We start from the raw sequence: 45,106 nt of genomic DNA on the forward strand, positions 1-45,106 counted from the left end.
AGCCGATACACGCTCTCCAGTATTACGTGCTTGTCCATTGACCACTTTCGCAAAATAATCATCATCTCTTAACAAGAAATAAAATGCTTTATTGTCCTTATTCACAGCATAATCATGACTTAACGAACCTTTCGTTGTTAAATGATCATTTTCATCTAATAATAATAACCTTGTGTACATATTCATATTAATTGAATATACTGACGGCGCAATTGAACGTATTGGATCCAATGTAGGAATTTCACCATCTTGTTGTGTCATCACAAGTGGCCGCGTATCTCGTTCTCTACTATTGTTGTAATCAAATTGTTGCCATATTAATGCACGTGAATTTGGCAATCCAACACTATTTTTATCTAACACTTTATTGTCATATACTAAATTCTTTTTTGATCCATATAAAGGCGCCATATACCCTTTATCAAATACAACTTCATCTTCAATTTGCTTATATGTTTGTTTAACATCTGCTTCATTTTGAGTAGAAGCTTTATTTAACAACTGGTCTACATGTTTATCTTTCAATAAACTATTTGATCCTGTAGAACTAAATAATGCCGTCATAGCATAGTTCGGGTCACCAAATACTGTCATCCAGTCATCAATTTGGATATCATAATTGCCGGCTTGACGTTGTGTACGATAGCTACCATAATCTGGTTGGATATTCATCTTCACGTTAAATCCTGCATTTTCCAATTGATCTTTAACGATATTCATATCATTTTCATAACTTGCTTGTCCTAGGAAATGTATCGTTGGTCGCTCGCCTTTCACTTCAACTTTCGATGACTTTTGAGCCACTTCTGATTTCGTAGGGACACCACAACCACTTAATACCAACGCTAAAACTATAATTGCGATACTAATGATTTTCTTCACATCTATCCCTACCTTTTTAATGAATTCTTGGATCTAGTGCATCACGCACTGCATCACCTATAAAATTAAATGCTAAAACGACGAACATAATACAAACACCAGGTACAATAGCTAAATTACTGTGCGTTTCCAAGTAGTTACTACCGGTACGTAAAATGTTGCCCCATTCAGCTACATCAGGTGCAACACCAAGTCCTAGGAAACTTAAACTACTTGTTGTTAATACAACCACACCTATATTTAATGAAAAACGTACAATCATAGGCGCAATCGCATTCGGTAAAATATAACGCCATATGATATTCCAAGTGTTTTCACCAGTGATACGTGCTGCATCTACATATTCCATGCGTTTAATTTCTAAAACACTGGCACGCATTGTCCGTGCAAATGATGGTATATTACCGATACTTAAAGCAATAATTAAATTTGGAATACTTGCTCCAAATGATGCAATAATTGCCACCGCTAACAATAATGATGGAATTGCAAACACTACATCTAAAATTCGCATTATTAAATTATCAATATGATTAAAATAACCTGCGATAGTGCCTAGTAACACACCAAAAATAACTGCAATAACTACTGAAATAATTGAAATTGAAAATGTCAGCTTCGTTCCTACAACTACGCGTGTAAATAAGTCTCTACCGAAATCATCAGTACCAAACGGATAGGCTAGACTCGGTCCATGTAACAGTGCATTGAACTGATTTTTAGTAGCCAATGTCGTATCAAATGTAAATTGTGACACAATTGATAATGTCAGCATGTAGACTAAAATAAGTAACCCGATAATCGCAATACGATGTCTAGTAGTTTTTCGTATAAACGATTCCCACCCGTTATAACTATGTATTTGCGATGTACGTTGGTAACGTCTAATACTTACAAACATTAATAATGTAAATACGTTGCCTGTTAATGCCATCAACAATAACAACACTTCGACGATACGTCGCCATAGGTCATGATGCTTCCATGTTTGTTCCGTTGTTAAAATGATAATTAAAATGATGGTTAAAACGATTAGCAATGTTTCAGCAATATAGAACGTATCGGCCACATAACCTTTAAAAAGATTTAATGCACTCGTTAATATAACTAAAATATAAGTTGCTATAGCATAACTTGCGAATAGTTTTAAGGAAGCTATCTTTGTTGTAAGTTTTACCATATGCCTCACTTCCTTTCGTTAATTTCACTACGTAATTTTGGATCGATTAAAGCATAAAATATATCAATAATTAAGTTTGCTAAAGATATTACAATTGATATATATACGACCCCACCCATGACTGCTGGAATATCAGGTATTAGTTGTTTTTGGACGATATAACGCCCGATACCATTAATGTTAAATACTTGTTCCGTCACTGCTGAACCGCCTAGTAACTCTGCCACTAGAAGACCAACTAGCGTTACAATTGGAATAATGGCATTTTTCAAAATATGTTTAATAACAACTTGTGTCGTCGATAATCCTTTTGCATAAGCAGTTAAAACATAATCGCTGCGCATTACTTCAAGTACAGAAGACCTTGTCATACGCGTGATAGAAGCAGCAATACTTGTTCCAATGACAAGTACAGGTAAAATCAACGATATTGGATGTTCTGGCATATAAGATGGTGGCAAAATATCCAATTTCAATGAGAACGCTAAAATGAATAATAGCCCTTGCCAGAAACTTGGAATAGATAAACCAATTAATGCAATTATCATTAACGTGATATCAAGCCAACTATTTCGCTTCATCGCACTGATAATACCAATTGGTATTGCAATAATTAATGCCACCATTAGCGCTAATACTGCGACAATTATTGTAATTGGAATTCTTTCGCCAACTGCTTTAGTCACAACCTCATTCCCTTTGTAAGTCGTACCTAAGTCAAAGGTAAAAACACCCTTGATGGTATCCCACAATTGAATAAAATAAGGTTCGTTAAGATGATGTAATACATTGAATTGATGTATCTGTGCCTTTGTTGCATTTTGTCCCAGTATGCTATAAGCCGCATCAAGCGGTGAAAAATACAGAATGGTAAACACACTGACAATAACACCAATGATGACAATCACAGCCATGACAATTCGTTCAAAAATATATCTAACTAATGGCTGTAAATAAAAAGTCAATAAGATGAACATCGGCAAGGCCAATATCACTTTGATCATGATGAACTTATGAAATAATACATTTTCAAAGTATGTTGAAAAATGTGCTTGTTCAATATTCTTTGAACTCGTATTAGAACTTTGTGCCTTGAATATTTTTAATGCTTCTTTATGTATTTGTGTGGATGACTTTTGCTGCGATAAATATTTATATTTTTGATGTAACGCCTGTTCAAATTCTGAAATTTCAGAATTATTAGCGTAAAAATTTTTTCTCTTAGCAGAAAAGAAAAACTTTATCACTGCATATAAAAATATTGGCAAGCTTAATACCGATAATACAAACTTGTAAAATGCCTTGTGATGCAACGACTTAAAAGATTCTAAATAAGTAATTATGATAATCACTCCTTGTAAAATAATCTTGAGTAGATTACTATGATATACAAAAGTATAGAATAAATTTACACATTTGTGAATAGGGAGGCACAACATCATGTCAAATTTATTAGAAGTCAACAGTCTGAATGTACAATTCAATTATGATGAAACTACAGTTCAAGCGGTAAAAAACGTCTCTTTCGAATTACGAAAAAAACATATCCTAGGTATTGTTGGTGAATCAGGATCAGGAAAAAGTATTACTGCTAAATCTATTTTAGGGCTACTACCAGATTATCCAGATCACACATTAACAGGAGAAATTATTTTTAATGGGCAATCGTTAACTAATTTATCAACTTCAGCGTTACAACAAATTCGAGGTAAGGATATTTCAATGATTTTTCAAGATCCACTCTCTTCGTTAAATCCAAGATTAACGATCGGCAAACAAATTACAGAAGTACTATTTCAACATAAACGTGTATCTAAATCTGAAGCAAAGTCGATGACAATAGACATTTTAGAAAAAGTAGGTATAAAACATGCAACTCGACAATTTGATGCTTATCCACATGAACTTTCTGGTGGTATGCGTCAACGTGTCATGATAGCAATGGCATTGATTTTAAAGCCACAAATTTTAATCGCAGATGAACCAACAACGGCATTAGATGCCAGTACACAAAATCAATTACTGCAGTTAATGAAGTCCCTTTATGAGTACACCGAAACGTCTATTATTTTTATCACTCACGATTTAGGCGCTGTGTATCAATTTTGCGACGATGTGATTGTAATGAAAGATGGAAGTGTCGTTGAAAGTGGCACGGTTGAAAGTATTTTTAAATCGCCACAACATACCTATACGAAACGCTTAATAGATGCAATTCCTGATATTCATCAAACGCGTCCGCCAAGATTGTTAAACAATGATATTTTATTAAAATTCAATCGCGTGAGCGTGGATTACACATCACCGAGTGGTAGCCTATACCGAGCAGTTAATGCTATTAACTTGGCTATTAGAAAAGGCGAAACATTAGGCATTGTTGGTGAGTCAGGGTCAGGGAAATCGACATTAGCTAAGACGGTCGTCGGTCTAAAGGAAGTGTCAGAAGGCTTTATTTGGTATAACGAATTACCATTAAGTTTATTTAAAGATGATGAATTGAAATCTTTACGACAAGAGATACAAATGATTTTTCAAGATCCATTCGCATCTATTAATCCAAGATTTAAAGTCATTGATGTGATTAAACGACCACTAATCATTCATGGGAAAGTCAAAGATAATGATGACATTATTAAAACTGTCGTATCGTTGTTAGAAAAGGTTGGCCTAGATCAAAGTTTCTTATATCGCTATCCACACGAATTATCTGGTGGGCAACGTCAGCGTGTAAGTATCGCGAGAGCACTTGCTGTAGAACCTAAAGTGATTGTTTGCGACGAGGCAGTGTCCGCTTTAGACGTTTCAATTCAAAAAGATATCATCGAGTTATTAAAACAATTACAGTTAGACTTCGGCATCACTTATTTATTCATCACACATGACATGGGTGTTATCAATGAAATATGTGATCGCGTTGCAGTTATGAAAAATGGCGAAATCGTTGAACTGAATAACACAGAAGATATTATCAAACATCCGCAGTCAGACTATGCAAAGCAACTTATTTCAGAAGTAGCAGTTATTGCTAAATAAAAGTCATGCGTTGTGCAACTTTATCACTGTATGGTCTGAAATAAATTGCGCGACTTCTGATGTGTTATGTTAGATGACTTTGTCATACTAACTATATTGTGCTAAGTTAGGGCTCGGCACCATATCAAGTTTTAGGTGCTTTGCCATGATTTAAGAGTCACCCCCATACTTTGGGCATTTTAACGCCAGAATAAATCCCCCGCCACTATGTGAAGTGCGGGGGATTATTTATATTTTATTAGAATATTCAGATTTTTGAGTGTGTCAACTTAGCTTAGTCAATGTATATTTAACGTCACTTACTCTTTTTCTTTCATAATTAACACATTCAAATAAACTTTGATCAAAAAACACAAAGTTAAAAGTACCATCTTGTAATATGCTCTCATACATTATCCCGTCATATTTAAGGCTTCGAATATAATCAGCTAAATATTGAAATGGCAAATAATCTATTCCTTGTTCATCGCTTGGATTTGTTATTCCTTTATGAATCTTTTTTAATGTTTGGTAATTTACAAAATACTTTCTAAATCCATCATCGCCAGCTTTGATTGCATTACTAGTTAAATTAGTTAAATTCGCAATTTTCAATTTCTCTTTTGTCACGTTTTTTTGTAACTTAACCTTACCTATATAAATAATGTCATTATGCTTAGGTTTAACTTCTTCTATACTGACCTGTTCTTTTGTACTAAGGTATAATACGCTTATCCATTTAGAATTCAATCTTCCTGCCGTTGCAAATCCCTTTGGTGGTGACATTAGTTCACTTTTCTCTGTAATGAACTTAACTATTCTAGATCTATATAATGGTTCAAATCTTTCTCTAAATTCCTCAATACTATAGTAATTAGTAGTGATATCGAGAAAGAACGCTAAATTCTCTAAATTGATCATATTATTATGAAATCTATTTTTATACTTCAAGCTCTCACAAAATCCATCCCAGTCATTATTTGCTACAATTAGATTTTTATTTGTATATTTTTTATCGTTTATGATTTTAGCGCCTACTAAATCTTCCAACACTCGTCTATCTAAATTTTCATCATCTTTAAAAAGTTCATTTAAAATACAACTTATTTGAGCTTCCTCAACATTAAATATACTCCAGTCGTCTTTTAATGCTATTTCAATCTTTTTACCTTCTTTTGGGCTAAAAGTATCTGGTAAATTTATACTAATATCATATAATTCTAATGCTGGTCTTAAATAATCTCTAATAAGTTCTAATTTATCTATGTCCTTAGTCGTATCAAATATTTTAACACCAAGATGATTGTTATCAATATCACAATTGTCAAATTTGCTATTATCATTTGCAATGATTTCTACGATTTCAGTATTATTAAAACATTTTTCACATATTTTCATTTTGAGACTCCAAGTATCTATTCATAATTTCTAGGTGATGCATGATAGATAACCTTTTAATTAAACCTAATCCTGGATACTTATTATTTTCATTTAATTCTTCAAATTGTCCAAGCGCATAAGATCTATTTTTAATATCTAAGTTTTTTGACCATGTTACTAATTTATCTACAGCCTCAAAAAACTTTTTACCTGGATTTGATCTATCATTATTAGAATCAGAGACAAAATGCTTAACTCTTAGCTCATTAGCCTCATCAAAATAGACAATATGTATCGCAATAGCTAATGGCGAAAAGCCACCGTCTACATATTCTCCACCTATAACAGAATAGTCTGAAAATGCTACGTATCCATCTTCCTTATAATAAAGGTGATCGTCGCTATAAAACTCGTCATCATTATCTAAATAATCAACATTACGACTTAGTTTATTAAAAGGATCCATAATGATGCCTTTGTTTGGAATATTACGCAATTTACGTTTAATGTGTCTATCATCTGGTACAAAAACCATTTCAAGTTTATTTTTATCTCCAAACATTTCCCAATCATCTACACTTGTTAAAATAGCTAAACTATTACTTGAAAATTGCTGTTTCAACCTATCATTGCCTTCATCAGAAGGACCCAAGTAAGCTTTTTGAATAACACTTTTGTTTTTTGTTATTATTTCAGTTAAATGTGCAACAGTTTCGTTACTAATCTCTTCTTCAGTTAACTTTGAATTTACTACTAAATTTATAGAGAATGCTTTTTCACCACAGTATTGCAAAGTATTTTTAAATGTGGTTGTATATTTAATTGGTTCAATTATAGGTTGAATACAATCACCAATCAAACCTTTCTCTAACAATTCTCTAATTGCAAATAGTTCATTTTGTTTCCCACGCAAATAAGGATAATACATATTAATCCTCCTTAAGAAAATGATATAGTTTATTTTTATCTTTCTTTGTCATTTTTGCGAAATATAACAAGAACTTAATTTCAGCCGGCGCTGCTAAAAATTCATCTTTGTATTCTTTCATGTTTCCTCTTTTTTTCAACTCAGAAATCATATTGTTATGCAGTTTCGTCATTGGTATTTCTTTAAACACGTCAAATAACACATCATACTCTGTGAAATCATTATAAGTTGGCACATCCATATGATTTTGTGCAATAACTCTTTTTCTTTCTTCTTTTCGTAAAAAGTTGTACATCGCTTTTGTGTTTAAGAGACTATTGTTTTCTTTAGGTTTTTGAACTTCACTCAGTGTATTTCTAGTTGTTAACACTAAAATTCCAACTGTTGTATCTTTGTATCTAGCCATAACTTTATTCAGATGTTTGTCATTTGTAATAACTACGACATAATTAAACACTTCATAATAATCATTAATTTGATTATCTAATCTATCCAGCTTATCTAATTCTGTTTTAATCTCATAGACAACGCCTTTGCCGTTTAACAATATAAAATCAGCAATACTTTTCCCTATGGGCATCTCAGAAAGTGCAGTAGTTGTATTAATAGAATGTCGTCCTAGAAGGAGTTTATTAAGTATTGTGTTTTTGTAAAAATATTCGTTACGATAAGACTTTTTAAGATAGTTATATAAAGATTTCATCTTCTGTATTACATTGATATTTTTAGGTCCCTGTATATAAAAATCATATGCCTCATCAACAACATCACTTTTATTTTTGATTGCAATTTGATGTAATATCTTTTGACTAAAAACACGATTAATCATATTTCTATTATCCATAGCTACGCACCTCCTTCAACATACATTTAATACTTATCCTGTTAATATTATAAACTATTTTAAATGCCTATAGACATTATTTCTATACACATACGATTATAAAATTGTATTGAAACCAAATGATGGTTGCCAAACACATGGTAACTAACAAAAGATAGAAAATAATAATGCCCCCTACACTAATCTAGCGAGGGGGCTGAATCATTACACACCGTATTTTTCAGTTGTTTCTGCCACGAAAGATTCAATGGCTTTTCTTGCTTTACGTTTTTCTTTCAATGGCAAATCACCAATCATTTTTTTAAGGTGATGTGGGTTTACAACACCACTATACTGGTAGTCATTTGAAATTGTTTTTAGGGCTTGTTCATCGATAGATCTCTCTCCAGCAAATCCTTTGAACTCCGCTTCTTTTTTAATGCTTTCGAAATTAACATATTCTTGATCGATATCATCATCCTTATTTAAAGAAGGTACAACATTGTCGATGAATTCTCTAATTAGATCTCGTTTTAACCTCAATGTCGGATCATCTGCATGATCTAAAATGCGTCTAATTTGTTCTTGGTTACGACGTTGTTCCGCTTTGTCTTCAAGATCAATTTGTCTCAATATATTCATAATATAATTCACATTAATCGTATCATTACGCATCATTTCTATTTCGAAATCAATATCATTTAAAATGGATACTTTATTTTTCTCAGCCGTCGCTCTTTTTACTTGATCGTACACAGCTAAATATTTACTTTTATAGTCTTCATTCTCTTGTTCATCCATTCCAATTTCATCAATTGTAAACTCAAACTCGTCAAATGCTTTTAAACGTAATATTATTTTAGCTAATAAACGATAAGCTTCAACAAAGCGCTTTAGCTCTTCTTCATCTTGAATGTCATCAACCATGTGTGGTGTCGGCACAATCATTTTAAGCTCACGATAAGCGTCCATAAATTCTTTTTTATACTCTTCATAACTGCGCATTAAAATTGTATCCGTATCATTTGTTTGTGAGAATACTCTCAGTGCATCGTCTGTCTCTTTTTTCAAGTCACGATAGTTTACAATTTTACCAAATGGCTTTGATTCTTTTTCAACCCTATTTGTACGTGAATACGCTTGAATTAAATCATGATACATTAAATTCTTATCAACATATAAAGTGTTCAGTACTTTACTATCAAAACCAGTTAAGAACATATTAACAACGATTAAGATATCAATTTTACTATCTTTAACGCCCTTTTTAACGTTTTTTGAAATATGATTAAAATACTCATTAGTTGTGTCTGTTGAAAAATTCGTCTCGAACTTTTTATTATAATCACTAATCATTATCTCTAATTTTTCACGTGAATGATATGGCACTTCACCATCACGATCATCTTCATTAGGTTTAAACGTAAATATACCAGCTATCGTTAACGGTTGTTCCAACTTTTTGTTAAGTCGCTTAAATGTCTCATAATATTTAATAAGCGCGTGAATACTTTGGACTGTAAATATACTTGAATATTGACGATTACGTGTATATTTATCATGATTATTGATGATATGTCGTGTTACTAATTCCACACGTTTATCCGCTAACCATACTTCTTCCGTATCAATTGCTTCAACCATGCTGTTATCTTCTGCTTTTAAAGCTTTATTTTTAAAAGTATTAATATAGTCAACTGAGAAACCAAGTACATTACCATCATGAATGGCATCTCTAATTAAATACGTATGTAAGCATCTACCGAAAATATCTGCAGTTGTTCTACCATCTTGACTACTATTTTCTGGAAAACGTGGCGTACCAGTGAATCCAAAGTATTGGGCATTTTTGAAATGTTGTTTAACTAGACGATGCATGTCACCAAATTGACTGCGATGACACTCATCAATAATAAATACAACTTTATTCGTTTTATACTGTTCTAATAAATGGGCATTCCCTTGAATCGCTTTAGCCATTTTTTGAATCGTCGTTACAATAAGTGGCAAACTTTTATCATTTAGTTGGCGTACCAGTTGCGAGGTATTAAAAGTTTTGTCTACAGCACCCTTAGCAAATTTATTAAATTCCTCTTCTGTTTGACTATCCAAGTCTTTACGGTCAACCAAAAAGATAACTTTCTTAATGTCATCTTGCTGTGATAAAATCTGACTCGCTTTAAAAGAAGTCAATGTCTTACCACTTCCAGTTGTATGCCATACATATCCATTATTCCCTGTCTCAGTCGCTTGTTGAATAAGTGCTTCTACCGCATACACTTGATACGGACGCATTGCCATCAGTATTCTATCTGTTTCATTAATAATCATATAGCGCGATATCATCTTAGCTAATTGACAGGGTCTCATAAACGACTCAGCAAATGATTGTAATGTATTGATTCGGTTATTCTGTTTATCACTCCAATAAAACATGTGACTCTTCAATAGTTCGCTATCATTATTAGAAAAGTATCGCGTTTCAACACCATTACTAATGATAAACATTTGTATGTAGCGGAATAAGCCTGTGTAATTTTGTTTGCGGTAACGTTTTACTTGGTTAAACGCCTCATTAATATCAATACCTCGACGTTTCAATTCAACTTGGACAAGGGGTAGTCCGTTGATTAATATCGTTACATCATAACGTGCTTTATATGTATCCTCGACAGATACTTGATTCGTCACTTGAAACTTATTTTTACACCAACTTTTCTTATCTAAAAACGACAAATAAATCTCAGACTCATCATCACGTCTAAGTGGTAATTTATCACGTAAAATACGGGCACTCTCGAAAATACTTTTCCCATCAATCATCGTTAACAGACGTTGAAATTCTTTATCTGTTAAGGGATTGCCTTCTAATTTGTCCGCATGACGCTCATTTAAAATCGTTCTAAAATTATCAAGCAATTGCTTATTATCACGTATCGTTACTCTTTCGTAACCCAATTGTTCAAGTTGATTCATCATTTCATTTTCTAATGCGTATTCACTTTGGTATGCCATTCATATCCCCTTCCATACACTTTCTATTGCTCTAAATATATCATAAACTTTAATGAAAAATGTTTGTTTTTTATCTTCAAACGTAAATTTATTCTAATTTTATTGTCTTATCTTTTAATATTTGTCTTTGAGGTAAGTCGTATACTAAAATTTGAATACAAATAATCAAATCATTGATAAATTTTTTGTCTACGATTAATGGAGGGACTTGAATGGTGTTAATTACCTATCAAATCATTTTATTTTTTATTATTAGTCTAAGTTACTATTTAACTTTAAATCATTACATGGCAGTCACTGTAGGTAACTTCACTTCAATATTCGGCATGTTCGCAGCCATACTCTTTATGTACTACTACCTACTCTATAAAAGTCCCGAATACAATCAACGCAAACGATTTAAACATTTCATTCATATCACTAATTTGATAATAATTGCTTTTAGCACCTTCGTATTAGTTCATTTAGCATTAAAATTATTCTTCAGCATTTAATTTCCATCTATGAAAAAAGCAAAGCTCAAATCTGAACTTTGCTTTAATTTGTCACGCCTTTATCATTTTCAAAATAGCCTCTATGCCAGTTTTACAAACTTGTAGCAACAATTTTTCATCAAGCAACTGAATCACATCAAAAACTTCAATTGTTTACGTTGCAACTAACTTTATATTAATCTAATGTTTAAAATCTATCGTCGCAAGATGCTTCCTGTAATTATCAAGTGCCATTTTCGATTGGGTTATACAATCTAGAATCGCATGATAATTTAATGCTACAAATCGATAGTACAATATATCTACCGTGAATAACTGTGCAAATAGTGACGTTGTAGCCGCCATACGCATTTCATTTTCATCAGTTCTGCCATAAATCAATGCATAGTCTGCAATTTGAGCCACTGGATTATTAGCTGTACTAGATATAGTTATGATGGGAATACTGTAATGTGTGGCCACCTGTGCAATTGACTGCAATTCACTATGACTACCTTGATTCGTCACAAAAATCATGCAATCTCTATCATCATGCGTCGCAAATGTTGACACAAGTAAATGCGTTTCATGTAATAACCTGACATTTAAGCCAATACGAGATAACTTTTGAAAAAGATCACCAATAGTCAAACTCGATGCGCCAAATCCAAATAAAAATATTGTCCTGGCATTTTTCAACACATCACAAATTGCATCAATTTGCGCATCCATAATATTAGTAGCTACAAATCGCATCGTATTCGTTGCTCTAGCAATCATTTTATTTTTCAAAGTTTCTACAGATTCATTTTCAATCAATTCTAAATGTGGATTGGTTGCAATATCTTCGGGTAAGTATCGAGATATCGCAATCTTTAGCTCTTGAAAACCTTGATGTGTCATTTTCCGACTAAATCTAACAATTGATGCTGTACTAACATTCGTAACATCTGCCAAATCATTCACAGTCATATCAATGATTTTATGTGGATTCTTTAAAATGTAATCAGCGATTATCTTTTCTGTCTTCGTAAAATCACTCAACTGCTTATCAATGCGATATAAAATATTTGTCATCATTAATCACCCAACAAATCTGTCTGTCGCATCGCCTTTGTCGTTCCAAATAAATATGTACAAACGAATCCACCAGCATACGCAGCAAGTAATCCTGCAATATAACCTAAATACATATTATCTGAGATTAATGGTAATAGTGACACACCACTTGGGCCTATTGCTTTGGCACCAATATGTCCAATTCCACCTATTACAGCGCCACCAATACCACCACCAATACAAGCAGTTAAGAAAGGTCGACCTAACGGCAAAGTCACACCATAGATTAATGGTTCTCCGATACCTAGGAAACCAACTGGCAATGCACCTTTTAAAGTATTACGTAATGTTGTGTTGCGTTTACATCTTACCCAAAGTGCTAATGCGGCACCTACTTGTCCAGCACCAGCCATCGCTGCAATTGGCAATAAGTAAGTAGCACCAGATTGGTTAATCATTTCTATATGAATTGGCGTAAAAATATGATGAAGCCCTAACATAACTAATGGTAGGAAGCTTGCTCCAATGATAAATCCACTAAATACGCCACCAATACTAATAATTCCGTTAACTACTGAAACTAAACTGTCTGAAACAAAACCTGCTAATGGCATAAAGATAAAGATAGTTAATAGTCCTACAATCAACAATGCAATAGTCGGCGTTACAATAATATCAATCGCATTTGGCACAATTTTATGCAATCTCTTTTCGACAATACTTAAAATCCAAACGGCAAAAATAACGCCAATAATCCCACCTTGTCCAGGTTGCAATGGTTCTCCAGTGAAGACATTCATTAAAATATTTTTACCAGCAATACCCGTTAATAACGTTGTACCACCAATCACGCCACCAAGTCCTGGTGTCGCACCAAATTCTTTAGCCGCATTAATACCAGTGAAAATAGCTAAGTATGCTAACATACCGTCTTTAATGACATTAAATACTGTTATAAGTTGCGTAATCCAAGCACCTGAAATATAGCCTGCCACCATTAAGTTACTCAGTACTGCTGCAATACCACCAATTAATCCAGCTCCAATAAATGCAGGAATCAACGGTATAAAGATATTGGCAATTGATTTCAATACTTTATTCAACTTACCATTCTTTTGTTTTGCTTTATGTGCTTCTTTATTCGCCTTTGCTTTATCAGCTGCATATGATTTATAGTCCATTTTTTCACTATCATTGTGATTGTGTGGTATTTGGTCACCTAGTTTAACACCACTTAATTCCGCCATATGATTAGCCACTTTATTGACTGTACCAGGTCCAACCACAACTTGAATGCGTTCATCGTGTATAACACCCATGACACCATCAATATGCCTTAGTTCTTGGTCATCTACTTTATTTTCATCTAATACTTTAATACGCACACGTGTCATACAGTTCATGACACTATCTATATTATCCATACCACCTACTGCAGCAATAATTCGTTCTGCAAGTTGTTGTTCTTTGGTCATTTAAATCCCTCCTAAGGTTGTCTATCTCTGATTGCTCGTTTAACAATGTCACCATTGTTTAATAACCGTCTTGTTGCTTCTTCCTTAGAAATGCCACACATACCCATAACTGTCGCAACTTTCACATCATGCTCAGACACCTGATATAACACCATTGCTTCATCATATGTGATAGCACATATTTCTTGAATAATACGCACTGAACGGTCGATCAGTTTTTGATTGGTTGCTTTAACATCAATCATGAGGTTATCGTAAACTTTTCCGACACCAACCATTGTGATGGTTGAAATCATATTTAAAATTAACTTTTGTGCTGTACCAGACTTTAAACGTGTTGAACCAGTTAATACTTCTGGACCAACTTTAACTTCTACTGGATACTGCGCAATTTCACTTATAACTGCATGTTCATTGCATGAAATAGATACTGTTGTAGCACCGATTGTGTTAGCAAATGTTAAACCGCCTATAACATATGGCGTTTTGCCACTCGCGGCAATTCCTATAACGACATCTTTTGATGTTAAATCTATATTTTTCAAATCTTCTTCCGCTAATTTTTTGTGATCTTCCGCACCTTCTACAGCCATCGTCATAGCATGTTGTCCACCAGCAATAATGCCTATAATTTCATGAGGGTCAGTATTGAATGTAGGTACACACTCCGCTGCATCTAAGACACCCAATCTTCCACTTGTACCTGCACCGATATAAATCAATCGTCCACCCTTTTTATACTGTGCAATTGTTTTTTTAATTACTTTTGTCAATTGTGGTATTGCCTTTCGAACTGCTAACGGGACTTGCTGATCTTCTTTATTCATCGTAATTAAAGCCTCTTCCACAGTCATTTCATCAAGATGCATCGTCGCTTCATTACGCGCTTCGGTCGTACTATTTTCCATCACTTCTTACACTCCCTAGTTTTTTGAAAATCAAATGTATCATTCGGCTCGATACAACTTAACAGTGGTAAGTCTTCTTTAATAATTTGTGCAACAACATTCACATTGTCATGTGCACTAAGCGTTTGTCTCACAATTTGCATTTCACCTTGATAACGTCCGTTATTCAAATTATCAACGGTTACTGAACCAATGCGTCGTTGCGTCGTAAACTGTGGTTGAATCGAATGTGGACATATTTGTCTTGACGTTTCCGAACGAATGACATTTTCCGGATTATCCGGGCGTACTTTATGACACATATCGAAAAGGTAAGTCACTGTCGTATCAAACACTTCTTCAATACATAACGTGAAATGCCTATGCTTGCAAAAATCTATAAGTTGTTTTGCCTGCCTCATTTCAATCAATGAGTCTCCAACTAACACTTCAGATACACCAGTTTCTTGTAATAATTTAGCTGCAACGACAGGATGACTATGTCTCGTTGCTTCAATTGTTGGCAAGCCTTTATGCAAAGGACCTCGCAAATCACTCCCTACAATAAAACCATATATTTGTGCCTTTGGATTAAATTGATAAATGAGTTCATTTTTCTTATTGACCAAGTCAACAGATAATCCCGTATCTGGTCTTGGATAATAGTTATGACAAAATGAAAGTAATGTAAAATCATTCAATTGTTGATGTAAGCTTGTTAACAATTCCCGGGAAATAATACTTGCATTCAAACAGCACTTTAAACCCTGTGCCATTATCGCTTCGATTGCCTCAATTGATGTACTATGATCGATACGAATCATAAATTGCGCATCATATTGTCGAAGATGCTCATAAAAAGATGGTGTTAATATAGATGGATTAGCATCTATGAGGTAAGTCACTTGTTCATGTTTTAATAAATTGAGTAGTTTTGTGAAATAATGATATTTTGTCTCGTCATCTTCTTCTGGTATTTGTACAGATGTAAAAATCATTTGGTAACCTTGTTTAATCATTCGCTTAATATACGCTTCATCTAAAGGTTGTCCTAAATACACTGAAAAGCCTGTCAAAGTAGCCCTCCTTAACAATATAATTATTAGGAAAATATAGTTGAGTTGTGTAATCGCTTACATTTTACTATAAGAGAAAACACATTACAATATTAATCAGTTAAAGCCTGTTCATTGTAATAATCTTACATATTTCTGTCACAAGTTAATTATTACACCATCAAAGATTATCCTTTCTTTTAAGTGCTGATAATAGCTGCTACTGCTGGATTATTACAACAACTTTTATACATTTTATTCAGGATTATCTTATATTATGTTTTAATAATAATCTGTGAACAATTAAGAGATTTGAAATTGAATTTAATAATTGTATTGAAAACGCATACTTCACCATGCTAAAATAGGAGTCGCAAACAAATAAGATTCAATAAGATGTGATGGTAAGCTAGATAAACTAACGTATCAGTTTTATATACTACTTAGTCAATTGCTTCTTTTACATTAATTACATACACCAACGTGTTACTAAGTAAGATTAGGCATGAGTTAAATTAAGCTGTGATGGTTACCAACACAGTCTATTTGCTCGTGTCTTTTTTTATTGAATCTTAAATAATAAATACAACTTTGGAGGTTGGACAAGTGAGGAAGAAACTTTTCGGTCAATTGCAACGTATTGGTAAAGCGCTAATGTTACCTGTTGCGATTTTACCAGCAGCTGGTCTGTTATTAGCTATCGGTACAGCTATGCAAGGTGAATCATTACAACACTACTTGCCGTTTATACAAAATGGTGGCGTACAAACTGTCGCTAAATTAATGACAGGTGCTGGTGGTATCATTTTTGATAACTTGCCTATGATTTTCGCATTAGGTGTCGCAATCGGATTAGCTGGCGGTGATGGCGTAGCAGCTATCGCAGCATTCGTCGGTTACATAATCATGAACAAAACAATGGGCGACTTTTTACAAGTTACACCTAAGAATATTGGTGATCCAGCGAGTGGTTACGCTAGCATTTTAGGTATCCCAACATTACAAACAGGTGTGTTCGGCGGTATTATAATCGGGGCCCTGGCAGCTTGGTGTTATAACAAGTTCTATAACATTAACTTACCATCTTATTTAGGTTTCTTCGCTGGTAAGCGTTTCGTACCTATTATGATGGCTACAACATCATTTATTTTAGCATTCCCAATGGCATTAATTTGGCCAACGATTCAATCAGGATTAAATGCATTCAGTACAGGATTATTAGATTCAAATACTGGTGTTGCCGTATTCTTATTTGGTTTCATCAAGCGTTTATTAATTCCATTCGGTCTACATCACATTTTCCACGCACCGTTCTGGTTCGAGTTTGGTTCATGGAAAAATGCAGCTGGTGAAATTATTCACGGTGACCAACGTATCTTTATCGAACAAATTCGTGAAGGCGCACATTTGACAGCTGGTAAATTCATGCAAGGTGAATTCCCTGTTATGATGTTCGGTTTACCTGCAGCAGCTTTAGCAATTTATCACACAGCTAAACCTGAAAATAAGAAAGTAGTAGCAGGTTTAATGGGTTCTGCTGCTTTAACATCATTCTTAACTGGTATTACAGAACCATTAGAATTCTCATTCTTATTTGTAGCACCATTATTATTCTTTATTCACGCAGTACTTGATGGTTTATCATTCTTAACATTGTACTTATTAGATCTTCATCTAGGTTATACATTCTCAGGTGGTTTCATCGACTACTTCTTACTCGGTATACTACCTAATAAGACACAATGGTGGTTAGTTATTCCTGTAGGTCTTGTATACGCAGTTATTTACTACTTCGTATTCCGATTCTTAATTGTAAAATTAAAATACAAAACACCAGGTCGTGAAGATAAGCAATCACAAGCTGTTACTGCTTCAGCAACTGAATTACCATATGCAGTATTAGAAGCTATGGGTGGCAAAGCAAACATTAAACATTTAGACGCTTGTATCACACGTCTACGTGTTGAAGTTAACGACAAATCTAAAGTTGATGTTCCTGGTTTGAAAGATTTAGGCGCATCTGGTGTATTAGAAGTCGGCAATAATATGCAAGCAATTTTTGGTCCTAAATCTGACCAAATCAAACATGAAATGCAACAGATTATGAATGGTCAAGTAGTAGAAAACCCTACTACTATGGAAGACGATAAAGACGAAACTGTTGTTGTTGCAGAAGATAAATCTGCAACAAGCGAATTGAGCCATATCGTTCATGCACCATTAACTGGTGAAGTAACACCATTATCAGAAGTGCCTGATCAAGTGTTCAGCGAAAAAATGATGGGTGACGGTATCGCTATCAAACCTTCACAAGGTGAAGTTCGTGCACCATTCAACGGTAAAGTACAAATGATTTTCCCAACAAAACATGCAATTGGTCTTGTATCAGATAGTGGTTTAGAACTATTAATCCACATCGGTTTAGACACTGTTAAATTAAACGGAGAAGGCTTTACTTTACATGTTGAGGAAGGTCAAGAAGTTAAACAAGGTGATTTATTAATCAACTTTGATTTAGACTACATCCGCAATCATGCAAAGAGTGATATTACGCCTATTATCGTGACACAAGGAAACATTACAAACCTTGATTTTAAACAAGGTGAACATGGCAACATTTCATTTGGCGATCAATTATTTGAAGCTAAATAATGCTTACTATAAACAGGTGCGTATACCTTCATAAGGTGACGCGCCTGTTTTTTCTTTGCTATTGTATTTTGCAGCATCATTGATAGTTCGCTCTCCCCTTAAATTTTGAATTTTAAAATCATCAATTAAAGCCCCCCTTCATACTCATTTCCTAAAAAATATTAATTGTTCACTATTGTTAGCGTTTTCACAACAAAGTCAACTTCCTTGACCTTACACTATATTCGAGGCTATCATTTTAAGTGTAAATATAGAGAAAAGGTGGTTTTTTTATGAAACAACGCATTGGAGCTTACTTAATTGACGCTATTCATCGAGCAGGCGTCGATAAAATTTTTGGTGTTCCTGGTGATTTTAATCTCGCTTTTCTAGACGATATTATCAGCAATCCCAATGTAGATTGGGTAGGAAATACAAATGAATTAAACGCAAGTTACGCAGCGGACGGTTATGCCCGTCTTAATGGACTCGCTGCATTAGTTACTACATTTGGTGTTGGCGAATTAAGTGCCGTCAACGGTATCGCAGGTTCATATGCTGAACGCATACCTGTCATTGCGATTACAGGTGCGCCGACACGTGCTGTTGAACAAGGCGGTAAATATGTACATCACTCACTTGGTGAAGGTACATTTGACGACTACCGAAAAATGTTTGCACATATAACCGTTGCACAAGGTTATATCACACCTGAAAATGCAACAACCGAAATACCACGTTTAATTAATACAGCAATCGCCGAAAGACGCCCAGTTCATTTACATTTACCAATCGATGTCGCAATCTCTGAAATTGAGATACCGACACCATTTGAAGTGACGGCAACTAAAGATACGGATGCATCAACATATATAGAGTTATTAGCATCTAAATTGCATCAAGCGAAGCAGCCTATCATCATTACTGGACATGAAATTAACAGTTTTCACCTCCATCAAGAATTAGAAGATTTTGTAAATCAAACACAGATACCAGTAGCACAACTTTCATTAGGAAAAGGTGCTTTTAATGAGGAAAATCCATATTATATGGGTATTTACGATGGGAAAATTGCCGAAGATAAAATACGAGATTATGTGGACAACAGCGATTTAATTTTAAATATTGGAGCCAAATTAACAGATTCAGCAACAGCAGGATTTTCATACCAATTCAATATCGATGATGTCGTTATGTTAAATCATCATAATATCAAAATTGACGATGTTACAAATGACGAAATATCTCTACCATCGTTGTTAAAACAGTTATCCAATATTTCATATACGAATAACGCATCGTTCCCTGCTTATCATCGTCCAACATCACCCGATTATACTGTTGGCACAGCACCATTAACACAACAAACTTATTTTAAAATGATGCAAAATTTCTTAAAACCAAACGATGTCATCATTGCTGATCAAGGTACATCATTCTTTGGTGCTTATGATTTAGCATTATACAAAAACAATACTTTTATAGGGCAACCGTTATGGGGTTCTATCGGCTATACATTACCTGCAACATTAGGTTCACAATTAGCAGACAAAGATCGTCGTAACTTATTATTAATTGGTGATGGCTCATTGCAACTAACTGTTCAAGCTATTTCAACTATGATTAGACAGCATATTAAACCGGTATTATTTGTGATTAATAATGACGGCTATACGGTAGAACGACTTATTCACGGCATGTATGAACCTTATAATGAAATTCACATGTGGGATTATAAAGCTTTACCAGCTGTATTTGGTGGTAAAAATGTTGAAATTCATGACGTTGAATCATCAAAAGATTTACAAGACACGTTTAATGCAATTAATGGTCATCCCGATGTGATGCATTTTGTCGAAGTCAAAATGTCTGTCGAAGACGCACCGAAGAAACTCATCGATATCGCTAAAGCTTTTTCACAACAAAATAAATAATTTCATCGTAAACAGGGTATAAGTTTAAGCGAATACTTTATTAAACGAAAAGGACTCTGATATAAGATGATTAATTTTAATAAAACCGCTTTAGTGTTAATCGACCTGCAAGAAGGTATACTTAAGATGGATTATGCGCCACATACAGCTGAAAATGTCGTTCAAAACGCTAATAAATTAATAGATGTTTTTAGAAAAAACAATGGCTTTATCGCTTTTGTTCGCGTGAATTTCTATGATGGTAAAGATGTATTGCAACCAAATGCAATGATCTCATTACCACCAAAAGAAGGCGACGACTACAGTCGTTTCCATCATTTATTAGACAAGAGAGGTGACGATTTTGTCATAGACAAACGACATTTTAGTGCATTTGTAGGAACAGATTTGGACTTACAATTGCGACGTCGAGGAATTGATACGATTGTTCTTGGTGGTGTCGCAACGCATATTGGCGTAGATACGACAGCGCGAGATGCCTATCAATTAAACTACAATCAGTTTTTTGTTACAGATATGATGAGTGCACAAAACGAAACGCTACATCAATTTCCAATAGATAATGTATTCCCATTGATGGGACAAACAATAACTACAAACGACTTTCTAAATGTATTGAACTAAACATATACTTCCCCCCTTCGATCATGTTGAGGGGGATCTTTATTTCACAAAGTATTAATACGTCGGGTTGTCTAACCTTCTATATTTAACATATTCTATATCTGTTAAATCGTTCTTAACTTACGCCCCTACTACATAAAAAACAGTATTTATTCCGGAATTTTCAAAAAATTTAGTATTTATTGCAAAATTATGTATCACTTTATGTTTAATTTTTGATATTATCTTAATTAAGTAGATTTTTATAAGTTCTAAAAAGGAGAACAAATACATATATGAAGAAGAAACTAACATTTAAAGAAAACATGTTTATAGGTTCTATGTTATTTGGTTTATTCTTTGGTGCCGGCAATCTTATCTTCCCAATACACTTGGGTCAAGCTGCTGGTTCTAACGTTTTTATCGCTAACTTAGGATTTTTAATTACAGCAATTGGCTTACCATTTCTAGGTATCATTGCTATTGGCATTTCAAAGACATCTGGTTTATTTGAAATTGCATCGCGTGTTAATAAAACATATGCTTACATTTTCACGATTGCCTTATATCTAGTTATCGGACCATTTTTCGCCTTACCTAGACTGGCAACGACATCATTTGAAATTGCATTTTCGCCATTTTTATCACCAAAGCAAATCACTTTATATTTATTTATTTTTAGCTTCGTCTTCTTTGTGATTGCATGGTTTTTTGCGAGAAAGCCATCAAGAATTTTAGAATATATCGGTAAATTTTTAAATCCGGTATTCTTAGTATTATTAGCAATTATTTTATTATTTGCTTTTATCCATCCATTAGGTGGCATATCTGATGCACCTATTAGTAAACAATATCAATCACATGCCTTATTTAACGGCTTTTTAGATGGATACAATACCTTAGATGCGCTAGCGTCATTGGCATTTGGTATCATCATTGTTGCAACGATTAAAAAGTTAGGTATCGAAAATCCAACTGATATCGCTAAAGAAACAATTAAGTCTGGTACTATCAGTATCATTATGATGGGGATTATTTATACCCTACTAGCAATCATGGGTACATTAAGTATTGGTCATTTCAAACTTAGTGAAAATGGTGGTATTGCCTTAGCGCAAATTACGCAATACTACTTAGGTAACTACGGTATCGTCCTGTTGTCACTTATCGTTATGGTTGCTTGTTTAAAAACAGCCATCGGTTTAATTACGGCATTTTCAGAAACATTTGAGCATTTATTCCCGAAACTGAATTACCTAGCGATTGCAACAGTTGTGAGCTTTATTTCGTTCTTATTCGCGAATGTTGGCTTAACTAAAATTATTATGTACTCAGTCCCAGTGTTAATGTTCTTATATCCATTAGCAATTGCCTTGATTGTACTAACATTATTTAGTAGCAAATTCCATCATTCCAAGATTGTGTATCAATGTACCATTTTCTTTACAATGATTGCCGCATTAATAGACGGATTAAAAGCTAGCCCAGAGTTCATTTCAAGCACATCATTCTCACAAACTTTGATTAATTTCAGCCAAAAATATTTACCATTATCAGACATTGGTATGGGCTGGGTTGTTCTCAGTTTGATTGGTTTCATTATCGGCTTCATTATTTATAAAATTAAGCATCGTAAAATTCCACAAGCATAATACTATGCCACAGTCATATGTTAAACATATGCTTGTGGCATTTTTTATTCATACTACATTAAACTGCAATCGTATACATACATATCAATGATTATCCACAAAAAATATTAGTACTTTCATTTTACAAATCACATTAATACAAACACAACCTTATCTTTATATTATTAAATTTACATTTGACACTTATATTGAACAACTGTAATATATTAATATTAATTCTTTAAAATGTATAAATATAAAGGAGGGAGACCGATGAATTCAATCATTGAATTAACTGATTATTATAGCTCTAATAATTATGCACCACTTAAGCTTGTCATTTCTAAAGGTAAAGGTGTCAAAGTTTGGGATACTGATGGCAAACAATATATAGATTGCATTTCGGGTTTTTCAGTTGCAAACCAAGGCCATTGTCATCCAACAATTGTTAAAGCGATGACAGAACAAGCTTCAAAGTTGTCTATCATTTCACGTGTCCTTTATAGTGACAATCTCGGGAAATGGGAAGAAAAAATTTGTCATCTTGCTAAGAAAGACAAAGTACTCCCCCTTAACTCTGGTACTGAAGCTGTTGAAGCAGCCATTAAAATTGCTAGAAAATGGGGCTCTGAAGTTAAAGGCATTACTGACGGACAAGTTGAAATCATCGCTATGAATAACAATTTTCACGGTCGTACACTTGGCTCATTATCACTATCTAACCACGACGCATATAAAGCAGGATTTCACCCCCTACTTCAAGGCACTACAACAGTAGATTTTGGAGACATTGAACAATTAACACAAGCTATTTCACCGAATACAGCAGCAATTATTTTGGAACCAATTCAAGGTGAAGGTGGCGTTAATATACCACCGAAAGGATATATTCAAGCTGTGCGTCAACTATGTGATAAACATCAAATATTATTGATTGCAGATGAAATTCAAGTTGGTCTTGGTAGAACTGGGAAATGGTTTGCTATGGAATGGGAGCAAGTCGTTCCAGACATTTATATTTTAGGTAAGGCATTGGGTGGCGGCTTATACCCTGTATCTGCTGTACTTGCAAATAATGATGTCATGCGTGTTCTAACACCAGGTACACATGGTTCAACATTTGGTGGTAACCCTTTAGCCATTGCAATATCGACGGCAGCGCTTGATGTACTTAAAGATGAACAACTGGTTGAACGATCAGAACGCTTAGGTTCATTTTTATTAAAAGCGTTGCTACAACTTAAACATCCTAGTATTAAAGAAATTAGAGGTCGTGGTTTATTTATAGGCATAGAGCTTAACACAGATGCTGCACCTTTTGTGGATCAACTGATTCAACGTGGAATCTTATGCAAAGACACGCATCGTACTATCATTCGATTGTCTCCACCTCTAGTCATTGATAAAGAGGAAATCCATCAAATTGTTGCAGCTTTTCAAGACGTTTTTAAAAATTAACAATTAATCATTTATATATGACATAGGAGGGATTCATGATGATTAAAGTAGGTATCGTTGGCGGTAGCGGTTATGGCGCAATTGAATTAATTCGATTGTTACAAACACATCCTCATGTAACGATTGCACACATCTACTCACATTCAAAAGTAGATGAACCGTTGAAATTAACATTTCCACATTTACAACATATTATGCAACATTTCGAAGCACTTACAGTGGACAATAATGACTGTGATGTAATTTTCTTTGCGACACCAGCACCCGTAAGTAAAACATGTATCCCTCCCTTAGTAGAAAAAGGTATTCATGTTATCGATTTATCTGGCGCATTTAGAATTAAGAATCGTGAAATATATGAAACATATTACAAAGAAACTGCTGCAGCACAAGATGATTTGAATCATGCTATTTACAGCATTTCAGAATGGCAATCGTTTGATAACAATGGAACGAAGCTCATTTCTAATCCTGGCTGTTTCCCTACAGCAACATTATTAGCATTACATCCACTTATTAGCGAAAAAATAGTAGATTTGTCATCTATTATTATTGATGCTAAGACCGGCGTGTCAGGTGCTGGTCGTTCATTATCACAACGTGTTCATTTTTCAGAAATGAATGAAAATCTAAGCGCTTATGCAATCGGAAACCATAAACACAAACCGGAAATCGAGCAATATTTATCTATCATTGCGGGTCAAGATGTATCAGTCATATTTACACCACATCTCGTACCAATGACACGAGGTATTTTATCAACAATATATGTCAAATTATCATCTGAATTTACGACTGAATCATTACATAAATTAATGACCTCTTATTATGCTAATCAGCCATTTGTCAGAATTAGAGATATTGGGACTTTTCCAACCACAAAAGAAGTACTCAGTAGTAACTACTGCGATATCGGTATCTATGTAGATGAAACATCACAAACAGCAATTTTAGTATCAGTGATTGATAACCTTGTCAAAGGCGCAAGTGGGCAAGCCATTCAAAATTTAAATATATTATATGATTTTGAAGTGACGACTGGCCTAAATCAATCACCAGTTTATCCATAAGGGGTGTTAGAATGAAACATCAAGAAACGACATCACAACAATATAACTTTTCAATTATTAAACATGGCGATATTAGTACACCTCAAGGCTTCACGGCTGGTGGTATGCACATCGGTTTACGCGCTAACAAAAAAGACTTTGGGTGGATTTACTCATCGTCTTTGGCAAGTGCAGCTGCCGTATATACTTTAAATCAGTTTAAAGCTGCACCACTTATTGTCACTGAAGACACTTTACAAAAGTCTAAAGGAAAATTACAAGCACTTGTTGTTAATTCAGCTAATGCAAATTCTTGTACCGGTCAACAAGGCATAGATGATGCACGACAAACACAAACATGGGTTGCTCAACAACTTCAAATACCATCTGAGCATGTTGCTGTTGCTTCAACTGGGGTCATTGGTGAATATTTGCCTATGGATAAAATTAAGACTGGGACCGAACATATTAAGGATACTAATTTTGCAACGCCAGGTGCGTTTAACGAGGCAATTTTAACAACTGATACCTGTACAAAACATATCGCTGTATCACTAAAAATCGATGGTAAAACCGTTACAATTGGTGGTAGCGCCAAAGGTTCAGGTATGATTCATCCAAATATGGCTACCATGCTTGCTTTTATAACAACCGATGCATCGATTGAATCGAATACACTTCATCAATTATTAAAATCTTCGACTGACCATACATTTAATATGATTACTGTTGATGGCGATACAAGTACAAATGACATGGTATTAGTCATGGCAAATCACCAAGTTGAACACCAAATACTTAGTCAAGACCATCCACAATGGGAAACATTTGTTGATGCATTCAATTTTGTCTGTACATTTTTAGCTAAAGCTATAGCCAGAGATGGCGAAGGCGCAACAAAGTTAATCAGCGTCAATGTGTCAGGCGCTAAATCAATATCAGATGCAAGAAAAATCGGTAAAACTATCGTAAGTTCAAATCTAGTAAAATCAGCTATTTTTGGCGAAGATGCCAATTTTGGTCGAATCATTACAGCTATTGGCTATAGCGGATGTGAAATTGATCCTAAATGCACATATGTTCAACTGAACCAAATACCTGTCGTGGATAAAGGTATGGCTGTACTATTTGATGAGCAAGCTATGTCGAATACATTAACTCATGAAAATGTCACAATTGACGTTCAGCTTGGTTTAGGTAACGCTGCAGCGACTGCATACGGTTGTGATTTATCCTATGATTATGTGCGTATTAACGCATCATATCGAACATAAGGTGGTGTTGGTTAGATGAAATTTATTGTCATTAAAATTGGTGGCAGTACACTTAGTGACATGCATCCATCAATTATTAACAACATTAAGCATTTACGATCAAACAACATCTACCCCATTATCGTTCATGGCGGTGGCCCATTTATTAATGAAGCATTATCAAACCAGCAAATCGAGCCACACTTTGTTAATGGCCTAAGAGTGACTGATAAAGCAACCATGACCATTACTAAACACACGCTCATTGCAGACGTTAACACTGCATTAGTAGCTCAATTTAACCAGCACCAATGTTCTGCAATAGGCTTATGTGGTTTGGATGCACAGCTGTTTGAAATTACATCTTTTGATCAACAATATGGATATGTCGGTGTTCCGACCGCTTTAAATAAGGATGCTTTACAGTATTTATGTACTAAATTTGTACCTATCATCAATTCGATTGGTTTCAATAACCATGATGGAGAATTTTACAATATTAATGCTGACACGCTTGCCTATTTTATTGCATCATCATTAAAAGCGCCTATTTATGTATTAAGTAATATTGCAGGTGTACTCATCAATGATGTTGTTATACCTCAATTGCCATTAGTCGATATTCATCAATATATTGAACATGGTGATATTTATGGAGGTATGATTCCCAAAGTGCTAGATGCCAAAAATGCGATTGAAAATGGCTGTCCTAAAGTTATCATTGCATCAGGAAACAAGCCAAATATCATTGAATCTATTTACAATAATGATTTTGTTGGCACAACAATCCTTAATTCATAACTATGAAATTAAGGCCTAACAAGTTTTGACACGCGAGATGATTCCAGTTCGATTATCCATTGCGCTAAAACATTTATTTACCGTTCATCTCGTTAACAATTTTGAATACAGTACGATACAATATGAGATGTAAAAAACTAATAACTTTTTACAAATTTGTTTATCAAAATATTTTAAGTTTTGCAAAGCTTTTTATTGTGATTATTTTCACAAAACACTATAATGAGGATAGTAAATAGAGAGGAGTCCTTAAGTTGACGAAACGACAAATGGGTATATTCATTTATGCTGGAATTATCGGTGGCTTGTTATCTGGAATTGTAAAATTAGGTTGGGAGGTCATGTTTCCACCTCGCACACCAGAACGTAATGCAACGAACCCACCTCAAGAGTTATTGCAACAATTAGGATTTAGTAGTGAGTTTACGCATCAAACATATACATTTTCAAATATGGAATTGCCTTGGGTAAGCTTTATTGTCCACTTTAGTTTTTCTATCGTCATTGCAATTATTTACTGCATATTAGTTAAAAAATACGCTTACTTAGCAATGGGACAAGGTGCTGTTTTTGGTATTGCTATTTGGGTATTATTCCACCTTATCATTATGCCAATCATGCATACTGTACCTGCTGTGTGGGATCAACCATTCCAAGAGCATCTGTCAGAATTCTTTGGCCATATCGTCTGGATGATGACAATTGAATTAGTGCGACAACATTTTGTCTATCGCTATAAATTAAATTAATACACTGACTAACATTAACGTGAGTTTTAAATCATCGTTTGAGTATGATGATTGATGCTCACGTTATTTTATTAACTGACATGATATGATTCCAGCCAACTTACGTGAGCATTAAAGTCTCAAATGCGTCGTAACAAACTATTATTTTCGGTAATTTCAATATTGCTCAGTATATTTTTACCTTATCACTTACTTTAATCTCGTCATGATTTTGAATGATGCCATCGTGTATTCACCTTTCATTTTTCCAATAAAAAAACATCTAACAGTAAACATTTAGGCAGTATAGTTTAAAATCACTGCGCAATGATACTGTCAGACGTCATATTAACTACTCAATAACTGAAATACAGACACTTTTTTATAACCCCAGGGTGCCTGTCCTAAGAAACATACCTGTACCATAAACTGATCAAAAATAAATTGTTTGAACTTCACTTCACGTGATTGATAAAAGTGTGATTGTGTCATATCATAAATGTCCAATCCTTTGATTAAACCTTCACCAATCAATTTTGTAAAACTTTCTTTTTGTGTCCATATTTGATAAAAATCATTTAAACTACATATTTGATGTGCTTCGTTTGTAGAGAAACACGTCACTAACGTACGCCAGTCTAAACGTTGTGATATCTTTTCGATATCAATACCAACTGGTTCTTTATCGACAACACACACGATATAAGGATAACTATATGATAAGCTCACATAGATGGGCTGTCCATCACGATTGTGTTGAACAATATCTGCCTTACCTCGTGGCGAAATGTGATAATGCCATTCATGTGGTAATAAACCTGTGTCATGTTGAATTCCATATTGCACTAAAATATCTCCCAATCTGTGCATGAGTTTATCTTGATTGTATCTATAGTTGACTGTACGCGGTTTTTTATATGACCAACGACTTTGTGATATTAATTCTTCAATACTTTTCAAGTTACTCTGTAATTGCATTACAAATACTGTCATAACTTTCCCTACTTACTTATTGAATATTGTTTTGATATATTGTGCCCAATGATACAGCCAATTGTTAGTTATCGTTGGCCATTTTTCACTGATGTGATTCATTATTTTTAATGTTAATGTTGTATCTATCATTGCTAGTTGTTGTTCACGGTCAACACTAGTTAATCCAATCGTTTCGTACATGTCTTGTTTCTGTAAAATTTCATTAAATGATTCATCGCTGACGAGTTCAATTTCTTTGCGCTTAACGCATTCTAACAAAGATTTCACCGGCATTTTATTAGGTGATAGCACATGGTAAATGATTTGTGGTGTGTTGACCTGTGCTAATGCGACAATTTGTCTTGCAGTCGTATCCACAAAAGAAAAATCTACAGGCATTTCAGCCATGCTAACCCCGATACAATCCAGTTGTAACAAATCATTCATTACCATTGAAAAACGGTTAGTCTTTATATTTCTCATATGCCATCTTCCATTGTAAGGATTCGTCAAATTACCAACACGTACAATCCGACCATCTAAGCCATTATTTACAGCTTCTAATACTTTTAATTCACTATAAAATTTGCTCCGTGTATATGGTGATGTTAGTAGTTGCCCTTTATAGACATCCGCTTCTGAAAATGTCACATCTTCTGTGTCTATATCAAAATAAGTTCCCACACTTATCGTAGACACATATATTAACCTTGCATGATGTTGTTGTGCCAAACGTATGACATCAACAGTACCTTGAACATTTACTTTTTCAAATTCATCATCATCACCAAAGTGATCTGTACGAGCACCTGCATGAATAATCGTATCCATGTTTTCTGGTAAAACAACATCATCCATACACTCGAAATCACCAACAATGACTTCAATGTTTGATAACATTATTTCAACCGTCTCTTCTGAAAAATAATCATTTAAATTCGTCATCAACTTATACCATGCTATTTCCTCATTATCAGCACGTATGAAACAATAAATGCGATGACTGTATCCTTGTAGTACTTCAATCAGATAAGCACCTAAAAAACCTGTCGCGCCAGTCAATAGTGTATTTCCTAGAGGTCGATGACTTAGACTATCCTCTAAAATACCCAAGTTATAACGAGACATAACAATCTTTTGTAATTCCGAAAGATTATCCGGTAATGCAACTAATGATTGTTGATTTTGGTACATATAATTAACAATCTGTCGCACGGTTTTATATTGGTATAATGTCTGCATTGAAATATGATGGCCAAATCGTTTTAAATGCGAGACAACTAACATCGCCTCTAATGAGTTACCACCAAGTTCAAAGAAATCATCGTCAACACCGACATCATTTTGTTTCAATACCTCTCCAAATACATCAACAAATGTCTGCTCAATTTCATTAGAGGGTTCGCTATACACTTTATTAGACTGTTGTATAGGTGATGGATTTGGCAAACGCGTAGTATCCACCTTGTCATTCGTGGTTAATGGCATACAATCGATATGCGTTATAGTCTTAGGAATCATATACTTAGGCAGCTGATCATTTAAATATTGCTTCAAATCCTGCTCCACTTGTTGCTCTCCGACATAATAAGCATTCAATATATCATGCGTATCAAAGTGACTTACTGTTACAACACAATCAGATATACCACGAATAGCTAATATTACATTTTCAATTTCATCAAGTTCAATACGGTACCCGTTAACTTTCACTTGTTTATCTATTCTTCCTAAAAATTCAATTTGACCATCAGATGTATAACGTGCTAAATCACCACTATGATACAACTTACCTTTACCAAATGGATTATTTTGCCATTTATCAGCCATTAATTCTGGACGGTTAATATATCCTATCGCTAAACTATCACCTGCAATACACAACTCGCCTGGCATACCAATACCGCATAACAAACCATCTGACATAATATACACTTGGATGTTAGATAAGGGTTTGCCAATTGGAATCGTCTCAGGTATCAAATCACCACAATGATGTGACCAATACGATGTGATGACTGTTGACTCAGATGGTCCATAGGCATTGAAATACGTGCCACAATGCTTCTCAATATATTTAACAAAGGATGCCGTACTAGTTGCCCCGCCTGTAATCAACTTTTCAATATAAAAGTCTTCCATAACACTACACATCTGTAACGGAATCGACGCAACCGTCACACGATGCTTATTAATGAGTTGTTGTAACTGTTCTGGATTAACACGTTCCTCTCTATCTGGAATCACAAGCGTATGACCATTTAACAAACAACAATAAATCTCCATAACTGATGCATCAAAAACAATATTTGCATGTTGCAAAAATACTTCATTGTCGCCTAATTGCAATTCAGTTGACCATGCATGCACTAAATTCAACAAATTTCGTTGTCGTATGGCAACCCCTTTAGGCATCCCGGTCGTACCAGATGTGTAAATAGCATACATCTCATTATCTAACATCGCTGTGTTTTCAAGTTGATTGCCATGTAAATCATCATATTGTTCATTTTCCTTTGATTCAACAAAGCCTTTAGCATTTTCCAATTGAATGACTGGTAATGTCGTTTCAATTTCAACGCCGTAAGACATGACTGCAGTTACTTTAGCATCCTCCAAAATTGCACCTTGTCGTTTATTCGGAAAATCAATATCGATAGGTATATAAGATGCACCTACTTTAACTGTCGCCAACATCGCCGCAATCATTTCAAAACTACGTTCTGTAAACAAGGCAACCCGTTGACCATTGCCCACACCATTTGATAGGAGCATGTGCGCAATGGCATCCACATAGTTGCGTAATGTTTCATACGTCATTGTCAAATCATTCATGACTAGCGCAACATGATTACCTTGTCGTGAGACAACTTCATTAAAGTAACTTATGATAGATTTATTTCCCGGGACATTAAGCATTCGATCGTTAACATGCGTATTGACCCAATTTAGAAGTTCCTCCGTGCCGTTTGGTATATCACAAATTTGTAGTGTATCTTGATGCTTCAAAATATAATCAATCATAATCATACATTGATTACCCATGTGACGAACTGTTTCTGAGTGATATAAATCGGTATTATACTCGATATTGATTGTATAGTCATCGCGATCTTCTTCAATGATGAAAGATAAATCAAATTTCGCCGTCACTGATTTGGGTTGAATGTGTGTTAATTTACTATGCCCAAAATGAGCATGATTCGTTTCATTGTTTTGTAGTACTAACATGACATCAAATAATGGATTCCGTGAGGCATCATGTGATTGATCTAAGTCATTTACTAAACATTCGAATGGGTATTCTTGATGCTCGTATGCCTCCAAACTCATTTCCTTAACCTCTTGTAAAAACTGTGTCCACATTTTATCAGGTGACGGTTGCCCTCTATATACCAACGTATTAGCAAACATGCCTAGCATTTGCTCCGTGCCTTTATGCATACGCGCACTCATCACACTACCGACAACAACATCATCTTTTCGAGCATATCTACTTAACAACGTCATGACCACACTCATAAAGAACATAAAATCAGTAATTTGATGCTTTTCTACATACTTTTGAAGTAGCTGTCTCATTTGTTGATTCATTGTAAATGACATCATTGCTCCATTTGTCGTTTTAATATTTGGTCTAACATAGTCTGTCGGTAAGCTTAAAATAGGTACTTCATCTTTGAATTGAGATAACCAATATTGTCTATGTTTCGTCATATCACGATGCGACATCCACTCACTATAGTCTTTATATTGCAATTTAAGTGGTAACAATAATTTATGTTGATAAAGTGCGTTAAGATCATTCATTAATTGTATATTACTCATACCGTCATTAATGATATGATGCGTATCTATAAAGAGGTATGCATGTAAGGGACTTCTAATGTATCTCACTCTAATTTGACTTGGCTTTTCCAAATTAAAAGGTGCTACAAATTGGCGCATGATTTCTTGTTCATCCGTAAAATGCGTGTTAACTTCTTCAAAGTCAACTGCAACATCTGCCACAATACGTTGTCGAACCTCATCATCTACAACAATATATTGTGTTCGTAAAATCTCATGTCGCGCTATCAAACGCTGCACTGCTTGTCGCAATTGAGCTACATTAAGTTCTGATGATAACCGCCATAAAAAAGGTACGTTATACACCGTATCTTTATGGTTTGATTTCCATAATAAATACATACGCTTTTGTGCAGAGCTCAGCACATAGTCATCTTTAACTATAGTTTCTGGAATCACTTCATAGTTTTGTTCTTGAACCTTAGCAATCGCTTGTGCTAGTTCAAATACAGTTGGCTTTTGTAATAAATCACCAATTTGTAATCGTTTCCCAGTAGATGCCTCTATCCGATTCACCACTAACGTTGCTTTTAATGAATGGCCACCTAATTCAAAGAAATTATCATGAATACCTACTTGATTCACATGTAAAATATCTGCAAAAATTTGGCATAGCAAGTGTTCGGTATCTGTACTCGGTGCTACATAGGCATCCGTATCGACATAGTCCATGATAGGCAATGCCTTCTTATCTAATTTCCCATTAATAGTAATAGGAATTTGCTCAATATGCATGAAATTAACTGGTATCATGTACTCCGGTAAGGTCATACGTAATTGTGATTTAATCTTATTATGTGATAATGTATGCATCGCTTCATAATAAGCAACGATATACTGATCTTGATCATGATTTTGAACAATAACAACTGCTTTATTAATACCTTGTATACGCTCGAGCGCATGCTCAACCTCTGACAACTCAATCCTAAACCCTCGAATCTTAACTTGTTTGTCCTTTCGATATAAATAATCTATGTTGCCATCGGGTAACAAACGAACGATATCACCACTTCTATACATCAGCTGATTTATATTTGAATCTTTGATAAATTTATCTGCTGTCAATTCTGGCTGATTTAAATAACCTGCAGCTAACCCAAAGCCACTTGTACATAATTCTCCAGGAATACCAACGCCACACCGACGCTCGCCTTGCATGATATAAACATGAGTACCCAGAATCGGTTTACCAATAGGAATACGATTTGGAACTTTGTTAGGTATATTATACGTCGTTGTAAATGTTGTATTTTCAGTTGGTCCATAACCATTAATAATTTGAGGATGCTTCGGTTTTTGATTAAGCAAATCCACCCACTTAGCATTCAATACTTCTCCACCAATTAATAAATACTTTAACGGTGCCAATACTTCTATTCGTTCACTAGCAATCTGATTAAATAATGAGGAGGTTAACCACATAGTATTAACGTCATTTTCATTGATTAATTGTTCTACCGCTATTGGATTTAATAATTGTTCTTTTTTAGCAACAATCAGCTTTCCACCATTGAGCAATGCACCATATATTTCAAATGTTGCAGCATCAAAGGCTATAGTTCCTGATAACAAAATCGTCGTCTCTTCATTTAATGGTACATAATGATTTTGATGGACCAAGCGAACAATACCTCGGTGCGGAATTAGTGTCCCTTTAGGGTTACCAGTTGTCCCCGACGTGTAAATAACATAAGCATGATCTTCTAACGTGTTACATTTAGAAAGATTATCAATATTTTTCCACGCTATCTTATTCAAATCAATGTGATTAATATTTTGTTTACCATTTTCATATAAAGCTTGGTAGGTTATTACAACTTTAGGCGTTGCATCTTTTAAAATGTACTCCTGACGATCACTTGGATAGTTCGGATCAATTGGCACGTAAGCCCCACCAGCTTTCAACACACCTATCATCGCTATTATCATCTCAATACTTTTTTCAGCTATGACAGCGACACGATCATTAGGTTCAACACCATACTGGTTTCTCAAACGGTGTGCTAAATCATTCGCGCGTGCATTCAATGTTTGATATGTTATAAACACTCCGTCAAATTGCACAGCGACATGATTCGGCGTTGCTTCAACTTGTTGCTCAAATAAGGTAACAACTGTTTGCGCATCATCTATCTCAGGCAAACTTAAATTGATATCGTCATATAATTGAATATCACGTTCTGTCATCAAATTAAGTTCATCTACAGTTGTTCGTTTATTTCCATTTTCTTCAGTAATTTGCAAATAAATATTTCGAACTAAGTCACTCAGCGTCTCGATTGAGAGCAAATCATATGCTGCACTGTTATATATAATTTTGAACCCGTGTTGATGTGGAAAAATTTCAATATCCGCTAAAGATGTATGTGCATCATGTATTTGATGTACATCCTCAATAACATCATTACAACAAGACATCATATGATGATAACAATGAAAAATAGTCTCTAGTGAAAGCGAAGACTTCGCGCACTGTAATTGCGACATATTTTGCAACACACATTTATTAAAATCTGTTGTAAAACGTTGACATACATCTTTTGCATCGATTGTTAACGTTAACGGCACAATATTTCCGTGTAAATCATTTGGTAAATGTGATGGTACATGTATACCTAATGTGACATCATGTTGTTGACTCATTATATGATTAGCTAAATACACACTAACAGCCAACGATGCCATATCTATTGATGTCATATCATCAATCAAATACGTTTGATATAAAGCTTGCTCAAATGGATGCTTAATTGGTAAATAACTATCAATATGGATGTCAGAGTTATTCTCTAACCGAAAATAGTTTGAGTCTAATGCTATATGCGATGCATCTTGATTGTCTTTATCATCATTTCTATTTAAATGTGCATGCTGTCGAGTATTGTTAATAACAGTATTGCCACGATATGCATTGCATAAATCATCAAGAAAAATATCAATTTGACTATCATCGAAAATGGACACATGAAAATCTAATAGTATATATGCAGCATCAGCGAACTGAAACAATTTAAATTTGAATAAAGGTGAATCATTAAAATGGTAAGTACTTAATTCTTGCTTAAAAAAAGCTTCTAAATCATAGTTTGCGGAAGAAGTTGGAACTTGTTTTATCTCAATAAAAGGCAGAAATTCATGAAGTATCATTGTTAAATTGTCATCGGTAGTAACATCAAAAAAATGTCTTATAGATGCATGTTGTTGCACAATTGTCGATAATGCATACATCATTTTAGTAGCTTCAACATTTTTAGCGAGTTTAACCCAATACGCATTACGGTGTGTCGTTGATTCTGTATTATTTTTGTATATACGAAAATATTCCTGTTGAAATCTCAAATTACCCATAATCATAAAAAGTCCTTCTTTCATATCATAATACTCATTACTTACTGAAATTGCATGATGATATGATAACCGACGAAATGTTAATTAACTCGTTATGTAATGATTAATATAAAACACCATTCGCAACATATGAGCGATATATTCTACCCTAAAATACATCTTGTATCATCGTTACAATTGGTATATTTTTCAATGTAAATTACATACATCTTCGATAAATAGCACACTACAACTCGTTAATCACTTTCTGTTGTTCATATCTCATTGCAAATTCAATATTGTTGTTACAAAATATCCATGAAGCAAGTTTATATTAAACAAACAACTCGCATAAAACAATTGTTATCCTTAAATTTTAACAAATTCTTAATAAATTTATCTCTATTTTAATTACGACCAAATTAATAGGTTTTCAATATAAAAAGATGCATAAAATAAATATTTAAATAAATTCAATTTGTATTCACTTGTTTTTGTCCCCCGAATACACCAGCAACAAGCATGCTAGCACCAATTGTTAAAACGATAAACATATACAGTCCCATTTGTAATGACGTTAAGAAAACACCCAACACAATCCCTAACCTAGCTAGTGTTTCTGAAAAATGAATACCTAATGCATTAACTGCACTATATGTTCCTCTTTTAGCTTTAGGAATAATTTTAAAGCGTTGTTCTGAAACTATAGGCGAATAAATAATCTCACCTACAGTCGCAATTATCATAAAAACAACTAATAAGCCAAACTGATTAAGATAGGTTAGACCACTATAGCCAACAATATAAATCAGCAAACCAGTGATTAAAGCTTTTTTAAAATCTATTTTCAATACAACTTTCGAGATTGAATACGTGAGTAAAATGACGACGACCGTATTAATCATTAGCAAGATTGCTAACATCTTAGCACCTGTAATATCATATGAACCTATACTTATTGTTTCAAACTGATCCTTTAGTCTAATAGCAATATATGAGGAGATTGAAAATTCACCCATCATGATGATACTGAACCCCGAAATCAATAACATATAATTACGGTCTTTCAAAACTAATTTATAACTGCGAAATATATTCATTATTTGTAATTTTTGATAACGACTTGCATGCCTCTTGTCATCACTTTGCTTTACTTGATTTCGGTCTTGAGGTAACCAAATATATAAAATAAAGAGTACAATTAAAAATATACAAGCTGCTATTAAGAAAAGTAGTAACATACTGTAGCCATACATCAAGCCACCTAACAATGCCCCAATAGCTACCGATAAGTTCGTCATCCAATAGCTAATCTTGTAAATATAATGTTCCACGTCTTCGGTAATTGCATCCATAATTAATGTGTCCATAACTGGAAATTGTAATCCCCAAACGATTGTAAATATGGCATATGCAACACAAAAACCAATAATTTGCCACAATTGATGTGACCCAAATATGCCCATGAACACAAGCATTATCACCATCGTCGCTTGATAAATAAGTACTAGCAACTTTTTCGGAAATATCTCAATAAGGTAACCAGATATAATGGACAATGGAAATTTTAGAACCACTAAACCAACAAGATATATACCGACAATTGATTGACTTAACATATCTGTTAAATATAGTGCTATAAACGGTATAAATGCTGTCGTAATAATTAGCTGTAAAAAATTGCTAATCAATCGTACTTTCAAAGTCGTACTTAAGCGTTTCATTAATAACTACACCCCTATCCACATATATACACACTACCATTTATATAAAATCTATTATTAGATTATACGTTGAAACAAAGAATTTTAGTTATACAAAGTTATTTAACAAACAAATGCATCGACTTTACAATGCATCTTGCATATAATGCCTCAAAAAATTAGCACTATATGACTATATATTATTCCAAATGAATGAAATTTATCAATAATTGCGTAAGTGAACACATATGTGCGTAAATGTTAAATCATTGTCCTAACATAGCCGTGACTATACTTAGATGTAATCATAAAAAAACTACTGCCATCTTTACAACAGCAGTAGTGCTTATATGATTCATTTATATAAAATTGAAAGCGTTAATCGCTAGCCCAGCATCCTTATTCTATTTAGCTGTATAACTTTTACTAGCAATACGACCACTTGCAACAATAATATCTTTATCTTGGAAAGGTTCATGATTGAAGAAACGCTCTAAAATATCTTTAACTCCATCTTCAATACGTTTTTGTGCTTCTAAAGTCATACCTGAATAGTGAACTGTCATAGCATTTCTAGGCATTGTTCTCCATGGATGATCAGCAGGTGCAGGTTGTGGATACCAAACATCACCAGCATATCCTTGTAAATGCTCGGATGCTAACGCTTCAACTAACGCATCGCGATTTACAATTTTACCACGTGCAGTATTCACTAAATAACTGTGTTTTTTCATACGACTTAAAACATCTTTATCAAATAAGTTATCAGTTTCTGGTGTTAATGGTGCATGAATTGTAATCGCATCACTTGTTGAAACAAGTTCATCAAAGCTTACAAATTTAGACAATTTATGGTCTTGTTGATTGATTGGATCATAGTGTTGTAATGTTACATTAAATGGCGCTAATCTTTCAGCAACAAGTTGTCCAATTCGACCAAATCCAAAAATACCAATTGTTTTGTGTTGTAATTCATGCGCATGATTACCTACTTGAGACAAGTTCCATTCACCTTCTACTGATTGACGATGACCTTCTTCATAGTTTCTAAGAAGTATTAATAAATCCATAACCGCATGTTCTGCCACACTAACTGTATTACTTCCTGTAACTTCAACGACACCAATATTGTGTTCACTTGCTGCCGCTAAATCTACATGGTCAGATCCTACACCTGCTGTAATTGCTAATTTCAAGTTCGGTGCTTTTTCAATACGTTCACGAGTCATATATGCAGGATAAAATGGCGCACTAATAATCACATCCATATCTGGTAAATGTTTATCTAAGTCTTCACCATTATCTGCTAATATAATGAACTCATGTCCTCTTTCCTCTAAAAATGTTTTTAATCCTAATGCTTTTTTAGTATTAAGTAATTGATTTTCTTGACCTTCTACTGCTTCTGGAAATAACGCTACGATTTTCATATCCATCTCTCCTAAATGATAAATTTTGACTTCCTTAAAGTACGTGTTGCATGTTGCTTGTTTTAAAAATATGACAAAAAAACGGCACCGTTTGACATACCACCCCCTTGAATTATTGTTAAATTCAAAGCGAAGTTAGCAAACAGCACCGTGTACCTTACACCAGCAACACTTATTCTATTGACTTATCGAAAACAAATATTGAAATGACTTCATCATCATTCAAATCAATATCTGTAAATAATTTTACAAACTTAGCGCCTACAAGACTTTCCATCTCATTTACATCTATTTCTTTATACATCTGTTTAATCTTCTCTGTGCGTGTATAATGGAGCATCGATTCATTGCGTTTGTCGTTTAGGTAAAAACTCTCAACTTTACTCAAAACACCTGTCATATGTGCAATCGCCCAATTATCTTTAAACGACACTCGAATACTATTGGGTCCTTTACCCACGTATTCTTTACGATAAGATCTTACTAGATTCGAGAATTGTTGTTCTTTAGTATGCGTATCTATAGTATTCACCTTCTTTAAAATAAGAAGTTCATTAATTGTTCACATTTTCATTATACACCTTATTAACACTTTTTCAATGATAACGATTATTATTATTACGAAATGTATATTTTCCTAGTTAAAAGGATATAACAAATAAACAGAAAATGTTTATAAACTAAGATTTATATTATTTTAAAAAATGTTTCAACAAACGCATCTAAACAACAAATTAGCATATCATACTTACCCCTTCAACTCTGCCTCAAGTTTACCTAAATGTCTTAATGTTGGTGTCAATGCTGCGAAGAAGAATCCTTCTTTTAACTTGCGAACTTGTGGCGAATATGGTGTGTACGCTCTTGAACCACCATTGACAACAGAAGCTTGATTTACATCTAACAATAAATAGCCAATGTCCTTCTTCAATGATATTAATTCACTTAAATGTGAAGTTAAGTTACCGTCATCTAATATTGCATAATATTCCTCTCTAAGTTGACGATAACGTTTTTTAAAAGCTTCAACATCATACTCTAAATATTGATTTATTCCGTTTTGCACATTTGAAAATGCATCAATTAACTCTAAAGAACTTTTAATTGAGCCTAATCCTATTGGAATTTGGTAAGCAATAAATTGCGGGCGAATAGTTGCCGCAAACTGCTTCGCATCATGCGTGATAATTTGTGATTGTGGCACTACGACTTGATTCAATGTGATTTGATACGTTGCTGACCCGTTGACTCCTAAAAAATTGGTTTTTTCAACAAGAGTGATACCATCTTGATTGGCACGTAGAATGAACATGACAAATTCATCTGATGATTCATGTTTCGAAATCGCACCAAAATAATGGTCTTCTTGAATATTACTTACAGCTGGCATACGTCCACTGACAACCAATTGTCCATCAACATAAGTGTGTTCAAGGTTCAACTTTTCTAAATCATTAAATGACTTCATCGGATTAGACAATCCGGTAGCACCTAATATTTCTCCAGATAACAATTGCTGTTGTAAGTCATTATTTAAATGTGGCTGCGTGGCATTTTCTAAATACGTTGAAAAAGCTAATTGGCACCATAAACAAAATCCTGTTGTCAAACAAGACTGCGATACAGCTTCGATTACTTCAGCATTTTTTCTCAATGCCGCCTCACCGAAATAACCATCTACAAATAATTGTTGAATAAATGTTCTCGGATAATACGTCCCTTCATCAACTTCTACTAAATGAGGATCTAATTGTTCTTTGATAAGCGTTTCTAAAGTCATCATCATCTCTCCTTATTCACCAAATCTTCTAAGTATAAACTGCTCAATATAACTAATGAATCGATCAATAATAAAACCAAATAATCCGATAAAGAATATTGCTGCTAAAACATCTTCTAAGTTCAACATATTTCGTGCATCAACGATTAAAAAACCTAATCCCGATTGTGCACCAATCATTTCACCAGAAACTAAAAATATCCAACTTGTTCCTACCGCCATATGTATCCCAGCCATGATTTGTTTAAATGCCCCGGGAAATAATATATTGCGATACAATGACCACCCAGTTAAATTTAAATTTGCCGCTATTTTTAAATATTGAGGTTCAATGTCTCTAACGCCTTTAATAGTATTGAACACAATTGGGAAAAAAGCAGCGATAAAAATAATCGCAATCGCTGGCAAACTACCAATACCAAACCATAGAACAACAAATGGTGCCCATGCTATCGGAGATATCGGTCTAATCAATTGAAATAGCGGTTCGATAGCGTTGTATAGCCAACGATTCCTTCCAAGCAAGAAGCCCAATGGAATAGCAACCAACAATGCGACAACAAAGCCCGCTACAAATCTCCATAAACTAATTGCTAAATGTTGGAAAATTTCTCCAGTAACAATGAAAGTCCATATACTTTTTCCTACAAGAGCAGGACCAGGTAACAATACAGGTTGGTAATGCCCAATAATAATGACCATTTCCCAAATGCCTAAGAAAATAATAAATGTGATAATAGGTAATATAAATTTGTTATTTGTGGGACGTGTCATGAACGCGATGCCTCCTTATACAATGACGGTTCAACAAAGTCATCATATGCAGGTGGATTAAACAAATGATGTTGTTTTACCAATGTCGTAATTTCTTGATAGCCGGATGGCTTAATTGTTAAATCACCATAGGATGTCCATGCCGCTGACTGTGTTAAAACGTCACGACTTTGTTTAAAATGATGCGTCATAATGTCTACACTTTGCTTGCGATCATTCATTTTAAAGCCAGACTTTTTATAATCTTGTACAAATGCTTGCGCTACATCCTTGTGTTGATTAAGCAATTCCCCTCTCAGTACTAGCACACAGCAATACGCATCAGGTATAACGTCATCACCATGTTTCAAAGTCTTACCTTTGCCTAACTTTTCACCCAGTGCACCGAATGGTTCGGCTACAGAATACCCTGTAATTCTGTGTTCACTCAATGCGGCTGGCATTTCTGCTGGCGACATTTCATGATAGCTAAAATGCCCCGGTTTAATCTTTAATTGTTTACGTAATTCCTCAAGTAAAAGATAATGTGTTGAATAACGATGTGGTATACCAAAATGGTAATCATCGCCATTATTATTAAATTCATTTAAGTGCATACCTTTTTGTCCCATAATGACATTGCCTTCATGATGGCCCGATGCCACAGCCTTTATATTTGAGCCCTTCTGTTTTGATTTCATCGCGAGCTCTATTAAAGTTGATGCACCATCAATACGACCACTGTTTAATGCGTCCATTAAATCTGGCCAATTATTGAATTTAACTAATTCTAGTTTATATTTCGGATGATTGTATTGTGATAATAATTTTTTAGTCATCATCAAATTAGCTGAATGTGTAATCGGCAAATATCCAATTTTAATCACTTGCTGATTTTGGGTATTTTTAGACGGTTCTTTAGACGTCCTTTGCCAATCACATCCTGTAATTATAAAGATTCCAATGATGACGATTATGCTTAACCTTTTCATCGTCACTCACTCCTTATAAATAATATTCAGGTTCAACTTGATGATGATTCAATGCAAATGTTTCCATAATTTCATTACGAATCTTAAGTAGGTGGCTATCATTACGACTGCGTGGATGTGATGCTGTAATTTCATATTGAGAAATAATATTGCACCCTTCACCTAACAGAACAATGCGGTCGGAAAGATAAATAGCTTCATCAATGTCATGCGTCACTAAAATAATAGTTGATTGCGTTTTATGTTTTAGTTGCACTAGTTGATCCTGAAGTTTATAACGTGTAAATGCATCTAATGCACCTAATGGCTCATCCATCAATATAACGTTAGGCTTATGCACATGCGCTCGACATAGTGCCACACGTTGTTTCATACCCCCGGACAGTTGCTCGGGAAAATGCTTTCCCCTGCCTTCTAAATCAACTAATTTAAGCTGTGCGTTAATCTCTTCATCACTAATTTTCTGTTGAAATCCAATCCTAATGTTGTCATTAATCGTTTTCCATGGCAGCAAATTATGATGTTGAAATAGCATTAAACAATCTGGAGACGGCTGTTGTTTAATTTCGTTATCAATAATGACACGTCCAGATGATGGATGAATAAATCCACCGATAATATTGAGTAAAGTAGACTTTCCGCAACCACTTTTTCCTATGAAAGTGACTATTTCTCCTTTGCTAATGTCCAAATTAAAGTTATGAATTACTTTATGTGATCCAAAGTGATGTTGTAATTGTTGTATTTTAATCATGACAAGCCCCCTTTTAATCCCTACTATTTTAATAGGAATTAAGTGTATATCTAAAGGGCTATGCCAAACACAGCCCTTATATCGTGAATTGTTATATCTATAGATGATTATGGTTTGGTATGAGTGCTCTTATAACATAAGCGTTATTCAATTAACGACGTTATATTAATTTCAGCTCTACTAAATTTCAATAAAATGATTGTTTTAGACAATACTTGCATTTAGTTCATTAGTTTCTTCATATCAACTACTTACATTTATAGCATTGAGCTATTCTAATTAACTGCAATCGAAATCCACGTCAAACCTATATACATATATCTCATCAACTTGTTGTCTTATTAAAGTTTTTCGATGCCATCAATCGGTGTATCAACTGCTTTTCGCGCGCGACGTACCGCTTCTTCATCAGGTGCGTTGTATAAACAAATACATTTAGACATATCTTCACATACATATGTGCGTTTAAATTCAACTTCTGGCACTTCTTCATAATGAACAGAATTTTTCTTTTTACGTGCTAAATATTGATCCATCGTAATGCCTTCCGGAATGTTCCAAGTTACAAGGTAATCAACATGTGCATCACCATTTTTAACTTCATCTAAATCTTTACCAACTAAGCGTACTTCTTTGACTAATTGAATACTAATATCTGCTTCTGTTAAAAATTGTTTAGCTTCTGCTTCGTCATTTGCTTCCACAATAAAATAACCATGAGTTAAATTTTCAGTAGCTTGTACTTCAATTAATGTTGGAATTGTCTTCGTAGATAGTGATGCTGCCTTTGCTTCTAGTTCTTCTTTCGTTGATGCAAAATCAAGATTGTTAGCTTCTAATAAAAATAATGTCATTAATAAGACCTCCTATAACAATGGTTGAAAAAATATTACTATAATTCTTATCGGATTACAAGGATATTGAGCGATTTTTTTAAATATTTAGATAAAATTCTGTAAAATATATTTTCAAAGAGTATAAAAATCATGTTAGGGTATAAGTAAATAAACATATATATAGGGGGCTATCATTATGGATAAAGAATCTGTCGTAGCAAGTTTAGCTAGAAACAAAAAGATTGCTGTAGAAACAATGGCCGGTCAAAGGTACATCATAGAACGCATTTTACATACAAATGATGAAAAACATATTCATATTTTGAAACCTAAAGATGTCGTGTTAGATGTAGATAGCATCAAAGAAATTGACGAAAATCATTTAAATGATGCAACATAATCCAAAACAAACGTGGGAGTGGGACAGAAATGATATTTTCGCAAAAT

At 34.2% G+C, this 45,106-nt stretch carries 34 protein-coding genes (1 of these 34 only partly in view); 12 read left to right on the plus strand and 22 right to left on the minus strand.

The features are described 5' to 3' along the window. The 3 genes in view from HMPREF3247_RS01260 to HMPREF3247_RS01270 are tightly spaced (at most 16 nt apart) and all read right to left on the minus strand, a layout consistent with a single transcriptional unit that may run on beyond the window. Nucleotides 1–882: the 5' portion of an ABC transporter substrate-binding protein gene (locus HMPREF3247_RS01260; protein ID WP_000720804.1), read on the minus strand. 894 nt of this gene lie to the left of the window's left edge; only the first 882 of its 1,776 coding nucleotides appear in the window; it begins with the start codon at nt 880–882; its stop codon lies beyond the left edge, outside the window. A 16-nt stretch (nt 883–898) separates the two neighbouring features. Then, nucleotides 899–2,062, minus strand: a complete 1,164-nt coding sequence (locus HMPREF3247_RS01265; RefSeq protein WP_000240096.1) for an ABC transporter permease — start codon at nt 2,060–2,062, stop codon at nt 899–901. A gap of 5 nt (nt 2,063–2,067) precedes the next feature. Beyond that, nucleotides 2,068–3,546 (minus strand): ABC transporter permease, encoded by a 1,479-nt coding sequence (locus HMPREF3247_RS01270; protein WP_072467453.1) that lies wholly within the window; start codon nt 3,544–3,546, stop codon nt 2,068–2,070. Here HMPREF3247_RS01270 and HMPREF3247_RS01275 point away from each other — a divergent pair. Beyond that, the gene (locus HMPREF3247_RS01275) at nt 3,503–5,095 is read left to right on the plus strand and encodes an ABC transporter ATP-binding protein (RefSeq protein ID WP_000067358.1); all 1,593 of its coding nucleotides are present in this window, start codon (nt 3,503–3,505) and stop codon (nt 5,093–5,095) included. The genes HMPREF3247_RS01270 and HMPREF3247_RS01275 overlap by 44 nt on opposite strands. 264 nt (nt 5,096–5,359) lie before the next feature. On the opposite strand, the gene HMPREF3247_RS01280 is transcribed toward HMPREF3247_RS01275, so the two are convergent. The 4 genes from HMPREF3247_RS01280 to HMPREF3247_RS01295 all read right to left on the minus strand — a co-directional run bounded on the left by HMPREF3247_RS01280 (nt 5,360) and on the right by HMPREF3247_RS01295 (nt 11,220). Beyond that, complete coding sequence (locus HMPREF3247_RS01280; RefSeq protein WP_000686457.1) at nt 5,360–6,472, minus strand: RES family NAD+ phosphorylase; 1,113 nt, start codon at nt 6,470–6,472, stop codon at nt 5,360–5,362. Further along, nucleotides 6,459–7,382, minus strand: coding sequence for a sce7725 family protein (locus HMPREF3247_RS01285; protein WP_000291761.1), 924 nt, complete (start codon nt 7,380–7,382; stop codon nt 6,459–6,461). Before HMPREF3247_RS01285 ends, HMPREF3247_RS01280 begins: the two co-directional genes overlap by 14 nt. A 1-nt stretch (nt 7,383) precedes the next feature. Further along, entirely contained in the window at nt 7,384–8,226 is an 843-nt protein-coding gene (locus HMPREF3247_RS01290) for a sce7726 family protein (protein WP_000370334.1), read from the minus strand. A 204-nt stretch (nt 8,227–8,430) separates the two neighbouring features. After that, nucleotides 8,431–11,220: a type I restriction endonuclease subunit R gene (locus tag HMPREF3247_RS01295; protein WP_000331330.1), complete on the minus strand. Its 2,790-nt coding sequence runs from the start codon at nt 11,218–11,220 to the stop codon at nt 8,431–8,433. Between the two features lie 212 nt (nt 11,221–11,432). Here HMPREF3247_RS01295 and HMPREF3247_RS01300 point away from each other — a divergent pair, with 212 nt between their 5' ends. Continuing rightward, nucleotides 11,433–11,714 (plus strand): hypothetical protein, encoded by a 282-nt coding sequence (locus tag HMPREF3247_RS01300; protein WP_001550030.1) that lies wholly within the window; start codon nt 11,433–11,435, stop codon nt 11,712–11,714. 180 nt (nt 11,715–11,894) lie between these two features. Here the strand turns inward: HMPREF3247_RS01300 and HMPREF3247_RS01305 are convergent, their stop codons facing one another. The 4 genes from HMPREF3247_RS01305 to mupG are packed head-to-tail and all read right to left on the minus strand — an operon-like array spanning nt 11,895 to nt 16,190. Continuing rightward, nucleotides 11,895–12,770, minus strand: a complete 876-nt coding sequence (locus HMPREF3247_RS01305) for a pentose phosphate pathway transcriptional regulator RpiRB (protein ID WP_000181832.1) — start codon at nt 12,768–12,770, stop codon at nt 11,895–11,897. Nucleotides 12,771–12,772: 2 nt separating this feature from the next. Continuing rightward, nucleotides 12,773–14,227, minus strand: coding sequence for a PTS transporter subunit EIIC (locus tag HMPREF3247_RS01310; protein ID WP_000159759.1), 1,455 nt, complete (start codon nt 14,225–14,227; stop codon nt 12,773–12,775). 11 nt (nt 14,228–14,238) lie between these two features. Then, the gene (murQ, locus tag HMPREF3247_RS01315) at nt 14,239–15,135 is read right to left on the minus strand and encodes an N-acetylmuramic acid 6-phosphate etherase (RefSeq protein ID WP_000432019.1); all 897 of its coding nucleotides are present in this window, start codon (nt 15,133–15,135) and stop codon (nt 14,239–14,241) included. Next, nucleotides 15,135–16,190, minus strand: coding sequence for a 6-phospho-N-acetylmuramidase (gene mupG / locus HMPREF3247_RS01320; protein WP_000145558.1), 1,056 nt, complete (start codon nt 16,188–16,190; stop codon nt 15,135–15,137). Before mupG ends, murQ begins: the two co-directional genes overlap by 1 nt. A 585-nt stretch (nt 16,191–16,775) precedes the next feature. Here mupG and ptsG point away from each other — a divergent pair. Beyond that, the gene (ptsG, locus tag HMPREF3247_RS01325; RefSeq protein WP_001227726.1) at nt 16,776–18,821 is read left to right on the plus strand and encodes a glucose-specific PTS transporter subunit IIBC; all 2,046 of its coding nucleotides are present in this window, start codon (nt 16,776–16,778) and stop codon (nt 18,819–18,821) included. Here the strand turns inward: ptsG and HMPREF3247_RS01330 are convergent. Then, entirely contained in the window at nt 18,800–18,901 is a 102-nt protein-coding gene (locus HMPREF3247_RS01330) for a hypothetical protein (protein ID WP_000979526.1), read from the minus strand. The genes ptsG and HMPREF3247_RS01330 overlap by 22 nt on opposite strands. Before the next feature lie 192 nt (nt 18,902–19,093). Here HMPREF3247_RS01330 and HMPREF3247_RS01335 point away from each other — a divergent pair, with 192 nt between their 5' ends. The 8 genes from HMPREF3247_RS01335 to HMPREF3247_RS01370 all read left to right on the plus strand — a co-directional run bounded on the left by HMPREF3247_RS01335 (nt 19,094) and on the right by HMPREF3247_RS01370 (nt 28,278). Further along, nucleotides 19,094–20,734, plus strand: a complete 1,641-nt coding sequence (locus tag HMPREF3247_RS01335; RefSeq protein WP_000813553.1) for an alpha-keto acid decarboxylase family protein — start codon at nt 19,094–19,096, stop codon at nt 20,732–20,734. Between the two features lie 66 nt (nt 20,735–20,800). Then, a complete protein-coding gene (locus HMPREF3247_RS01340) occupies nt 20,801–21,358 on the plus strand; it encodes an isochorismatase family protein (protein WP_070866169.1) in 558 nt (185 codons plus the stop codon). Between the two features lie 275 nt (nt 21,359–21,633). Then, nucleotides 21,634–22,989, plus strand: a complete 1,356-nt coding sequence (gene brnQ / locus HMPREF3247_RS01345; RefSeq protein ID WP_000728168.1) for a branched-chain amino acid transport system II carrier protein BrnQ1 — start codon at nt 21,634–21,636, stop codon at nt 22,987–22,989. A gap of 252 nt (nt 22,990–23,241) precedes the next feature. Continuing rightward, nucleotides 23,242–24,426, plus strand: a complete 1,185-nt coding sequence (rocD, locus tag HMPREF3247_RS01350) for an ornithine--oxo-acid transaminase (protein ID WP_001084436.1) — start codon at nt 23,242–23,244, stop codon at nt 24,424–24,426. Nucleotides 24,427–24,464: 38 nt separating this feature from the next. Further along, nucleotides 24,465–25,496 carry an N-acetyl-gamma-glutamyl-phosphate reductase gene (gene argC, locus HMPREF3247_RS01355; RefSeq protein WP_000598497.1) on the plus strand — a complete coding sequence of 344 codons (1,032 nt, stop codon included), beginning with the start codon at nt 24,465–24,467 and terminating at the stop codon, nt 25,494–25,496. An 11-nt stretch (nt 25,497–25,507) separates the two neighbouring features. After that, on the plus strand, nt 25,508–26,749 hold the full coding sequence (argJ, locus tag HMPREF3247_RS01360; RefSeq protein WP_000682614.1) for a bifunctional glutamate N-acetyltransferase/amino-acid acetyltransferase ArgJ: 1,242 nt from the start codon (nt 25,508–25,510) through the stop codon (nt 26,747–26,749). 15 nt (nt 26,750–26,764) lie between these two features. After that, nucleotides 26,765–27,529, plus strand: coding sequence for an acetylglutamate kinase (gene argB / locus HMPREF3247_RS01365; protein ID WP_000668894.1), 765 nt, complete (start codon nt 26,765–26,767; stop codon nt 27,527–27,529). A gap of 269 nt (nt 27,530–27,798) precedes the next feature. Continuing rightward, nucleotides 27,799–28,278: a YagU family protein gene (locus HMPREF3247_RS01370; protein WP_001802886.1), complete on the plus strand. Its 480-nt coding sequence runs from the start codon at nt 27,799–27,801 to the stop codon at nt 28,276–28,278. Nucleotides 28,279–28,605: 327 nt separating this feature from the next. Here HMPREF3247_RS01370 and ausB read toward each other — a convergent pair whose 3' ends face one another. From ausB to HMPREF3247_RS01420, 10 genes are all read right to left on the minus strand, one after another. Continuing rightward, the gene (ausB, locus tag HMPREF3247_RS01375) at nt 28,606–29,250 is read right to left on the minus strand and encodes an aureusimine biosynthesis 4'-phosphopantetheinyl transferase AusB (RefSeq protein WP_000215724.1); all 645 of its coding nucleotides are present in this window, start codon (nt 29,248–29,250) and stop codon (nt 28,606–28,608) included. A 12-nt stretch (nt 29,251–29,262) separates the two neighbouring features. Continuing rightward, nucleotides 29,263–36,438, minus strand: coding sequence for an aureusimine non-ribosomal peptide synthetase AusA (gene ausA, locus HMPREF3247_RS01380; protein WP_001566873.1), 7,176 nt, complete (start codon nt 36,436–36,438; stop codon nt 29,263–29,265). A 446-nt stretch (nt 36,439–36,884) separates the two neighbouring features. Continuing rightward, complete coding sequence (locus HMPREF3247_RS01385; protein ID WP_000826856.1) at nt 36,885–38,135, minus strand: MDR family MFS transporter; 1,251 nt, start codon at nt 38,133–38,135, stop codon at nt 36,885–36,887. 383 nt (nt 38,136–38,518) lie between these two features. Then, entirely contained in the window at nt 38,519–39,544 is a 1,026-nt protein-coding gene (locus HMPREF3247_RS01390) for an NAD-dependent formate dehydrogenase (RefSeq protein WP_000706137.1), read from the minus strand. Between the two features lie 172 nt (nt 39,545–39,716). Continuing rightward, on the minus strand, nt 39,717–40,076 hold the full coding sequence (locus HMPREF3247_RS01395; protein ID WP_001092004.1) for a Na-translocating system protein MpsC family protein: 360 nt from the start codon (nt 40,074–40,076) through the stop codon (nt 39,717–39,719). A gap of 216 nt (nt 40,077–40,292) precedes the next feature. Continuing rightward, entirely contained in the window at nt 40,293–41,324 is a 1,032-nt protein-coding gene (locus HMPREF3247_RS01400; protein ID WP_000171649.1) for an acyl-CoA/acyl-ACP dehydrogenase, read from the minus strand. Nucleotides 41,325–41,336: 12 nt separating this feature from the next. After that, on the minus strand, nt 41,337–42,098 hold the full coding sequence (locus tag HMPREF3247_RS01405; protein ID WP_000197961.1) for an ABC transporter permease: 762 nt from the start codon (nt 42,096–42,098) through the stop codon (nt 41,337–41,339). Then, a complete protein-coding gene (locus tag HMPREF3247_RS01410; protein ID WP_070866170.1) occupies nt 42,095–43,069 on the minus strand; it encodes an ABC transporter substrate-binding protein in 975 nt (324 codons plus the stop codon). Before HMPREF3247_RS01410 ends, HMPREF3247_RS01405 begins: the two co-directional genes overlap by 4 nt. A 13-nt stretch (nt 43,070–43,082) precedes the next feature. Beyond that, complete coding sequence (locus HMPREF3247_RS01415; RefSeq protein WP_000590844.1) at nt 43,083–43,823, minus strand: ABC transporter ATP-binding protein; 741 nt, start codon at nt 43,821–43,823, stop codon at nt 43,083–43,085. Nucleotides 43,824–44,164: 341 nt separating this feature from the next. Continuing rightward, on the minus strand, nt 44,165–44,677 hold the full coding sequence (locus HMPREF3247_RS01420) for a DUF4242 domain-containing protein (protein WP_000171919.1): 513 nt from the start codon (nt 44,675–44,677) through the stop codon (nt 44,165–44,167). A 178-nt stretch (nt 44,678–44,855) separates the two neighbouring features. On the opposite strand from HMPREF3247_RS01420, the gene HMPREF3247_RS01425 reads away from it, so the two are divergent. Further along, nucleotides 44,856–45,059 carry a hypothetical protein gene (locus tag HMPREF3247_RS01425; RefSeq protein ID WP_000356963.1) on the plus strand — a complete coding sequence of 68 codons (204 nt, stop codon included), beginning with the start codon at nt 44,856–44,858 and terminating at the stop codon, nt 45,057–45,059. The last annotated feature ends 47 nt before the right edge of the window (nt 45,060–45,106 follow it).

Source organism: Staphylococcus sp. HMSC36A10 (assembly GCF_001838845.1).
Lineage (GTDB): Bacteria > Bacillota > Bacilli > Staphylococcales > Staphylococcaceae > Staphylococcus > Staphylococcus aureus.

What these genes read in the sequence shown, in the direction of transcription:
- HMPREF3247_RS01265 (WP_000240096.1), bottom strand. Translation starts at nt 2,062, where the DNA reads ATGGTAAAACTTACAACAAAGATAGCTTCCTTAAAACTATTCGCAAGT.
- HMPREF3247_RS01275 (WP_000067358.1), top strand. Translation starts at nt 3,503, where the DNA reads ATGTCAAATTTATTAGAAGTCAACAGTCTGAATGTACAATTCAATTAT.
- HMPREF3247_RS01280 (WP_000686457.1), bottom strand. Translation starts at nt 6,472, where the DNA reads ATGAAAATATGTGAAAAATGTTTTAATAATACTGAAATCGTAGAAATC.
- HMPREF3247_RS01285 (WP_000291761.1), bottom strand. Translation starts at nt 7,382, where the DNA reads ATGTATTATCCTTATTTGCGTGGGAAACAAAATGAACTATTTGCAATT.
- HMPREF3247_RS01290 (WP_000370334.1), bottom strand. Translation starts at nt 8,226, where the DNA reads ATGGATAATAGAAATATGATTAATCGTGTTTTTAGTCAAAAGATATTA.
- HMPREF3247_RS01295 (WP_000331330.1), bottom strand. Translation starts at nt 11,220, where the DNA reads ATGGCATACCAAAGTGAATACGCATTAGAAAATGAAATGATGAATCAA.
- HMPREF3247_RS01300 (WP_001550030.1), top strand. Translation starts at nt 11,433, where the DNA reads ATGGTGTTAATTACCTATCAAATCATTTTATTTTTTATTATTAGTCTA.
- HMPREF3247_RS01305 (WP_000181832.1), bottom strand. Translation starts at nt 12,770, where the DNA reads ATGACAAATATTTTATATCGCATTGATAAGCAGTTGAGTGATTTTACG.
- HMPREF3247_RS01310 (WP_000159759.1), bottom strand. Translation starts at nt 14,227, where the DNA reads ATGACCAAAGAACAACAACTTGCAGAACGAATTATTGCTGCAGTAGGT.
- murQ (WP_000432019.1), bottom strand. Translation starts at nt 15,135, where the DNA reads ATGGAAAATAGTACGACCGAAGCGCGTAATGAAGCGACGATGCATCTT.
- HMPREF3247_RS01330 (WP_000979526.1), bottom strand. Translation starts at nt 18,901, where the DNA reads ATGATGCTGCAAAATACAATAGCAAAGAAAAAACAGGCGCGTCACCTT.
- HMPREF3247_RS01335 (WP_000813553.1), top strand. Translation starts at nt 19,094, where the DNA reads ATGAAACAACGCATTGGAGCTTACTTAATTGACGCTATTCATCGAGCA.
- HMPREF3247_RS01340 (WP_070866169.1), top strand. Translation starts at nt 20,801, where the DNA reads ATGATTAATTTTAATAAAACCGCTTTAGTGTTAATCGACCTGCAAGAA.
- brnQ (WP_000728168.1), top strand. Translation starts at nt 21,634, where the DNA reads ATGAAGAAGAAACTAACATTTAAAGAAAACATGTTTATAGGTTCTATG.
- rocD (WP_001084436.1), top strand. Translation starts at nt 23,242, where the DNA reads ATGAATTCAATCATTGAATTAACTGATTATTATAGCTCTAATAATTAT.
- argC (WP_000598497.1), top strand. Translation starts at nt 24,465, where the DNA reads ATGATTAAAGTAGGTATCGTTGGCGGTAGCGGTTATGGCGCAATTGAA.
- argJ (WP_000682614.1), top strand. Translation starts at nt 25,508, where the DNA reads ATGAAACATCAAGAAACGACATCACAACAATATAACTTTTCAATTATT.
- argB (WP_000668894.1), top strand. Translation starts at nt 26,765, where the DNA reads ATGAAATTTATTGTCATTAAAATTGGTGGCAGTACACTTAGTGACATG.
- HMPREF3247_RS01370 (WP_001802886.1), top strand. Translation starts at nt 27,799, where the DNA reads ATGGGTATATTCATTTATGCTGGAATTATCGGTGGCTTGTTATCTGGA.
- ausB (WP_000215724.1), bottom strand. Translation starts at nt 29,250, where the DNA reads ATGACAGTATTTGTAATGCAATTACAGAGTAACTTGAAAAGTATTGAA.
- ausA (WP_001566873.1), bottom strand. Translation starts at nt 36,438, where the DNA reads ATGATTATGGGTAATTTGAGATTTCAACAGGAATATTTTCGTATATAC.
- HMPREF3247_RS01385 (WP_000826856.1), bottom strand. Translation starts at nt 38,135, where the DNA reads ATGAAACGCTTAAGTACGACTTTGAAAGTACGATTGATTAGCAATTTT.
- HMPREF3247_RS01390 (WP_000706137.1), bottom strand. Translation starts at nt 39,544, where the DNA reads ATGAAAATCGTAGCGTTATTTCCAGAAGCAGTAGAAGGTCAAGAAAAT.
- HMPREF3247_RS01400 (WP_000171649.1), bottom strand. Translation starts at nt 41,324, where the DNA reads ATGACTTTAGAAACGCTTATCAAAGAACAATTAGATCCTCATTTAGTA.
- HMPREF3247_RS01405 (WP_000197961.1), bottom strand. Translation starts at nt 42,098, where the DNA reads ATGACACGTCCCACAAATAACAAATTTATATTACCTATTATCACATTT.
- HMPREF3247_RS01410 (WP_070866170.1), bottom strand. Translation starts at nt 43,069, where the DNA reads ATGAAAAGGTTAAGCATAATCGTCATCATTGGAATCTTTATAATTACA.
- HMPREF3247_RS01415 (WP_000590844.1), bottom strand. Translation starts at nt 43,823, where the DNA reads ATGATTAAAATACAACAATTACAACATCACTTTGGATCACATAAAGTA.
- HMPREF3247_RS01420 (WP_000171919.1), bottom strand. Translation starts at nt 44,677, where the DNA reads ATGACATTATTTTTATTAGAAGCTAACAATCTTGATTTTGCATCAACG.
- HMPREF3247_RS01425 (WP_000356963.1), top strand. Translation starts at nt 44,856, where the DNA reads ATGGATAAAGAATCTGTCGTAGCAAGTTTAGCTAGAAACAAAAAGATT.